At 40.0% G+C, this 57671-nt stretch carries 54 protein-coding genes (2 of these 54 only partly in view); 32 read left to right on the top strand and 22 right to left on the bottom strand.

The window, feature by feature from the left end; genetic code table 11:
• Together purE and BM192_RS01080 are read right to left on the bottom strand one after the other, a co-directional pair.
• Positions 1-242, bottom strand: the start of a protein-coding gene (gene purE, locus BM192_RS01085; protein ID WP_037443914.1) for a 5-(carboxyamino)imidazole ribonucleotide mutase. Its footprint begins 250 nt before the window's first position; 242 of the gene's 492 nt are visible here — the first part of the coding sequence; it begins with the start codon at positions 240-242; the stop codon falls past the left edge of the window.
• On the bottom strand, positions 242-1381 hold the full coding sequence (locus BM192_RS01080; protein WP_037443911.1) for a 5-(carboxyamino)imidazole ribonucleotide synthase: 1140 nt from the start codon (positions 1379-1381) through the stop codon (positions 242-244). The genes purE and BM192_RS01080 overlap by 1 nt, the downstream gene beginning before the upstream one ends.
• A 59-nt stretch (positions 1382-1440) precedes the next feature.
• Here BM192_RS01080 and BM192_RS01075 point away from each other — a divergent pair, with 59 nt between their 5' ends.
• The 9 genes from BM192_RS01075 to nrdF all read left to right on the top strand — a co-directional run bounded on the left by BM192_RS01075 (position 1441) and on the right by nrdF (position 11447).
• Positions 1441-2631, top strand: coding sequence for a BaiN/RdsA family NAD(P)/FAD-dependent oxidoreductase (locus BM192_RS01075; protein ID WP_037443909.1), 1191 nt, complete (start codon positions 1441-1443; stop codon positions 2629-2631).
• Between the two features lie 16 nt (positions 2632-2647).
• Complete coding sequence (locus BM192_RS01070) at positions 2648-4540, top strand: RecQ family ATP-dependent DNA helicase (RefSeq protein WP_074586744.1); 1893 nt, start codon at positions 2648-2650, stop codon at positions 4538-4540.
• 40 nt (positions 4541-4580) lie between these two features.
• Entirely contained in the window at positions 4581-5291 is a 711-nt protein-coding gene (locus tag BM192_RS01065; RefSeq protein ID WP_051760198.1) for a head GIN domain-containing protein, read from the top strand.
• 21 nt (positions 5292-5312) lie between these two features.
• Positions 5313-6632, top strand: a complete 1320-nt coding sequence (locus tag BM192_RS01060; RefSeq protein WP_037443907.1) for an MFS transporter — start codon at positions 5313-5315, stop codon at positions 6630-6632.
• A 23-nt stretch (positions 6633-6655) separates the two neighbouring features.
• Positions 6656-7393, top strand: coding sequence for a (Fe-S)-binding protein (locus BM192_RS01055; RefSeq protein WP_037443904.1), 738 nt, complete (start codon positions 6656-6658; stop codon positions 7391-7393).
• 314 nt (positions 7394-7707) lie between these two features.
• Positions 7708-7950, top strand: a complete 243-nt coding sequence (locus BM192_RS01050; RefSeq protein ID WP_037443901.1) for a glutaredoxin family protein — start codon at positions 7708-7710, stop codon at positions 7948-7950.
• Between the two features lie 24 nt (positions 7951-7974).
• Positions 7975-8337 (top strand): class Ib ribonucleoside-diphosphate reductase assembly flavoprotein NrdI, encoded by a 363-nt coding sequence (gene nrdI, locus BM192_RS01045; protein WP_037443899.1) that lies wholly within the window; start codon positions 7975-7977, stop codon positions 8335-8337.
• A 4-nt stretch (positions 8338-8341) separates the two neighbouring features.
• Positions 8342-10432 (top strand): class 1b ribonucleoside-diphosphate reductase subunit alpha, encoded by a 2091-nt coding sequence (nrdE, locus tag BM192_RS01040; RefSeq protein WP_037443897.1) that lies wholly within the window; start codon positions 8342-8344, stop codon positions 10430-10432.
• 28 nt (positions 10433-10460) lie between these two features.
• The gene (nrdF, locus tag BM192_RS01035) at positions 10461-11447 is read left to right on the top strand and encodes a class 1b ribonucleoside-diphosphate reductase subunit beta (RefSeq protein WP_037443895.1); all 987 of its coding nucleotides are present in this window, start codon (positions 10461-10463) and stop codon (positions 11445-11447) included.
• Positions 11448-11506: 59 nt separating this feature from the next.
• On the opposite strand, the gene BM192_RS01030 is transcribed toward nrdF, so the two are convergent.
• Positions 11507-12145 (bottom strand): hypothetical protein, encoded by a 639-nt coding sequence (locus BM192_RS01030; protein WP_074586760.1) that lies wholly within the window; start codon positions 12143-12145, stop codon positions 11507-11509.
• Between the two features lie 335 nt (positions 12146-12480).
• On the bottom strand, positions 12481-12732 hold the full coding sequence (locus BM192_RS01025; RefSeq protein WP_037443892.1) for a hypothetical protein: 252 nt from the start codon (positions 12730-12732) through the stop codon (positions 12481-12483).
• 112 nt (positions 12733-12844) lie between these two features.
• On the opposite strand from BM192_RS01025, the gene BM192_RS01020 reads away from it, so the two are divergent.
• Positions 12845-13315, top strand: a complete 471-nt coding sequence (locus BM192_RS01020) for a GAF domain-containing protein (protein ID WP_037443890.1) — start codon at positions 12845-12847, stop codon at positions 13313-13315.
• Between the two features lie 70 nt (positions 13316-13385).
• On the opposite strand, the gene BM192_RS01015 is transcribed toward BM192_RS01020, so the two are convergent.
• The 5 genes from BM192_RS01015 to BM192_RS00995 all read right to left on the bottom strand — a co-directional run bounded on the left by BM192_RS01015 (position 13386) and on the right by BM192_RS00995 (position 18427).
• The gene (locus BM192_RS01015; RefSeq protein ID WP_074963908.1) at positions 13386-15020 is read right to left on the bottom strand and encodes a carboxylesterase/lipase family protein; all 1635 of its coding nucleotides are present in this window, start codon (positions 15018-15020) and stop codon (positions 13386-13388) included.
• Between the two features lie 71 nt (positions 15021-15091).
• Complete coding sequence (gene aqpZ / locus BM192_RS01010) at positions 15092-15799, bottom strand: aquaporin Z (protein WP_037443888.1); 708 nt, start codon at positions 15797-15799, stop codon at positions 15092-15094.
• Between the two features lie 106 nt (positions 15800-15905).
• Entirely contained in the window at positions 15906-16367 is a 462-nt protein-coding gene (locus tag BM192_RS01005; RefSeq protein ID WP_088776001.1) for a GNAT family N-acetyltransferase, read from the bottom strand.
• 155 nt (positions 16368-16522) lie between these two features.
• A complete protein-coding gene (locus tag BM192_RS01000) occupies positions 16523-17317 on the bottom strand; it encodes a helix-turn-helix domain-containing protein (RefSeq protein WP_037443886.1) in 795 nt (264 codons plus the stop codon).
• Positions 17318-17329: 12 nt separating this feature from the next.
• On the bottom strand, positions 17330-18427 hold the full coding sequence (locus BM192_RS00995) for an MBL fold metallo-hydrolase (protein WP_037443958.1): 1098 nt from the start codon (positions 18425-18427) through the stop codon (positions 17330-17332).
• Positions 18428-18755: 328 nt separating this feature from the next.
• Here BM192_RS00995 and map point away from each other — a divergent pair, with 328 nt between their 5' ends.
• Positions 18756-19556, top strand: a complete 801-nt coding sequence (gene map / locus BM192_RS00990) for a type I methionyl aminopeptidase (protein ID WP_037443884.1) — start codon at positions 18756-18758, stop codon at positions 19554-19556.
• A gap of 25 nt (positions 19557-19581) precedes the next feature.
• Here the strand turns inward: map and BM192_RS00985 are convergent, their stop codons facing one another.
• Entirely contained in the window at positions 19582-19983 is a 402-nt protein-coding gene (locus BM192_RS00985; protein WP_037443882.1) for a VOC family protein, read from the bottom strand.
• A gap of 532 nt (positions 19984-20515) precedes the next feature.
• Between BM192_RS00985 and BM192_RS00980 the strand changes: the two genes are divergently transcribed.
• The 4 genes from BM192_RS00980 to BM192_RS00965 are packed head-to-tail and all read left to right on the top strand — an operon-like array spanning position 20516 to position 25368.
• The gene (locus tag BM192_RS00980) at positions 20516-21643 is read left to right on the top strand and encodes an anhydro-N-acetylmuramic acid kinase (RefSeq protein WP_234797479.1); all 1128 of its coding nucleotides are present in this window, start codon (positions 20516-20518) and stop codon (positions 21641-21643) included.
• 30 nt (positions 21644-21673) lie between these two features.
• Positions 21674-22804: a dipeptide epimerase gene (locus tag BM192_RS00975; protein ID WP_037443878.1), complete on the top strand. Its 1131-nt coding sequence runs from the start codon at positions 21674-21676 to the stop codon at positions 22802-22804.
• 16 nt (positions 22805-22820) lie between these two features.
• Entirely contained in the window at positions 22821-24122 is a 1302-nt protein-coding gene (locus BM192_RS00970) for an NAD(P)/FAD-dependent oxidoreductase (protein ID WP_074586777.1), read from the top strand.
• 49 nt (positions 24123-24171) lie between these two features.
• Positions 24172-25368 (top strand): aspartate aminotransferase family protein, encoded by a 1197-nt coding sequence (locus BM192_RS00965; protein ID WP_037443876.1) that lies wholly within the window; start codon positions 24172-24174, stop codon positions 25366-25368.
• Here BM192_RS00965 and BM192_RS00960 read toward each other — a convergent pair.
• Positions 25353-25724 carry a response regulator gene (locus BM192_RS00960; RefSeq protein WP_037443874.1) on the bottom strand — a complete coding sequence of 124 codons (372 nt, stop codon included), beginning with the start codon at positions 25722-25724 and terminating at the stop codon, positions 25353-25355. The two genes, BM192_RS00965 and BM192_RS00960, sit on opposite strands and share 16 nt — an antisense overlap.
• A gap of 124 nt (positions 25725-25848) precedes the next feature.
• On the opposite strand from BM192_RS00960, the gene cls reads away from it, so the two are divergent.
• Complete coding sequence (gene cls, locus BM192_RS00955; RefSeq protein WP_037443872.1) at positions 25849-27309, top strand: cardiolipin synthase; 1461 nt, start codon at positions 25849-25851, stop codon at positions 27307-27309.
• Between the two features lie 4 nt (positions 27310-27313).
• Here cls and BM192_RS00950 read toward each other — a convergent pair whose 3' ends face one another.
• A complete protein-coding gene (locus BM192_RS00950; protein ID WP_234797478.1) occupies positions 27314-27511 on the bottom strand; it encodes a DUF3606 domain-containing protein in 198 nt (65 codons plus the stop codon).
• 76 nt (positions 27512-27587) lie between these two features.
• On the opposite strand from BM192_RS00950, the gene BM192_RS00945 reads away from it, so the two are divergent.
• Complete coding sequence (locus tag BM192_RS00945) at positions 27588-28775, top strand: esterase-like activity of phytase family protein (RefSeq protein WP_074963861.1); 1188 nt, start codon at positions 27588-27590, stop codon at positions 28773-28775.
• On the opposite strand, the gene dinB is transcribed toward BM192_RS00945, so the two are convergent.
• Positions 28765-29850, bottom strand: a complete 1086-nt coding sequence (gene dinB / locus BM192_RS00940; RefSeq protein WP_088775948.1) for a DNA polymerase IV — start codon at positions 29848-29850, stop codon at positions 28765-28767. The genes BM192_RS00945 and dinB overlap by 11 nt on opposite strands.
• A gap of 111 nt (positions 29851-29961) precedes the next feature.
• Between dinB and BM192_RS00935 the strand changes: the two genes are divergently transcribed.
• Complete coding sequence (locus BM192_RS00935) at positions 29962-33363, top strand: trifunctional glycoside hydrolase family 18/polysaccharide deacetylase/glycosyltransferase family 2 protein (RefSeq protein ID WP_037437761.1); 3402 nt, start codon at positions 29962-29964, stop codon at positions 33361-33363.
• Positions 33364-33421: 58 nt separating this feature from the next.
• Complete coding sequence (locus BM192_RS00930; protein ID WP_037437762.1) at positions 33422-33754, top strand: hypothetical protein; 333 nt, start codon at positions 33422-33424, stop codon at positions 33752-33754.
• An 89-nt stretch (positions 33755-33843) separates the two neighbouring features.
• On the opposite strand, the gene BM192_RS00925 is transcribed toward BM192_RS00930, so the two are convergent.
• The 4 genes from BM192_RS00925 to BM192_RS00910 all read right to left on the bottom strand — a co-directional run bounded on the left by BM192_RS00925 (position 33844) and on the right by BM192_RS00910 (position 37640).
• Positions 33844-35037, bottom strand: coding sequence for a metallophosphoesterase (locus tag BM192_RS00925; RefSeq protein WP_037437763.1), 1194 nt, complete (start codon positions 35035-35037; stop codon positions 33844-33846).
• Between the two features lie 73 nt (positions 35038-35110).
• Positions 35111-36472, bottom strand: a complete 1362-nt coding sequence (locus BM192_RS00920) for an MATE family efflux transporter (RefSeq protein ID WP_037437765.1) — start codon at positions 36470-36472, stop codon at positions 35111-35113.
• 28 nt (positions 36473-36500) lie between these two features.
• Positions 36501-37133: an AlbA family DNA-binding domain-containing protein gene (locus BM192_RS00915; protein WP_037437766.1), complete on the bottom strand. Its 633-nt coding sequence runs from the start codon at positions 37131-37133 to the stop codon at positions 36501-36503.
• A 21-nt stretch (positions 37134-37154) separates the two neighbouring features.
• Positions 37155-37640 (bottom strand): DUF4442 domain-containing protein, encoded by a 486-nt coding sequence (locus BM192_RS00910; RefSeq protein ID WP_037437768.1) that lies wholly within the window; start codon positions 37638-37640, stop codon positions 37155-37157.
• A gap of 224 nt (positions 37641-37864) precedes the next feature.
• Here BM192_RS00910 and hemF point away from each other — a divergent pair, with 224 nt between their 5' ends.
• From hemF to BM192_RS00875, 7 genes are all read left to right on the top strand, one after another.
• On the top strand, positions 37865-38758 hold the full coding sequence (gene hemF, locus BM192_RS00905; RefSeq protein ID WP_037437770.1) for an oxygen-dependent coproporphyrinogen oxidase: 894 nt from the start codon (positions 37865-37867) through the stop codon (positions 38756-38758).
• Between the two features lie 98 nt (positions 38759-38856).
• Entirely contained in the window at positions 38857-41466 is a 2610-nt protein-coding gene (gene gyrA, locus BM192_RS00900) for a DNA gyrase subunit A (protein ID WP_037437773.1), read from the top strand.
• Positions 41467-41566: 100 nt separating this feature from the next.
• A complete protein-coding gene (locus BM192_RS00895; RefSeq protein WP_037437774.1) occupies positions 41567-42646 on the top strand; it encodes a tetratricopeptide repeat protein in 1080 nt (359 codons plus the stop codon).
• An 82-nt stretch (positions 42647-42728) separates the two neighbouring features.
• Positions 42729-43880 carry a tetratricopeptide repeat protein gene (locus BM192_RS00890; protein WP_234797477.1) on the top strand — a complete coding sequence of 384 codons (1152 nt, stop codon included), beginning with the start codon at positions 42729-42731 and terminating at the stop codon, positions 43878-43880.
• Between the two features lie 255 nt (positions 43881-44135).
• Positions 44136-45350: a TCR/Tet family MFS transporter gene (locus BM192_RS00885; RefSeq protein ID WP_037437775.1), complete on the top strand. Its 1215-nt coding sequence runs from the start codon at positions 44136-44138 to the stop codon at positions 45348-45350.
• Positions 45351-45433: 83 nt separating this feature from the next.
• Positions 45434-47596, top strand: coding sequence for an FUSC family protein (locus tag BM192_RS00880; RefSeq protein ID WP_037437777.1), 2163 nt, complete (start codon positions 45434-45436; stop codon positions 47594-47596).
• A gap of 45 nt (positions 47597-47641) precedes the next feature.
• Positions 47642-48052, top strand: a complete 411-nt coding sequence (locus BM192_RS00875) for an organic hydroperoxide resistance protein (protein WP_037437779.1) — start codon at positions 47642-47644, stop codon at positions 48050-48052.
• Positions 48053-48125: 73 nt separating this feature from the next.
• Here the strand turns inward: BM192_RS00875 and mgtE are convergent, their stop codons facing one another.
• From mgtE to BM192_RS00860, 3 genes are read right to left on the bottom strand one after another with little or no spacing between them, the layout of a single operon-like run.
• Complete coding sequence (mgtE, locus tag BM192_RS00870) at positions 48126-49475, bottom strand: magnesium transporter (RefSeq protein ID WP_037437780.1); 1350 nt, start codon at positions 49473-49475, stop codon at positions 48126-48128.
• A gap of 5 nt (positions 49476-49480) precedes the next feature.
• Positions 49481-50599, bottom strand: a complete 1119-nt coding sequence (corA, locus tag BM192_RS00865) for a magnesium/cobalt transporter CorA (RefSeq protein WP_037437781.1) — start codon at positions 50597-50599, stop codon at positions 49481-49483.
• Between the two features lie 3 nt (positions 50600-50602).
• On the bottom strand, positions 50603-51217 hold the full coding sequence (locus BM192_RS00860) for a WbqC family protein (protein WP_037437783.1): 615 nt from the start codon (positions 51215-51217) through the stop codon (positions 50603-50605).
• 102 nt (positions 51218-51319) lie between these two features.
• Between BM192_RS00860 and BM192_RS00855 the strand changes: the two genes are divergently transcribed.
• Positions 51320-52345 (top strand): glycosyltransferase family 2 protein, encoded by a 1026-nt coding sequence (locus BM192_RS00855; RefSeq protein ID WP_037437785.1) that lies wholly within the window; start codon positions 51320-51322, stop codon positions 52343-52345.
• On the opposite strand, the gene BM192_RS00850 is transcribed toward BM192_RS00855, so the two are convergent.
• Positions 52320-52739: a type II 3-dehydroquinate dehydratase gene (locus tag BM192_RS00850; RefSeq protein WP_037437788.1), complete on the bottom strand. Its 420-nt coding sequence runs from the start codon at positions 52737-52739 to the stop codon at positions 52320-52322. The genes BM192_RS00855 and BM192_RS00850 overlap by 26 nt on opposite strands.
• A 43-nt stretch (positions 52740-52782) precedes the next feature.
• Between BM192_RS00850 and xerD the strand changes: the two genes are divergently transcribed.
• On the top strand, positions 52783-53682 hold the full coding sequence (xerD, locus tag BM192_RS00845) for a site-specific tyrosine recombinase XerD (RefSeq protein ID WP_037437790.1): 900 nt from the start codon (positions 52783-52785) through the stop codon (positions 53680-53682).
• Here the strand turns inward: xerD and prmC are convergent.
• Positions 53679-54521 (bottom strand): peptide chain release factor N(5)-glutamine methyltransferase, encoded by an 843-nt coding sequence (gene prmC / locus BM192_RS00840; RefSeq protein ID WP_037437792.1) that lies wholly within the window; start codon positions 54519-54521, stop codon positions 53679-53681. The two genes, xerD and prmC, sit on opposite strands and share 4 nt — an antisense overlap.
• A gap of 80 nt (positions 54522-54601) precedes the next feature.
• Between prmC and ribD the strand changes: the two genes are divergently transcribed.
• The 4 genes in view from ribD to BM192_RS00820 are tightly spaced (at most 31 nt apart) and all read left to right on the top strand, a layout consistent with a single transcriptional unit that may run on beyond the window.
• On the top strand, positions 54602-55657 hold the full coding sequence (ribD, locus tag BM192_RS00835; RefSeq protein WP_037437793.1) for a bifunctional diaminohydroxyphosphoribosylaminopyrimidine deaminase/5-amino-6-(5-phosphoribosylamino)uracil reductase RibD: 1056 nt from the start codon (positions 54602-54604) through the stop codon (positions 55655-55657).
• Positions 55654-56514: an EamA family transporter gene (locus tag BM192_RS00830; protein WP_037437794.1), complete on the top strand. Its 861-nt coding sequence runs from the start codon at positions 55654-55656 to the stop codon at positions 56512-56514. The genes ribD and BM192_RS00830 overlap by 4 nt, the downstream gene beginning before the upstream one ends.
• On the top strand, positions 56504-57118 hold the full coding sequence (locus BM192_RS00825; protein ID WP_037437795.1) for an IMPACT family protein: 615 nt from the start codon (positions 56504-56506) through the stop codon (positions 57116-57118). Before BM192_RS00830 ends, BM192_RS00825 begins: the two co-directional genes overlap by 11 nt.
• 31 nt (positions 57119-57149) lie before the next feature.
• On the top strand, positions 57150-57671 hold the 5' portion of the coding sequence (locus tag BM192_RS00820; RefSeq protein ID WP_037437796.1) for a nucleoside phosphorylase. 357 nt of this gene lie beyond the right edge of the window; the window shows 522 of its 879 coding nt (coding positions 1-522); its start codon is at positions 57150-57152; its stop codon lies off the right edge, out of view.

Here is a 57671-nt window from a genome sequence, read left to right as displayed (position 1 = left end):
AGTACAGTAATTGAAGCAACCATACCTGGCAGGTGAGCAGCTCCGCCAGCGCCTGCAATAATCACTTTTAATCCTCTTGAAGCAGCGTCCTGGGCATATTTAAACATCCGCTCAGGTGTACGGTGGGCCGAAACCACGGTCATTTCAAATTCGACTCCAAATAACTTGAAAACTTCAGCAGCATCGTTCATGACCGGGAGGTCAGACTTGCTACCCATAATAATGCCTACTTTAATACTCATTAAGATATAACTTTTAGTGTGTTTCTGATGAAATTTGCTTTTTCAATAGCGGCTTCCCGATTTTGGTCGATAATTGTGACATGCCCCATTTTCCGGAAAGGTTTAGTATATTTTTTACCATAGAGATGGACATATACACCGTCAATAGCGAGGATTTTTTCTAACCCCTGATAGCGGGCCACACCATCATGCCCCTTTTCTCCGAGCAGATTGATCATTACTGCATTGGTTACCGTGCGTGTATCACCCAGCGGAAGATTGAATATAGAACGGAGGTGTTGTTCAAACTGAGATACATAATTGCCCTCTATAGTATGATGGCCACTGTTATGCGGTCTTGGAGCAAGTTCGTTAACCAGAATACGACCATCTTTTGTGATGAACATTTCCACAGCCAGTAAACCAGTTATATTTAAAGCTTCGGCAATCTGTACTGCGATAGCTTCTGCACGCGCCTGTATCGGTTCAGGGTAAGTTGATGGAGAGATTAGAAATTCTACCAGATTTGCTTCGGCATTAAATTCCATCTCCACCAGAGGGAACGTTTTAACATCGCCGTTTGCATTTCTTGCGACAATTACAGCAATCTCTTTTTCAAAATCCACGAGTTCTTCCATCAGGCAGGGGCTGGTAAATGCATGATCAAGATCTGCCACAGAATTAATACGCATTACACCCTTCCCATCATAACCATCTTTACGCTGCTTAAGCATATATGGGTATGGGAAGTTAGAGGTGATCATTTCCTCCCTGGAGTTTGCCAGTTGGAATGGAGCGGTAGGAATATCATTTTCTTTAAAAAATTGTTTCTGAACCCCTTTATCCTGAATTAACCTGATTACCCTTGATTGCGGATAAACCTGTTTTCCTTCTTTTTCCAGTTGTTCCAGAGCTTCAATATTTACCTTTTCTATTTCTATAGTGATGACATCCACCTTTTTTCCGAATTTATAAACGGTATCAAAATCAGTAATAGAACCGCATTCGAAAGTATTTGCCAGATGTTTACAGGGAGCGTCATGATCAGGATCCAGAACCAGAGTAGTAAGGTTGTAATTGATAGCTTCCTGAATTAACATTCTGCCTAATTGACCTCCACCTAAAATACCTAATTTTAAATCACTTATTTGTTTTGCCATATCGATATGAAAAAGTTATGCTTATTTTGCACCAAAAATAAACAATATAAACGGATTTGATGGAGGCAGACGCTATAATTATTGGTGCAGGAGCATGCGGTCTGATGTGTGCAGTACAGGCAGGATACCTGGGGAAAAAGGTTGTTTTACTGGAAAAAGGAGCACAACCAGGCGCGAAGATTTTGATTTCGGGAGGAGGGAGATGTAATTATACAAATTTGTTAGTTCAGCCAGCGCAGTTTATAACAGCCAACCCACATTTCCTGAAATCTGCTTTCAGCCAGTGGACGGTAGAAGATACAATCAGTTTCTTTGAAACTTATGATATCCAGGGAGAGGAAAAAACATTAGGCCAACTGTTTCCTGTAGAAAAGAATGCTAAAGATATTGTGAAATTGTTTAAAACACTTTGTAATGACTTTGGACAGGAGATTCACTGTAATGCAGAAGTAGGGGAAATCCATCATACAGGAGATCGGTACCAGGTTCATTACCTGCAGAATGGACAGAAAAAAGTATTGGAGGCCCCTAAATTAGTTATCGCAACAGGAGGCCTGCCGATTCCGAAAATGGGTGCGACAGACTTTGCATTGCGTTACGCCAGAAAGCTGGGTTTGCAGGTCGAGCAAACTGCACCCGCACTCGTCCCTTTAACAATTACAGGTAAAGATGAAGAATGGTTCGCGAGTCTTTCGGGAAATGCAGTATTTGCAGAAGTCAGTAATGACAAAGCTAGTTTTGAAGAAAATATATTATTTACACACTGGGGCCTGAGCGGACCAGCAATCCTACAGATTTCATCTTACTGGAAGGCCGGAGAAACAATCAAAATAAATTTACTTCCACAACAGAATATCAGCAGCCTGATCGATACGGAAAGAAAGCAACAAGGTAAAACACTACTGTCTACTTTAATGCACCGGTATTTTACGCGCAAGTTCACGGATGCGATGGGTAAATATCTACCTCTGCATCAAACCGTTGCTGCTTTAACTAAAGCAGAAATGGAAGAAATTCATCAACGTATCCATGAATTCTGTGTTAAACCCGCTGGAGACAAAGGTTATGATAAAGCAGAGGTTATGCGCGGTGGAATTTCCACAGGAGAGCTTTCTTCGAAAACCCTGGAATCTAAAGCACAACCAGGACTGTACTTTGGGGGGGAATGTCTTGATATTACAGGGTGGCTCGGCGGATATAATTTCCAATGGGCTTGGGCAAGTGGCTTTGTAATTGCGCAACAGCTTTAAAAGATCCGGTATTTATATGTCAGAAACAGCAATTCTAAAACAATATTGGGGGCATAGTACTTTCAGGCCGTTACAGCTCGAAATCATACAAGCAGTATTGCAGGGCAAAGACTGCCTTGCACTTTTGCCTACGGGGGGAGGTAAATCTATTTGCTTCCAGGTACCAGCGATGGCTATGGAAGGTATTTGCATTGTCATATCACCGCTGATTGCACTGATGAAAGATCAGGTTGAAAACTTAAATGCGCGTGGTATCAAAGCTGTAGCTATCTATGCAGGAATGGGCAAGAGGGAAATTGATATTCTGCTTGATAACTGTATTTACGGGCCCGTTAAATTTTTATACCTGTCACCAGAGAGATTGCTGTCAGACCTGGTCAGGACACGCATCTCCTATATGAAAGTTAATCTGATTGCTGTAGACGAAGCACACTGTATCTCTCAATGGGGTTATGATTTCAGACCTCCTTATCAACAAATTGCAGCAATCCGTGAAATCCATCCGGAAGTACCCATAATCGCACTTACAGCTACGGCTACAAAATTCGTCCGGGAGGATATTGTCGAGAAACTTTTAATGACAGACCCGCAGATATTCGTGCAAAGCTTTGCTAGAAAAAACCTGAGCTATGTTGTTTATGATCTGGAGGATAAGTATAAAAAATTACTAAATATTATCAACCAGGTGAAGGGGAGCGGCCTGGTATACGTGCGTAACCGAAGAGAGACCACAGAGGTAGCCCTATTTTTACAAAGAAATCAGATTTCAGCAGACTTTTATCATGCCGGCGTAGAGAAGACAGAGCGAAGTACAAAGCAAGATCTTTGGAAAAAAAATAAAACCAGGGTTATAGTGGCTACCAATGCTTTTGGGATGGGAATAGATAAACCTGACGTTCGTTTTGTTATCCATTTGGATCTCCCGGAAAGTCTGGAGGCTTATTATCAGGAAGCTGGTCGTGCCGGCCGGGACGGAAGGAGGGCTTATGCGGTTTTGCTTGCCAATGAATCTGACCGGGAGACACTGCAGATCAGGTATGCAGAGAGTTTTCCAGAGGTTTCTGAGATCAGGAAAATCTATCATCATCTGGGGTCTTATTTTCAGCTTGCTTACGGAGCCGGAGAAGGCATCTTTTTCAGTTTCGACCTTGCGGACTTTTGCAAAAGATATCAGCTCGGTGTAATCAGAACCATGGCGGCGATGAAATTCCTGGAACATGACGGATATCTAACCTTGTCAGAGAATATATTTTTACCATCCAGAGTACTTTTTCTTTCCGGGAACGAAGATGTATACCGCTTTCAGATTGAAAACCCGGGATATGATCCGCTGATTAAGACAATGCTCAGGTCTTATGGCGGTATGTTCGATCATTATGCGCAGATACAGGAAAGCGAACTTGCGAAGCGGTTGCGAATTTCCTGGAACGATGTAGTCAGACAACTGAATAATCTGCAGGATCAGGGTTTAATTTCCTATCTGAAGCAGAGCGATCAGCCTCAGCTTCAGTTTACCAGGCCCAGGGTAGATCAACTGCATCTGGATACAGATGCGCGTTATATAAACTTCCGTAAAAAGATACAGCAGGAACAAATTACTGCTGTATTAGCCTATAGTCAGACCTGGACATGCCGCACCGCACAGCTGCTGCATTATTTCGATGAACCTGGAGCAGAGCATTGCGGGATGTGTGATGTATGTCTGACTGAAAAAAGAAATCAGGATACAGAAGAGCTACACGACAAGATACAATTTGACATAATAACTCTACTACAGAATAGATTATGTAGTTTAGATGAACTGATACTAGAATTAAAAACCGGTACAGATCAAGATAAATTGCAACAATTACGCACATTACTGGACACCGGTAAAATCAAAACCGACGGCAAAAACTATTATATTTGATAAATACTAAAGATAGTCCGCTTAAAGAAAAATAAACCTTATGAAAAAAAGATTCCTTTACCTGCTTATTTTACCATTAATTTTTTCAGCCTGCCAGTCTGAATGTCCTCAGGCCTCAGGAACTATTTCGCACAGGGGAGTTCAGCTCAAGCCCTTCGATCAGATTAGTTTGGAAGGACCTTTAAAACTAGTTTTAAATCAAGATAGCACCTTTATGGTTCGCACACAGGCAGACAGTAATGCAGTAGACCTTGTTAAAATTAAAGTGAATGGAGAGAAGCTGGTTGTCAGCCTGAAAGCCGACGCTTACTGTGGTACCGACACTATTGTTGTTGTCGCTGGCATAGGGGATTTAAAAAAACTGGAAATAGGCAAGGCTGGCAGAGTAGAGACTGCTTCCAGAATCGTTGTAAATAATCTGGAGCTTAAAACAACAGATGCAAACAGTGTAGACCTTGAGTTGAATGCAGGAAAATTGGTTACCACTACAGATGGTTCTGCAGATATCCGTTTAAGCGGTCAGGCAGGTACACATCAGCTAAAAAGTAAAGGTAGTTTGAATCTGGAAGCATTTAATTTTATAACTGGTATTTATGACTTAAATATCGACGGAATGGGTAAGCTGAAAATAAATGTTCTGAACGAACTGAAAGTGAAAACTTCGGGCGCATCTGAAATTTATTACAAAGGGAATCCAGCAAAGGTAGAGGAGAAAAAATCGGGAACTTCCAGATTGGAAAAAGTAAACTAACAGATCGGTAGCGCTTCTTTAATGACACAGATAAACGATCGTAAAACTATCAGGTCCTGGGCATTTTTTGACTGGGCAAACTCAGCATATAACCTGGTTATCACTTCTACTATTTTTCCTGCCTATTACACAATAATTACTTCATCTAATAAACCCAATACAATTGACTACGTTCAGTTTATGGGCTTCAAATTTGTAAATACTGCCCTGTACAATTATGCATTAGCATTTGCTTTTCTAATTATTGCAATACTTAGTCCGGTTCTCTCAGGGATTGCAGACAGCCGCGGAAATAAGAAGTTCTTCATGAAAATATTTACATGGATAGGTGCATTATCTTGCTGTGGACTTTATTTTTTTGAAGCAGAAACCCTGCAGCTTGGAATTGTTTTATTCATCTTGGCAGCTATAGGATTTTGGGGCAGTTTGGTGTTTTATAACGCATATCTACCCGAAATAGCAACGCCAGATATGCAGGATACCGTGAGTGCGAAGGGATATGCTTACGGTTATGTAGGAAGTATTCTCCTGCAGCTCGTTTGCTTCGTATTTGTTTTCTTTCCGGATACATTTGGACTTTCCGGTGCAGGGCAGGCATCCAGACTGTCATTTCTATTAGTTGGCATTTGGTGGATAGCATTCGCGCAGATTCCATTTCGAAACCTGCCGGACACGCCTAAACAACGTGTCGTTCCTACTGGAAACATCCTGACAAGTGGATTTAAAGAACTAAGTAAAGTTTGGGTCCAGCTTAAACACATGCCTTATCTGAAGCGGTTTTTAACTGCGTTTTTTTTCTATTCGATGGGAGTTCAGACTGTTATGCTTGTCGCAACAGTTTTTGGTGAAAAACAGCTTCAGCTTCCGACCGCCAAGCTCATTGGAACAATCATGCTTCTGCAGGTCGTTGCGATCCCTGGTGCGATGCTCATGTCGTGGCTGTCGAAAAATCACCTGGGTAATATCCGTGTCCTTATCGGCGTCGTAATAATTTGGATTGGCGTGTGCATTGCGGCCTATTTCGTGCAAACAGAACTGCAATTTTACTTCCTCGCAGCTGCAGTGGGTTTAATTATGGGTGGAATACAGTCTCTTTCCCGTTCTACCTACTCTAAATACCTTCCGCAGGACAGTAAAGACCATACCTCATTTTTCAGTTTTTTTGATGTAACTGAAAAAATTGCTTTAGTTATTGGTATGTTTAGCTTTGGCTATATAGAAGAATTAACCGGCAGCATGCGAAACTCGTTGATAGCGTTAGCCTTATTTTTTGTGGCAGGACTCGCGTTTTTGTGGTTATTGAGAAACTCAGAACCAAGGAAAATCCAGCCTGTATCCTGATTATTATTAGAATTTGAATTCAAATGAAAGTAGAATTATTTATACCTTGTTTCGTTGACCAGCTTTATCCACAGACTGCTTTTAATACTATACAGTTATTGGAGAAATCAGGATGTGAGGTTATTTATAACCCTGCTCAGACCTGCTGTGGTCAGCCTGCCTATAATGCAGGTTATTGGGAAGAAGCAAAAGCAACCGGAACGAAATTTCTGAACGATTTTTCTGACGCGAATTATATTGTAGCACCCTCTGCATCATGCGTAGGTATGGTAAGAAATGGTTACAATGATCTTTTTACCAATACTATTGTACACAACAAATGCAGAACTATTCAAGGGAATATATTTGAACTGTCGGATTTTCTGATCAACATACTTCATAAAGATTATTTCGGCGCGGAACTAGAGGGGAAAGCCGTTTATCATGACTCCTGCAGTGGTTTAAGGGAGTGTAAAATCAAAAACGAACCACGCAAACTACTTTCGAAGGTTCACGGACTGGAGATGATGGAAATGAAAGACACAGACGTTTGTTGTGGTTTTGGAGGAACATTTGCTGTTAAATTTGACGCGATTTCTTCGGCGATGGCAGAACAAAAGGTTAATCATGCGCTGGAGCAGGACGCAGATTATATTATCTCTACAGACTTATCCTGCCTGATGCATTTGCAGGGTTATATCGATCAAAATAAATTAGCCATTAAAACCATGCATCTCGCAGATGTACTGGCAAACGGATGGCTGGAAAGTACAGAATATTAATTTGAGTTATTAAGGTAACACATTTCATTTTTGTCCACAACGTTAAAAGTCAAGGCCGAATTTTTCACACTTTAAATGAATTTTTCAGCCTTGACTTTTTTTCTTCAAAGCGCTTCAAGAGAGCAAATTGCAAATCAAGTATCTAAATGCTACTAATTATAATCTGTTTCCCGGTTAAAAATTAGTCATAAATCCATGGCTCTTTTCCACCTGTGTGGATAACAATTTCGAATCATTCTTAATAGAATTCGCATTTTTGAATTCCTTCACAATCGGGTTAACCCCGGTTGTATTAACCCATTTAATCTTCAAAAATGAGCAACAAAAGAATTATCAAATTTGAAAAAGAAGATTGCAGCCCTTGCAATATGGTTTCCGCTTACCTGGACGGAAAAGGTATCAGCTACGAAACGATAAATCCATTCAACGACCCTGAAATGGCTATGAGATTTCGGGTGAGATCTGTACCAACTGTAATCCTGCTTGATCAGGAAGAAGAATTGTCAAGAGTTATCGGATTTAAACCAGAAGAGTTGTCGGCATTGGCCGCTGTATGATTTAAACTGGAAAACAGAGCGCCTGTGAACTGGATTTATTACGATAGTAAGACCGGTAACGTCGAACGTTTTGTAAACCGGCTTAAAAATGAACGCGATTGGATTATACAAAAGATTGGTAGCGGCTATGAGCCTAGCCAACCAGGGCATCTAATCACATATACAACAGGCTTTGGTGAAGTTCCGCTGAGTACCATGCATTTTTTGCAGCAATACAGCCATCTGATCAGGACAGTTTCCTGTAGCGGCAACAAAAATTGGGGGCCTAATTTTGCGCTGGCTGCATCTAAAATTGCCGCCGAATTTAATTTACCGGTCATCTTGCAGTTTGAGCTTTCCGGTACCAGAAATGATATTGAACGATTTATAGAAAAGATAGAGGGCTAAGGCTATGGTGACTAAAAAATGGATCTTGTTGAACAACGAGATCATGATTAAAAATGATGATGAATTCAGCCTGCACAAAGATAAAGAAGCTGTAAGGTCCTATTTTCTGGATTATGTAAATAAAAACACGGTGTTTTTTTACACACTGAAGGAAAAGATTGACTATCTGATTGAAGGAGACTATTATGTCGACTTTTATCAGTGGTATACTTTTGAGCAGATGGAAGAAGTTTATGATTTGGTATATGCCAAAAAATTCCGTTTTCAATCATTTATGAGTGCTTTTAAGTTCTTTCAGAGTTACGCGTTGAGGGATGACAGCGGGGAGAAGTTCCTGGAGCGCTACGAAGATCGTGTTGTGGCGGTTTCTTTGTTCCTAGCACGTGGAGATGTAGCCCAGGCTAAAGAATATGCGGAGATGCTGATTAATCAGGAATATCAGCCGGCAACTCCGACCTTCCTGAACTCAGGAAAAAAACGTTCTGGTGAACTGGTATCTTGTTTTCTTGATGAAATCGGAGATAATTTAAATGGAATCGGTTATGCGATTGATTCTGCAATGAAGCTTTCTTCAATAGGCGGTGGGGTTTCCTTTAATATTTCTAAGATCCGTGCGAGAGGTGAGTCCATCAAGGATGTAGAAGGCCGCGCAGGTGGGGTGTTACCCATTATGAAAATTCTGGAAGATACTTTCTCCTATGCGAATCAACTCGGACAGCGTCCAGGCGCAGGTGCGGTGTATCTGAATATATTTCATACAGATATTGAAGAGTTTCTGGACTGCAAAAAGATCAATGTAGATGAAAAGGTAAGGATTAAATCTTTGTCTATTGGTGTTATTGTACCGGATAAATTTATGGAGCTGGCCGAAAAAGACGAAGCTTGCTATCTGTTTTATCCACACACAGTCTATAAAGAGTACGGCAAATATCTTGACGAATTAGATATGGACCAGATGTACGAAGAGTTAGTTACCAATCCTAAAGTCAGAAAGAAAAAGATCAATGCCCGGCATTTGATGGTGAAAGTGGCCCAGACGCAGAAAGAAAGCGGTTATCCATATTTATTTTTTAAGGGAAATGCAAACCGCGGTCATGCCTTAAACGGAATCGGCCAGGTTAAGTTTTCTAATCTTTGTACAGAGATTATGCAGATATCAGAAGTTTCTGATATAGAGATCTACGGAAAGGAAGACCAGATCCGGTATGGAATTTCCTGTAATCTGGGTTCGCTGAATATAGCGACTGTAATGGAGAACAAAAGGATTAAAGAAGTAGTTAAATCTGCTATGTTATCCTTAACTGTTGTGTCCGACATGACCAATATTGCTATGGTACCATCGGTACAGAAAGCAAACAAAGAACTGCATAGTGTTGGATTAGGTGCGATGAACCTACATGGGTTTTTAACTCGGAACTTCATCATGTACGAAAGTAAAGAAGCACTGGACTTTAGCAATGTTTTCTTTATGATGGTCAATTTCTACTCAATCCAGGCATCCATGGAGATCGCTAAAAACAGAGGTATAACATTTGTCGGTTTTGAGAAAACAAGTTATGCTGATGGTAGCTATTTTGACAGTTATACGCAGCAGGATATCGTACCGCAGCATGCTAAGGTGAATAAGTTGTTTGAAGGAATGGAAATACCTTCTGCAGAAGATTGGAAAGTATTAAAGGAGCAGGTTGCTGAGTTTGGATTGTATCACGCTTATAGGATGGCGATTGCCCCAAATCAAAGTACTTCCTATATTATGAATGCCACAGCATCTGTAATGCCGGTTGTAGATGTGATAGAGGTACGTGAATACGGGGACAGTACCACCTATTACCCGATGCCGTATTTGGACAACAACAATTATTTCTTCTATAAATCTGCTTATGATATGGATCAGAAGAATGTATTAAGGCTGATCTCCGTAATTCAGCGCCACGTCGATCAGGGAATTTCCACGATTCTGCATACCAACACGAAGGATACAACCAGGGATATAGCCAGATATTACATTTACGCGCACAAGATGGGCTTAAAATCCCTCTATTACACCAGGACAAGAAAAGCTTCCATTGATGAATGCGTGTCCTGCTCAGTTTAATGATTTTAAAGTATTGAAATAATATTATATGCACAACTCTTATAAAGCAGTCAACTGGAACACCCCGGAGAACGACTATGCAGGTCTTTTCTGGGAGCAGAATCTGAGGCAATTCTGGATAGATACCGAATATATACCGTCTAAAGATATTGATAGCTGGAAATCACTTAGTCCGGAAATACAGCAGACTTACAAAAGAGCTTTAGGCGGCCTTACATTGCTTGATACATTGCAAAGTCATACCGGTATGCCAAAATTACTAGATCATATTGACGGATTGCAGAACAAAGCAGTTCTTTCATTTATGTGTATGATGGAAGCCATTCACGCCAAGTCATACTCTACAATATTCACTACCGTTAACAGCACGGCAGAGATTAATGAATTATTTGACTGGGTGGAGTCTAATAAATTACTGCAATTCAAAGCGGCAACAATCGATAAGTATTATAGAAAGCTGGATGCTGATAAGGTGAATGATGAGACGTTATTTATGGCTTTGGCCGCATCAGTATTCTTAGAGTCTTTTCTCTTCTACAGCGGCTTCTTTATGCCGCTATGGCTTGCGGGACAAGGGCAGATGGTAGCTAGTGCAGATATTATTAAGAAAATCGTTGCAGATGAGTCCATCCATGGAGTTTTTGTAGGGTTGCTTGCACAGGATCTGTATAAGAAACTACCAAATCCTGAAAAGACAAAACAAGAAATGGTAAATCTATTGATGGAACTCTATGAGAATGAGTTAAAATATACGGATGAATTATATACAGAAGCGGGATTGACTGCCGATGTAAAGGAATACGTTCGTTATAATGCCAACAAAGCTATGATGAATCTTGGATTTGAAGAGCTATTTGAGGTTAAATCGGTTAACTCAATAGTTTTAAATGGATTAAACGGAGAAACTACGCAGCACGATTTCTTCTCAAAAAAATCTACCAATTACGAGAAAAGTATGGAAGTTGTCTATTTACATGATGACGACTTTCTGATGGATACTGATCCTGCAATCTGAATTACTGGTCAGATGTAATAATTACCCGTTAAACTGTTGAACCAGTTTAACGGGTTTTTTTATTTCTTATTGAACAGGCGGCTTAAGTTAGGTTTAATACCTATAGTCAAAGGAACCGTATTAAACGCCTGATTGCCGAGTTTACTGAACCCGTGCATAAAACTACTTTCGAAAAACATATTCGCACCTCCAAGGTTGTATTCGACACCTATTCCCGGCTCAATTATTCCTGTATAGTTAGTTTTATTGTTCAATGTGGCGATATTTGTCTCCTGGTCCACCATGACTCTCGGCGTGAGTATAAACCCACCGCCACCGCCTACGAATCCGTAGAAGGCAAACTTATTAATTATTTTACGGTACCCTAAAGCGACATTCAACAGATAGGTAGTTGCCCTTCCTTTTTCAAGGTAGTAAGAATTTTCCATCTCTCTTATCGGATTATCAAAGCCAAAAACATGAAGGCTTATTTTAGGGTAGAGGAATAGACCACCATCTCCCAAACCAAAATTTACCCCTACAGAAGTGGAGAATTTTGGTCTTGCATTTGCACTAATTTCACCTACAGGCACGGAGAAGCCAAAACCGCTCATCGTATAAAATTTATCTTGCCGGGGAGAAGTTTGCTGGGCTTTACTGATAACAGGATGGATACATATTACCAATAGAAGGGCCAGGGAGCGGGTTATATTTTTCATGTTAGATTTTTGTTTATTTACAACAGCAGCTAGCCACTTATGTTTATCCTGTTGCAAATTTTGTTAATTTAGTGGTGTACTTTATACGAAATCAGAATTCCTGTTTTTTTATGATTTACCCCAATTCAAAACAATATTCTGAGTTTTTATACACAAAATATAATTCGTTTATATATCATAACTACATGATATTCAACATACTTATTCCAGTATATGTAAACTGATTATTATTGTGGTAATACAATACGACTATGAAAAACAGTATATATGCAGAATAAAGTTCTGTTTATGATGTTATAAACTTATTTTACAGATCTTTATGAACTCCATATAAACTAATACTGTTGCCTGTTGTAGGCCGCGGAGAAATCCCCTCTCATGAGTTTAAACCGGTCAGTTACTGTCTTGATAAATTCTTCATCGAGAATTTGAAAAACCTCATTTACACCGCCACCTGTCAGATCGAGCTCGGCCAATTTATAGCTTTGCTCCAGATTGCCCTGTTCAAACTTTATGATATATTTTTGATTCATTTGAAATAAGGTGATCTTACAATCCGGGTGCGGAAGCTCTGCTATAACTCTCATGGTTTTGTCTTATCTTGATTTGTAAAAAGTCCAAAGCTAAGTAATTTCAAATGCATTGAAACGTTCTGTTTTCATTTACTTAAATTTGCTGTCAATACTAAAAAATTAAATTATGGCAGAAGATCTGGTCATCCTGAAAACTACAAATAAAGAAGAACAATACTTATCTCTTGTCCCGCAGATCCATGCGTTGGTAGAGGGAGAGGAGAACCTGATTGCTAATCTAGCAAACGTTGCTGCCGCGCTGAAAGAACAGTTCGGGTGGTTGTGGATTGGTTTTTACCTGGAGTCAGAAGGGGAATTGGTTCTGGGGCCGTTTCAGGGACCAATTGCCTGTACGCGTATTAAATCTGGAAAAGGGGTATGTGGACAATCCTGGGCAGACAATAAAGTGCTTATTGTGCCGGACGTGGATGCATTCCCAGGACATATTGCCTGCAGTTCTGCGTCCAGGTCAGAAATAGTTATTCCTGTGAGTGCCGCTGGAAAGCTTATCGGTGTACTTGATGCAGATAGCGATGAACTAAATCACTTCGACGAGGTTGATGCTAAATATCTGAAAGAAATCATGTCATTTCTTTAACTTTAAAATATAGAGGCTTTCCGATTGACAGTATTAAACTGTATTGGAAAGCCTCTGCTTCATTAAAACATTATTTGTTGTATTCTTTATCTAAAAAGAGATACCGTCCTGTGTGCCTATCCTGAACAGCCTTTGTTTGTACGCCAATTTCAAGGTACTGTGCATTACGATTATCTTTTATGACAGGCCACTGCGGTAAGCTACCAGTATTCGGATTACCTGTTTTTATGAATGAAGCGAAATAACGCAGCATGTCATGTGAGATTCTGTAATCTTCCTTTCTCCATTCGTAGACCGGGTTAAGTGCCAGATTGCCCAAAGCATACTCAATTTCGAAAGCATGTGGGGCGCCTAACTGTTCTTCTTCTGTTTGTCTCTCTTTAGAAGCAGGCTGCATTCCGCCTGCAAGCCCAGGTTGCTGAGACCGGTATGCGCGACTTAATGGTGGTTTAGTTGGCGTAAATATGTAGCGGTATACATTTCTCTTGCCGGTTTTACTGTGTAAATCTGCCCATTTCCAGGTACTGTAAACAATGAACCTGTCACTTGCCAGATCTGTAGCTGCGCGTTTAACCTGATCTGTAGTTAGCCCTTGGTAAAGACGGAGTGCTTCTTTTGCTTTTGCCCCGTATAATGAATTGATAACTTCAGTATATTCATCAGGCCCTGGTTTTTTACCACCCATTATAGATTGATAAGGTATCTCTGCAGAATTCCAGCCCAGTAACAATGGCACCCGGGCTTGCTTACCTTTTTCGAATACCTTTGCCGGCGCTTCTTTCAGGAAATAACCGTCGATAGTAGGCGGAAAAGACAGCATCTTCAGGTTTGCAGCTTTGTCCAGTAATTCTGTTTCGGTAAGATCCCTCAATTCAGCCAGATCATCAGTTTGTGCTTTTCTTGCAAATTCCAGACCTGCCTGTTCTGCATCAGAAAGACTAACCGGGGGGATTGTAGGGTTAAACATACCGCCGCTTTCTCCTATTGCACCAGCAATTAATCCGGAAGACAATGGAGATGCCATTAGCGCAGAAACGGCGATAGAACCTGCAGATTCACCAGCAATTGTAATCTTGTTGGGGTCACCACCAAATGCAGCTATGTTTTTTTTAACCCAAACAAGTGCGGCGTGCTGGTCAAGCAGACCGTAATTTCCCGAACCGTGATAGGTAGACTCTTTACTAAGTTCAGGGTGTGCGAAAAACCCAAAAATGCCGAGTCTGTAATTTACAGTTAGCACTACAATTCCTTGTTTGGCCATTTGCTCTCCGTCGTATCGGGCTTCTGAGCCATCTCCCGCTATAAAACCGCCGCCATAGAAATAAACGAGCACCGGGAGTTTTTCAGTTTTTCTTCTGGCCGGTGTCCACACATTCAGATAAAGACAGTCTTCCTGCATTCCTGATGAACGAAAACGCATATCTCCGAATACAGCCTTTTGCATTGGGCTCGGTCCGAAAGCATTTGCTTTTTTAACACCTTCCCAGTGATCTGCCGGCTGAGGTGGTGCCCACCGGAGTTGTCCGACTGGTGGTTTTGCAAATGGTACACCCTTGAAGCTCCATATGCCCGAGTTTTCTTTTGCCCCGGCAAGTTCACCCGCCTCAATTGTGACTTGTCCGTCCATTGTCGTTCCGCCGGATTGGGTATAACCGACATTGTGTAAGCCTGTCAGACAGACTAATAAAAGTAATAGTTTACGCATAGTGAGTGTGATTCCTTTGAATCTCAATAAGGGAGTTAATAGTATTTGGTATTTAAAGCCTAAATTACATATTATTTTCTTTCCAGCAGAAACCTCCATGCTAATGCACTAAGAATACTTCCTATAACAGGAGCTAAGATAAACAACCACACCTGGCTGAGCGCCTGACCACCTACAAGAAGTGCAGGGCCAATGCTTCTGGCTGGATTTACAGATACGCCAGTCACCTTAATACCTACGATATGAATTAATACCAGACTCAGGCCAATAGATAAGCCGGCAAATCCGCCGTTTATATTTTTGGTAGACGTGGAGCCGAAAATAACAAAGAGAAAAATAAATGTAAATACTGCTTCTGCAATGAAGCCGGAAAGTAGATTATAATGGCCAGGAGAACCAGAATCGTATCCATTTTGCCCCAGGCCCCCGGTTTCAAGGCTGTAGTCAGCTTTGCCACTCGCGATCAGGTAAAGGATTGCTGCTCCTGCAATGGCACCCAGAACCTGGGCGATCACATAAATTACAGCCTCGCTAGCTTTCATTCTTCCGGCAATGACCATTCCAATAGAAATTGCAGGGTTAATATGACAACCGGAAATATGACCGATAGCGTAGGCCATTGCGACAACAGATAAGCCAAACGCAAAAGAGATGCCTAGCAGGCCAACACCTGTTGTTCCATCGGCGCCAGCAATGACAGCGCTTCCGCAACCCATCAGGACTAGTACCAGCGTGCCGAAAAATTCGGCAGAGAATTTAGAAAAGGTATTTGTTTCCATTTGAATATGAATTAGTTATATATTTTAAATATAACTCAAAATACCATCTCTTTAACAAATTATCTTTTCGTCTTATTTTTGTTTAACATTATTAGCTTTCACTGTGCTAAGGCAGCTTTTTGACCATTTCGATATGCGGAATATCATCTTCCAGATATGGCTCTCCAGTCTGGATGAATCCAAAAGATTCATAAAAAGGCTGTAAGTAACTTTGAGCACCGATACGGATATCCCTTAAACCGTGCAGCCTTTCACAATTTGATATTGCCAGACGCATAAGGATTTTCCCGAAATTTTTACCTCTTACAATCGGACTCGTAACAACACGCCCTATTGAGGCTTCCGAAAAGGACACGCCGGGGGGCACAATCCTTGCGTAAGCAACCAATTTGTGCTCTGAAAAAAGCATCAAGTGCTGGCATTTGAAATCTTTTTCATCAGCATCTAAAAATACACATTCCTGCTCCAGCACAAAAACCTCGCTTCTGAGGCGTAAGATTGCATATAGTTCTTTTAAGGTTAAGGAGTCGAAAGGTTTGCAAAGCTCGGTAAAAGTCATATTCTTCATCTATTAAAAAGCCAAATGTATCTATTTTAATAAAAAATCTTAATATTTAGTTTAAGATGTAAATAATTTTCATTCTCGGAATCAGCTTGAAAAAAGCTGTATTGCTAACAGACGTATATTACATTTCAATCGTTTTATTTGATTTGCAAAAAAAATCAAATGGCAGACGGATTGATTCCGAACTGTTGCTTAAAAGCATAGGAGAAGTGCGACAACGTTTCAAAACCAACATTACTAAACACTTCTATTGGTTTCATCTTTTTCTCGGAGAGGAGGAAATGAGCTTCATGCAGCCTCTTGTTTTGCATCCAGCGGTTAGGTGACATATGGTATGTTTTTTCAAAATCACGTTTAAACGACGCGAGGCTCCTTCCTGTGAGGTAAGCTAGTCGGGGTAAGGGGACATTGAATTTGTAATTCTGATTCATGAAGGCTTCCAGATCTATTTTGCCAGGCATGCTAAAATCAAATAGCACGTCTTTTAGTGCAGGGTTACTTCTTAGTAACAAGATAACAGCTTCCTGCTTTTTAAGTGTAATCAGTTCGTCCGGGATTTTTTCTTCAAAAAGAGCATGAAGCGATTTGAAATAGTTTACACTTAGCTTGTCGGGCCGGATTGTATAAAATGGAGATAATTCCTTACTAGGATTCGCTTTATAACTTCCTCTGGCCTCATTATAGGCCCAGAGTATATCCTTGTCAAGAAGAAGAGAAACAGATTCAAACGGTTTATTTTCAGCGGGCTGTTTAACAAATTTTGCCAGTGTATTCTTTTTATAAAGAATGATCTCTCCAGTGTTAAATCGATGTGTTTTTTCACCGTCAAAGGCTTCCAGATTTCCGGAAACAATGTATGACAACCCATGTTCTTCGATAAACTGTTCTCCAGCTCTGCTAACTTCTGTATAACAGGAATATACAATGCCTGATAAATCTTGTACTGTGCTCATACTTCAAAAAAATTATTTAACTTCTTTCCACCATTTTTTAAATATCTGACGTGGATTATCCAGTTCAACCACCTCTCCGATAACCGGCGTCATTAATGGTACGTTCTCAGATTGCGCTAATAATGAAATCCTTTCCAGGGGTTCATTCCATGCATGGTTGCCTAATGCAAATTTAGACGAATGAACGGGAAATAATTTTTTTGCGCCCAGCTCTTTAAAAGCTTTAAGTACTTCTTCCGGTTGCATATGGATGTATTTCCATGCTGTGTCGTACTGACCGTTCTCAAGTATGGTTATGTCTATAGGGCCAAACGATTTTCCTATGCGGGCAAAGTGATCATCGTATCCGCTATCTCCACCAATGTATATACGGCGTGACTTGGTTTGCAGCAGGTAGGAGGCCCATAAAGTGTTATTGGCAGATAGTGCCCTGCCAGAAAAATGCCTTGCAGGAAGTACGTGTATCAGAATTCCGTTCTCAGGTTCGACCGTTTCGTCCCAATCTTTTTCAATTATTACCTTAGGCGAATAGCCCCAGCGCTCTAAATGAGCTCCAACGCCCAATCCACAGACGAGACTCTTTATTTTGGGTTTTAAGGCCACAAGTGTTTTATAGTCAAAATGGTCATAATGATCGTGGGAAATCAGGAGGTAGTCTATTTCTGGAAAATCTGAAGCTGTGTAAATATCGGTACCCTTAAATGCCTTTGTGCCGCCAGGAAGTGGCGATGCATTGCCGCTGAATACCGGATCTACTAATATGCGTATACCGTCAACCTGAATGTAATAAGAGGAGTGTCCAAACCAGATCAGCACGTTCTCTGTCAATGGTATAGCTTTTATATCCGTTTTGATCGACGGGATGCTTTCTGTAGGTTTTATAGTCGTGCTATTATTAAATAAATACTCGTACAAGACTTTTGTGTAACCATATCCTTCGGTTAATTGAGGGGTGTGATGTTTGTTCTGAAATTTTCCATTTCTATAATTCGGCGATTGGATTATCCGTGTTAATCGTTCTCCTTTTGGATTTTGTCCAAACTGCGGAGTCATTGTATATAGAAATACGATGATCCCTAATATAAATATTACTGCAACTGCTACTGCCATTGTTTTAAATGCTTTCTTAAAAAAACCTTTGTATCTCATTTTTCTACTGTTCTATTTCCCAATCAACCTCTTTCTTCAAGGTTGAAATCGACGCTAAAAATATTAGCAACTTTCTTGAAAAGCTCATTGAATACTTACTTTAACCTGTTTTGAAGCGCTTTATTGGAAATAATCCATTTTTCAGACACAACAAATCTACACATCTTAATTTGGATTTACTTTCTTGAAAAGCTCAATTATACTTTCCTGAGAAGCTCATAATGGTTTATGGTCGTTCAGGAAAAGATCCTGATGATGTACTTTATTATTTTTATTATTTTTGCAGCAAATGATTATATATAAAACAGATGAAGAAATAGAGTTGATGCAGATCAGTGCATTGCTGGTCAGCTCCGCTTTGACAGAAGTAGCCAAAGTTTTGAAAACAGGGATGACTACTATGCAGATAGACCGTTTGATCGGGGAGTTTATTGCAGATCATAAGGCAATTCCGTCCTTTCTGAATTATAATGGTTTCCCGTTCAACAGCTGCATCTCAGTTAATGATGTGGTCGTACATGGGTTTCCAAACGACATTCCATTAACGGACGGAGACCTGGTATCAGTAGATGTAGGTGTTTTTAAAAATGGTTTCCATGGGGATCATGCCTATACATTTCTATTAGGCGAAATTACCCCAGAGGTACTTAAACTGGTAAGAGTAACGAAAGAGTCCTTATACGAGGGTATAAAATATGCTACAGTAGGGAAGAGAATAGGTGATATTTCAAATGCTATTCAGGTGCATGCAGAAAAAGAAGGTTATGGTGTAGTGAGAGAACTAGTTGGTCATGGACTGGGAAGTGCGATGCACGAAGATCCTCAATTACCAAATTATGGACGTAAAGGCTCCGGTATGCTATTAAAAGAGAATCTTGTTCTGGCTATCGAACCTATGATTAATATGGGAACAAGAGATATTTATACAGATGAAGATGGCTGGACCATCCGCACCGATGACGGCTTACCATCAGTTCATTTCGAACACGATGTTTGTATCAAGAAAGGTCAGGCATTGGTACTCTCTGATTACACGCCTATTGAAGCGGCAGAAAAGGCTAACGCTAACCTCAATACTTCATATTACTAAATAATTAAATTTAATCAGGCCCATTCTAATTCTGGGTCTGATTAAATTTTGCCTGTTTCAACTGAAACATGTTTCCCTCCGGATCTTCTCCATCACAAAGCCAATAATCATAGCCGTCAAACGTTTTGATTTCGCGCATTTGAACATGCTGACTAATCAGATATGCCCTGATTTCATGAACATCCTGATTTATTTCAAACACAATCTTTGTGTTATTGTCAAATTTAAAAGCTGCCTTGGTTTTGCTAAGATATTCGTCTCCAATTTGATGGAGGCCAATCTTACAATTTCCGGATTCCAGAAGCGCCCATACGGAATGAAATTCTTCAACTATACTAAAGCCAAAGATGCTAGTGTAGAATGACTTTAAGGTATCGACGTTTTGAACGTAGAGTATAATTGTATCTAGATTAACCTTTATGTGCATTATCCTATCAAATTTGATAATAAAAAACTGCTCGGAATCTTCCGGACAAGATTTCGGAAATTATTAAAAAATACCCTAACCGTTCATCGTTATTCTGCGTCAGGCGTACGTAAGCTTATTTAAAATTCAGGTTGTATGAGGTTAAATTGTATTTAATTTAAAGTTAATCGAGTCTCGCTCTGGTCAGGTTAACATTTGCTGCACACTTTGTTCGCTGTTCCTTCGGACTTCCTTCGTTGTTCCTTCAATCGAAATCGAACAAAATACGAAGGGAGTATGCACAGGTTCTGAACCTGTACCTATCTAAACCTGGACTTGTATTTTCGTTAAAAGATACTTGAAGGCTTATTTTTAATGAAATAAACGGGAGACTCAGAAGATTACAAATCCATGCTTTTTGAAGCTGATAAGTCTGATAAATAATTTTTTTAATATTTCTTATATTTAGACCTTACGACAAGAGTAGATGAAGAGCCAGATTTTAAAGTTAGCATCCATTGCCAATGCCCCTACAAGAACTATAATAGGTTTAATGTCAGGAACTTCTCTGGATGGACTTGACATTGCGCTATGCCAATTTAAAGGCACAGGACCTGGTACCGTTTGCCGGCTTCTTGAATTTACTACCATCCCTTACACAGATGATTTCCGATCCAGAATCAAAGAGATTGCTTTCCAACCGTTAGCAGATCTTTGTAAACTGACAGTGCTAAATGCTGAAATTGGGACCTATACGGCAGAGTTGGTCCTTCAGGCGTTGAAAAGCTGGAACTTCCCGGTGACAGACGTCGATATAATAGCCAGTCATGGACAAACAATATTTCACGCTCCGAAATCTTTTCATTTGCAGAATTCCGCTCCGAACGCAACATTACAAATAGGTGATGCAGATCATATTGCCGTAAAAACCGGAATAATCACCCTCTCAGACTTCAGGCAGAAACACATAGCGGCTGGTGGGGAAGGAGCTCCACTGGTTTTCTACGGCGACAGCCTTTTGTTTACGGATCAGCAAGAAAACAGGATTCTCCTAAATATAGGAGGCATCTCCAATTTCACATGGCTGCCTTCCGGCGAAACCGATTTGACGGCTTTTTCTACTGATGTCGGACCAGGAAATACAATGATGGACCAGTATATTTCGAGCCAGTTTCCCGGCAAATCTTTTGATCAGGATGCAATTATTGCATCATCCGGAACAGTAAACGAGCAATTATTGAAAATATTAATGGCCGATCCGTTCTTCAAACTGGGCCTGCCCAGAACGACGGGGCCTGAATATTTTAATCTAAAATATTTGGAAGACGCGCTTCAAAAATGTGAAAAGCCAGTATGTTCACCAGCAGATATAATGGCTACATTATGTGCATTCTCTGCCAGAGTTATTGTACAAACTATTCAGCAATTGACTGGTGATATTCCTTATCAGATCTATGTAAGTGGTGGAGGAATGCACAATCCACTTCTGAATAAGATGATTAGTGAAGGGTTAAATCTGAATTTACAATCCACCCAGGAGTTGGGATTGAATCCCGATGCGAAGGAAGCCGTCTTATTTGCTTTACTTGCGAATGAATGTATAGCTGCGCCGCAGCAGGCCTTTAAATCGCGACCGGGTATCCCGGCGGTGACGATGGGCAAGATCAGTCTGCCAGACTAAATTAATTAAACCTAGACCAACAAAAATATAATGACCAGCAGAAGAGATTTTATAAGAAACACCAGTATTCTAGGCACGGCCTCCCTGACCATGGGTACCCTGGGACAAGCAATTGCCTTTCCCGCATTCAGTGGGGCAAAAGGTAAGATGAAATTAAAATTCCGCCCTTATACACTCCAGTTAAATCACGTATTTACCCTCGCAACCAGCTCCAGAAGCACAACCCCCGTTGTCCTCACTGAAATTGAGTATGAAGGACTTGTAGGTTATGGAGAAGCCTCAATGCCACCTTACTTGGGTGAGTCGCATGAAACTGTGCTTAAATTTTTAGGAAAAGTAGACTTGTCGAAATTTGATGATCCTTTTCAGCTGGAGGATATTCTGCACTACGTAGATCAGCTTGCGCCGGAAAACAAAGCGGCGAAAGCTTCTGTGGATATCGCACTCCATGATCTGATCGGTAAAATAATGCAGCAGCCCTGGTATAAAATATGGGGATATAATCCTGTAAATACACCGGTAACCTCTTTTACCATAGGAATAGATACAGCTGAAGTAGTCCGCCAGAAAGTAAAAGAAGCTGAGCCTTATAAATTACTTAAAGTAAAGCTCGGCAGGGACACTGATAAAATGATGATAGAAACTATCCGGGAAGTTACCGATAAGCCAATCTGCGTCGATATTAATCAGGGCTGGACAGATAGAAATTTCGCTTTAGATATGGCCGGGTGGTTAAAAGAAAAAGGTGTGGTATTTATAGAACAGGGTATGCCTAAAGAACGAATTGATGATAATGCATGGTTAACTGAAAATAGTCCCTTACCAACCTTTGGCGACGAGTCTGTGCAGCGCTTACCTGACGTGTTGAAGGCATATAAAGTTTATAGCGGAATTAATATTAAGCTGATGAAATCTACAGGAATGCGCGAAGCACATAAGATGCTTACTATGGCGCGGTCTTTGGGCATGAAAGTGATGATTGGTTGTATGACTGAAACCTCCTGTGCCATATCTGCGGCAGCACAGTTGGCACCAATGGCCGACTACGCCGACCTAGATGGTGCTCTTCTGATTGGAAATGATGTGTTTAAAGGCATGACAATTCAAGATGGTAAGGTTACCCTAAGTACGCTTCCAGGGATAGGAGTGAAATTGATTTGATAAAATAAAAAGATATATGCAGGAACATATTGTAATTATAGGTGGTGGCTTTGCCGGAATTAATATGGCAAAAGCACTGGGTAAGCATAAAGATTTTAAGGTTACACTAGTAGATAAGAACAATTACAATTTCTTTCCTCCGCTGATATACCAGGTAGCAACGGCATTTTTGGAACCTTCCAGTATCAGCTACCCGATCCGGAAAATTTTTCGTGGCAAAGGAAATCTGCATTTCCGTTATGCCAGACTTATCCGTGTAAACCCCGAAGCGAAACAGGTTGAGTTAAGCAATGGGATTCTAGATTACGATCACCTTGTTTTCGCAACTGGTGCTGAGACCAATTATTTTGGGATGGAGAACGTCCGCAAGAATGCAATCCCTATGAAAACGCTGAGCGATGCTATTCAGATGCGGAACAGAATGCTCACCAATTTTGAAGAAGCAGCCATTCATACGGACCCGGAGGAAATCCGTAAAAACCTAACCATCGTTATTGCAGGTGGAGGGCCTACAGGTGTGGAGATCTCGGGTATGTTCGCGGAGATGAGGTACTCAATTGTCAGAAAAGATTATCCGGAATTTAAAAATAATACAGGTGCTGAAATTTATCTGGTTGATGGGGGAGCTGCGCTTCTGAAACCGATGAGTAAAGATTCTCAAACCCACACTTACGAAGCGCTGACGAAATTAGGAGTTAAGGTAATTCTCAATAGCCATGTTAGTGATTATGTAGACGACCATGTCGTTTTCTCGGATGGGACTAAGATTGCAACCAGGAACCTGATCTGGGCAGCAGGTGTAAGTGCTATGATCTTTGAAGGGGTGCCAGCAGCAAGTTATGGAAGAGGAAAACGTTTAATCGTAAATGAGTTTCATGAGGTGGCCGGATTAAATCATGTATACGCAATTGGAGACACTTCTGGTATGACTGGCGATCCCGGATTTCCCGACATGCATCCACAAGTTGCCCAGGTAGCTATTCAGCAAGGTTTGAATCTGGCCGGAAATTTCGCTAAAAAATTCTCTGGAAAGCCGCCTGTCGCTTTCCGTTACCACGATAAGGGCAGTATGGCTATCATTGGTAGAAATAAAGCTGTGGTCGATTTACCAAAGCCTAAACTACATTTGAGTGGATTTATCGCCTGGCTTGCCTGGTTGTTCATTCATTTACTGTCACTAATCTCGTACCGGAACCGTTTGAATACACTTTACAATTGGACAGTCGCGTATTTTTCGCGCGATCAGAGTCTTCGGATGATTATCAGACCAATGGACGAAACAAATAAAACACCTGCAGAAGATAAAATTGACGTTTAAAAAGCACGAATTGGGCCTTTTTTAAATATTTTCGCGTTTATTTAAGATTATGATAACCCTAAAAGAGCTTTTTCTGAAAAATAATGCACAGACCTCAACCAGTCCTAATATGCTGGAAATTGAATCTGCATCTGGTATTTACCTATATGATACGCAGGGAAAGCGATATATGGATTTGGTGTCGGGGTTTGCAGTAAGCAATATCGGGCATCGGCATCCGCATGTGATTGACGCGATTAAAGCACAGCTGGATAAATTTCTGCACCTCACTGTTTATGGAGAATACGTACAGTCGCCGATGGTTAGGTTTGCAGAAAAGCTGATCAGCGTTTTACCTGCAAGTCTCAACAACGTGTATTTTGTAAATTCGGGTGCTGAGGCTACAGAAGGGGCATTAAAATTAGCTAAACGTTTTACAGGCAGAACCGGCATCATTAGTTGCTATCAGAGTTATCATGGCAGCACCCATGGTGCTTTAAGTGTAATGGGAAATGAGCAGTATAAACAAAAGTATCGTCCGTTATTGCCTGACGTCAGTTTTATTCATTTCAATGAAACAAGCGAACTGGATAGAATTACGGAAACCACTGCTGCAGTAATTATTGAGACTGTACAGGGAGAAGCAGGCATTCGTGTTGCATCCAATGATTATATGCTGGCACTTCGTGCCCGTTGCAACGAAACTGGAACGCTCTTGATCATGGACGAAATTCAGGCTGCATTCGGCCGTACCGGGAAACTATTTGCTTTCGAGAATTATGGAATTGAACCAGATATTCTACTACTGGCAAAAGCGCTAGGTGGCGGAATGCCAATTGGTGCATTCATTGCCAACCGCGACGTAATGGGCGCATTGAAAGAAAATCCGATACTCGGACATATCACTACATTCGGCGGACATCCGGTGTCGTGTGTCGCCGGACTTGCGAGTCTGGAAGTGATCCTGAACGAAGATCTAGTGAAGGACGTAAACAAAAAAGGCGAGCTATTCCGTTCCCTATTAATTCACCCTTTAATTAAGGAAATTAGGGGTAAGGGACTAATGCTAAGTATTCAACTGGATAATTTTCAGCAAGTTGAAGCGATTAGTAAGTACTGTGCAGGACAAGGGTTAATTATAGACTGGTTCCTGCACTGCGAAACTGCAATGAGAATAGCTCCACCGTTAATTATAACTGAAGAACAAATTCAGGATGCCTGTAAGATAATTCTCACAGCTCTGGACTCATTTCAGGAAGCTAACTGAAAGTAAACCTTATCTATCAGGTCTCCAGCAGTAAATGGTTTTGACAAGAAGTCATCAGGCCCAAAATCCTGATGATTTATTTGTTCCTGACCTGTTACACCACTAATCAGAATTACCGGAATGTGCTGCAATGCGCTATCTTCTTTGATTGCTCTGCATATTTGCCTTCCATCTACGCCATCTAGTATAATATCCATAAGTACGAGGTCTGGTTTTTCTCTGCGGATTTCATCCAGTGCGGACTTCCCGGACGCGAATACTTTTAGATCCCAGTCTACGAAATCAAGTACGGTCTGCAGTGCATGTAAGATTTCCTGGTCATCATCAATAATGAGAATTTTCTTTGTTAATTGCATATAATTAGGTTAAAGCTTTAGCATATGAATTCCGTTCCATAACGGTTTTTATGGTTTCAGAACAAACGTTCGGGCTAATTGTTGTTGAATAACCAATTAATTTTACCTTAATTTATTGCACTTCATGCAGGACATACGCTGGATCCTTATACTTGAAATCTTTTATTCATTTATTATTATTTTAACCTGCCTGCGTATTATTTACGATACCCGGTCTACGATTAAAACGCTCGCTTATCTGATGCTGACAGTATTTCTGCCTGTCATCGGCGTTGTGATTTATTTCTCTATCGGTACAAATTACCGGAAACGGAAACTCTATAGTAAAAAGATAACAAAAGATGAACGTATTCAGCGCATGATCGGACAGCGCTTGTATCTCGAGTCGAAAAAAGTCTGGGATACCGTTCCACACGAAATGGCAAGATTTCAAAAGCTTGCAAGGCTTTTACTTAAGGATGGATTGAGCTTACTGAGCGGTCATAATAAAGTGGAGGTTTTGCTAAATGGTGAACAAAAGTTCCCGGCTGTTTTACAGGCAATGAAAGATGCTAAACATCACATACATATCGAATATTATATTTTCGAAGATGACGATATTGGAAATGCGATAAAAGAAGTATTAATTGAAAAAGCGAAAGCCGGTATACAGGTTCGTTTTATATACGATGACTTCGGCAGTCGTAGTATACGTAAGAAACTCGTTCCCGAGCTGCGGGCGGCAGGAGTGGAGGCTTACCCTTTTTATAATATTTTGTTTATTGCGCTAGCCAACCGGTTGAATTACAGGAACCACAGAAAAATTATTATTATCGACGGATGTATCGCTTTTACCGGAGGAATAAATGTTAGTGACCGATATCAGAATTTGGCTCAAAGCTCAAACGACCTGTATTGGAGAGATACTCATGTAAAAATCACTGGCCCGGGGACATATTATCTGCAGTATTTATTTATATGCGATTGGAACTTCTGTGCTGAACAAGAGCTCATACCGCAAGAGGAATTTTTCTGTGATTGGGAAACTAAATATGGCGAAGCCATTGTACAGATCGCTGCAAGCGGACCAGATTCTGATAACCCTACCATTCTATATTCCCAAATCCAGGCAATAGGTATGGCCGAGCAGGAAATTTTAATCACTACTCCCTATTTTATACCAGGCGAGAGTTTACTGGATGCGTTGATTGTTGCGTCTCTAAGCGGTGTAAAAGTAAGGATACTCGTACCAGGGAAGTCAGATTCCATTGTAGTTGCGGCGGCGGCAAGATCCTATTACGGAGAACTGCTGGAAGCTGGAGTAGAAATTTACCAGTACAGGAAAGGTTTTATCCATGCAAAAACAATGGTTATTGATGAACAATTGTCCGTTATAGGAACTGCAAATATGGATAACAGGAGTTATGAATTGAATTTTGAAGTGAATGCTGTAATTTATGACCAGCAGACCGCCAGACAAATGACAACCGTATTCGAAAGGGATCTCGAGGACGCCGAAAGAATTAAGGCTTCAGACTGGAAGAAAAGGCCGTTATATAAGCAGTTGCCCGAAAAACTATGTCGCTTATTTTCACCCTTATTGTAGCACGCTAACGACCGGCGAGATATTCCTCAATTTCAGCGGGAATAATACTGCCGGTATGTTGAACAGCAAGTTTAAGTTGTTCGGGGCTCACCTCGAATTTACTCGCCCAGTATTCAATTTCATAATACTCGTTCATATTAATTACTTTTCGGTCTGGAACCTGAAACGCAGATTCATCTTCCATATGTTTTCTCAAGATCATATCATTATTTTGTATGATTATAACAATACTTATGCCTAAATCTGCTATTCAGGGATAGGGTGGCTATATTTGCCCTATGTCAGCTATCTTTTTGCGCTACTTGAATTCTAAAAAATATGCGTTTACCGCACTGTTTTTTTGCTTTTTGCTTTGTTCTTCCTGTGCTGTTCGTCACCATACTACAGCTAAACAACTACAGCAGCCTGACATTTCAGCGCTTAGATATATCGGTAAATCTGTCATTCCCAACGCTTTCGAATTTAGCAAAACTACAGTAGGGGGTTTATCCGGCATTGATTATGATCCGTATACTGACATTTATTATATGCTGTCAGATGATCGCTCCTCAATTAATCCTGCCAGGTTTTATACTGCAAAGATTAAACTCGCGGATACCGGTATTGCTGATATAAAGTTCAACAGCGTCCATTTCTTAAAACAGAAAGATGGGCGAATTTATCCTGGTGCTAAAGAAAATATTCATAAAGCAACTGACCCGGAGGCAATCCGTTTTAGCCCTGTTCACCAAAATATTGTCTGGAGCAGTGAAGGCGAACGGATTGTTGATCGCAGAGATACTGTCCTGGTAGACCCGACAATTATATTCAGCAATCTTAAAGGAAAGTTTCTGAATTCTGTACCATTGCCCGATAACCTGCGGATGCAAGTCAAAGAATCTGGGCCAAGACGTAATGGCGTCCTGGAAGGGTTGAGTTACGCGAATAATTTTAAGGAACTTTATGCAAGTATGGAAGAACCTCTTTATCAGGATGGTCCACAGTCAGCTTTTGCTCCAAACGGTGCCTTGGTCAGAATATTCCGTTTTGATCTGGAGGGAAAGCGGCCTACAGGTGAGTTTGCTTATGAGCTGGATCCAATAGCTCACAAGCCCAAAACTGAAAACGCTGACTATAATAATGGTATTCCGGATATCTTATGGATAGGCGAACAGAAGTTTCTAGTTACAGAGAGATCCTATACTTCAGACCATCGCGGGACTACGATAAAAATATTCCTGGCTGATTTTTCTACTGCAGAAGATATTAAAGATATACCCTCACTGATCAAATATCCGCAGGTAAAGAAGGTAAGTAAAAAATTATTGTTAAATCTCGACGACCTTGGGATGTATATAGATAATGTAGAAGGAGCAACCCTGGGTCCGGTATTAAACAACGGAAATCGTTCGCTAATTTTAATTGCAGATAATAACTTTAGCAAAAAACAGCAGGCCCAGGTCATTCTTTTTGAAATTATTCCGTGAAGAGTTCGAGTTGATCAGGGTCGGGATAACCAGGTTTAGTACGGTTATCATCAAACCTGCTGATCGATAAACCAAGTAAACGTACACTCATATCGACTGTAGCTACGCTATTTAAAAGTTTCCCCGCGCAGTTCATAATCTGGTTATAACCAGCAATAGGTTTGGAAAATGATTCACTTCGGGTAATTTGGGTAAAATCTGCATATTTGACTTTTAAGGTCAGCGTTTTTCCTTTCAGCTTTTTGCTTTCAAGCCTTTCAGTTACTTTTTGCGCAAGATATCCCAGCTCTGTCATCATTTCTTCCACATCTTCCAGATCTTTACTAAAAGTATCTTCTGCGCCCAGCGACTTAGTATCCCTATCCGGTCTTACACTTCGCTCATCAACCCCCCGAACAATATTATAATAAAAGGAACCAACCTTTCCAAATTTGAGATTCAACTCTTTCTCAGATAATTTTTTCAGATCAGCACCAGTATAAAAACCCATTTTTTTCATTTTATCAGCAGTCACTTTACCAACTCCAAAGAACTTCTCTACAGGAAGCCGCTCCATAAACCGCTCTATTTTAGACGGACCTATAAAAGTTAATCCATCTGGCTTATTCATATCGGAAGCAATCTTCGCGATAAATTTATTACTGGAAACACCGGCAGAAGCAGTAAGGTTTAGTTCTTCACGAATCGCATCTTTGATTTCTTGGGCAATAGTGAGCGCTGAGCCGATTCCTAATTTATCGGCAGTGACGTCCAGGTAGGCCTCATCTAAGGAAAGCGGTTCGATTAAATCTGTATATCTGGAGAATATAGCTCTTATTTGTCTGGACACAGTTTGGTAGGCATCAAACCTCGGCCTGACGAAAATAGCGGTTGGACATAATTGTATTGCCCGGATAGAGGACATGGCTGAGTGAATACCAAATTTCCTCGCTTCGTAGCTTGCTGTGGCGACAACACCCCGTCCGGTCGGAGAACCGCCGACTACGATCGGCTTACCCCGGTATTCCGGAAAATCTCTTTGTTCCACAGCTGCATAAAATGCATCCATATCGATATGAATTATTTTACGTTTCATGCTTGCAGATAGTTTAATGTCATATTAATTGATAAAGACAAATATCCCAAATTCCGGCGTGTAAATTGTCATTGCACATCTATATATTTGAAGCATTAATTCTATATTCCTATGCAGGAAAAACAAGTCTTTCAAACCGATAAAAAGAACAGGTGGTTAACCTTTCAATGGGTGACAAGAAGTCTGATCATCATTTTTATCATCGCATCTGTTTGCGTCGCTCTCACCTTGTTTTCAAGTGATTATCCAGCTCTGCCGGTAATCAACACAACAACTAAACTAAATTCCAAACAGCTGGAACAGTTGAAGAAATCTACGGTATACAAAGAATTCAGTATTTCTAAACGTAAACTGCTCCAGATTCAAAAAGATCAGCATTTACATCACCTGAGACACCCGAATAACAAGGCGCGCATCAATGCTGGTTTTTATGTAAACTGGGATCCGCAGTCGCTGACTGACCTGAAGGATAAAATTAAATATTTGGATATGGTGGTTACAGAATCATTCTTTATCAAAAATGGTGCTGATACGCTGGTCGATCAGGTCGATACCGATGCGATGAAGATTATTCTAAAACATAAAAAAACTGCTATTGCGATGGTCTCTAATTTTAGCGGAAATCAGTTTGATGGAGATGCAATTCATAAGTTGCTGCAGGATAAATATTTACAAAATCGTTTTATTGATAATCTGATCATTTCTCTTCAGAAATACGGCTTTAAAGGGGTGAATATAGATTTCGAGGAAATTAAAGAAGCATCTGATGTTCCTTTAGCAGAGTTTCAGCGGAATCTTTATGAAAAGCTGCACGCAAAAAACCTCCTGGTTACACAGGATATATCACCCGAGAACGATGATTATAATCTGAAAGTGCTGGAAAAGTATAATGACTACATTTTCGTGATGGCCTATGATCAGCATACTGAAAGTAGTAATGCCGGATATATTTCGCATCAGAGCTGGGTTGAGGAACAACTGGATAAGATATGTGAAAGAATTTCTGCCGATAAAGTAATCCTTGCGCTTGCATGTTACGGTTATGACTGGCCCGATCAGAATACCGGAAAAACAATTACCTATCAACAGGCTATCGCTACTGCCAACAGATACAAAAGCAAAATCACTTATAACAAAGAATCTTCGAATCTTAATTTCGACTATACAGATGAATCTAACATTCATCATCAGGTATTTTTTACGGATGCTGCAACAAATTTTAACCTGATCAGAAGAGCTGACGATTGGGGTTTGGCTGGCGTCGGTATCTGGCGTATGGGTGCAGAAGATCCAAGGTTGTGGAATTTTATTGGCAAGAACCTAAGCCTGGATTCAATTCGGAAAAGTGGTGTCGACCTGAAAAATTTCACTCATATCGGTTTAAATGATAGAATTGATTATTCCGGAGACGGAGAGGTCCTTGATCTGGTCTCTGTTCCAAAGGAAGGGAAAGTATCCATCAATATAGATACCCTGAATTATCTCATCAGCGATCAGCAGTATGTTGTACTTCCAACTAAATATAGTATCAGAAGATATGGTAGTGCAGATAAAAAAATCGTACTTACTTTTGATGATGGTCCGGACCCTGTCTATACACCACAAATTCTTTCTATTCTGCAAAAGGAAAAAGTTCCGGCAAGCTTCTTTGTGGTAGGCATAATGGCAGAACAGAATATGGGCTTGCTTTTAAGAGAGTATCAATTAGGGTATGAGATTGGTAATCATACATTTTTTCATCCTGATATGTCAAAGGTGGGAAAGGAAAGGGTAAATTTCGAGTTGAATGCAACCCGCAAACTCATCGAGTCTGTAACCGGACACAGTACTATTTTATTCCGTCCGCCCTATAATGCAGATGCAGAACCTTCAACTTCTGCTGAAATTCTTCCGGTTGCACAGAGCCGGGAACAGAACTATATTAATATCGGAGAATCAATTGATCCAAATGACTGGAAACCAGGGATAACGGCCGATCAAATTTACAATGCTGTTGTTAAACAATCTGCAATGGGTAATGTACTTCTCTTGCATGACGCAGGCGGAAACAGACAGGCGACGGTGGAAGCACTTCCTAGAATTATAAAATATTTTCGGTCTAAGGGTTATCAATTTGTCACGATTGGAAACCTGATTGGCAAAACAAGAGCAGAGCTTATGCCTGCTGTAAACGCAGATGAAAATGCATTTATCAGTTCGGGCGATACAGTGTTCCTGAAAGTGTTCTCTTATGGAACGCTGTTCCTAAACTATATTTTTATCTTAGCTATCATCCTGGCTATGCTGAGAAGCATTTTTATTGCAATTATGGCCATTCGTCAGCGCCGCCTTAGCAAAAAGGAAACAGGTTTATTGCTTCAGAATCCTCAGTTACCCGTCAGTATTATTATACCAGCTTTTAATGAAGAGGTTACTGTTGTAAATACGATAAGCAGTTTGCTGAGATCTGATTATCCTTTTGCTGAATTCATCTTTGTGGATGACGGTTCTACAGACAAAACTTTTGAAATTGTGCAGCGTCATTTTGGTAATCATGAAAGGATTAAATTATACAGCAAACCAAATGGCGGAAAAGCATCAGCTTTAAACTATGGTATTCTAAAGGCATCTGCGGACTTTGTAATTTGTATCGACGCCGACACGCAACTCAAGACCGATGCAATTAAAGAGCTGATGCGTTATTTTTATGAAGAAGAAATTGCTGCAGTGGCTGGATCTGTTAAAGTCGGAAATAAGGTTAACTTGATAACTAACTGGCAGTCTATAGAATATATAACAGCTCAAAACATGGATAGAAGGGCTTTTGATTTGTTGAACACGATTACAGTGGTGCCTGGTGCGATCGGTGCATTTCGTAAAAAAGTGATTAGCGAGGTCGGTGGATTTACTACTGATACTTTAGCAGAAGACTGCGATCTGACTATGCGTATTTTGCGTGCGGGTTATACGGTCCGTAACTGTGATGCGGCAATTGCCTATACAGAAGCTCCCGAAACCGTAAATATGTTATTAAAACAACGCTTAAGATGGAGTTTCGGTGTCATGCAGAGTTTCTGGAAAAACAAAGATACTTTGCTGAATAAAAAGTATGGGTACTTTGGATTAGTGGGGATGCCTAACATTCTGATCTATCAAATAATTTTACCCTTGTTTTCACCATTAGCCGATTTCTTTATGGTTCTATCCATGGTAACAGGTCTGTTCTCTTTATCTTCAGTACATGCGCTGACCTGGGAAGGGGTGGGCAGTCTGTTGAGTTTAAATAATGGCTTCGGACAGGTATTCTTCTACTACTGTATTTTTATTCTGGTAGATCTTCTTTTTGCTGCAATAGCGCTAAGAATGGAGAAAGAATCTTATAAAAAATTGATCTATATAATTCCTCAGCGATTTTATTGGCGGCAGTTGATGTATATCGTTTTATTCAGGTCTTTAAGGAAAGCTTTAAAGGGTGAGCTCGAAAGTTGGGGTGTATTGAAAAGAACAGGCAGTGTTAAGGAACAAAATGCTTAATTTTGTAAATCAGCTACGGATTAATGGTCTGTAGCTGATTTTAAATTTTTATAATCTAATGACTGAAAATAACAGTAAACCAAAATTCGAGGATTTTATCACTTTCTACGAGAAAGCTGTACTTCCGCTTCAAAAGGAGAATATCGGACTAATCAGGTTAGACGGACAACTGAAAGGTGACACCCGGGTAACATTTGCTTATTTTGATTATGAGGGTAAAACCTGGAGAGTCAACGCTGATACACATGTTGACAGACTTAAAATTGCTTACGATGAGTTTGTAAAAGGCAATGATCCTTTCGTGATTAAATATTTGAGAGACAACCGCAAAGCTTACCTGGGAATTAAAGGTCAACCGGTTAGAAACGCCAAATTATATATCTACGCTTAAGCCAGATTGATCTGGATAGCTGTTACAGCTTAAATTAGCTTACCTAAAAACGGGCCTGCTCCAATGGAACAGGCCCGTTTGTTATTTAATTATTTTTTGTTTCTCCTTTTGAGTTCCAGTACCGTTATTTCAGGCCAGATTCCAATTCTTCCCGAGAAGCCGATGAATCCAAAACCCCTGTTTATATAAAGTTTACGACCATTTTCTTCTTTCAAACCAGCCCAGTGTGCATATCTGTATTTAACAGGGCTCCATTTGATACCAAAGGCTTCCAGACCAAATTGCATTCCATGTGTATGGCCGGACAGCGTAAGATGAACAATCGGATAGCTTTTTTTTACTTGTGTTTCCCAATGGCTGGGATCGTGAGAGAGTAAGATCTTAAAGGCTTGCTCAGGTACATGCTGAAAGGTTTTTGCCAAATCTCCACGTTCACCAAAACCGACCCCCCAGTTCTCTACGCCACCAAGAATCAATTGTTCATCTTGATTTTTAATGGCCACATGCCTGTCCAAGAGTAATTCAAAGCCTAAGTGGCGGTGGGCTTCTTTTAGTTCCTGCAGGTTCTGTGTCTTTTCTTCTGGTGTAGGCCAGCTGATATAATCTCCATAGTCATGGTTCCCTAAAATTGAATATTGACCGTAAGGTGCCTTAATTTTTGAAAATTCAGGAATCCAGGGTTTAATCTCCTCAGCTTTATTATTAACCAGATCTCCTGTAAAAACAAACAGGTCTGCATGTTGTGCATTGATTAAGCTAATACCTCTTTTTACTGCGGTTTTATTTTTAAAACTTCCGGCATGTACATCTGAAATCTGTACAATTTTAAAGCCATCGAAAAGTGGAGGTAAATCATCAAATTCAAGTGTGACTTTTTTAACCGTGTACCGATATTTTCCGATAATCATCCCATATAAAAACAGCAATACGGTGAGCACGAAAATTACAGCTGAAAATAAGGTCCAGTTATAACTTCTGGGTTGGGAGACAATCGTACTATAAAGATCTCCGGGAATAAGAAACAAGATCGTAACCAGTTCGGCAACAACTAAAATGAGCAGGGCATGCGCCGCATAAAGCAATAATTTGCCTTCCGCATTCTTGTGTCTCCTGCTAATTGCTAATCCAAAACCGGCAAAGATTGCCACCGTCAGTACCCAGAAAAAATGCGGAATGCCATTGGATGGAAAAAGAGTATGGAGAGCACTATAGATATAACTGCTGGTCGCAAGCAAGACAAAGGCAAGGATCAACAAGGGTAAAACGGGAATTCTTTTTTTCATCAGCGTTATTAGATTGCTTATTTAACGCATAATTACGTGAATTATATCCAATTTGTTTGCCTTATGAAATTGATTACGATTGGCTGACCAAAAGTCTGGTCTTATTTTGAAACCTGAAAAACAGCATAAAAGAGGCCGCAAGCAACCCAATTGTAAGTCCGTACCAGATTCCATTTACGCCCATCCCCAATCTAATCCCAAGTAAATAACCTAGTGGAATACCAATTACCCAATAAGCTACAAAGGTTATGAGGGTTGGCACATTGACATCTCCAATACCACGCAGCACCCCCAGTCCAACAACCTGTGTTCCATCAAAGAGCTGGAAGAATCCGGCAATAATTAATAACTGGGCAGCAATTTGTATAACGGCGTTATCATTGGTATAAATATTAGGTAAAAGGGTATTACCAAATATAAATACTAAAGCTGTAAGAGACATAAATGCAATAATCACATGGTAACTCGCGATGGCGGATAGACGCAGGTCAAGAAAATTATTTTTACCGAAGTTATTACCGGTTTTTATAGTGGCAGCAGATGCTATACCACTGGCCAGCATATAAGTTACAGATGCCAGGTTAATAGCTACCTGATGGGCAGCTTGTTCTATTGCACCTATCGTACCAATCAGAATGGCGGCTCCGCTGAAGGCACTGATCTCAAATGAATACTGCAGGGCAACAGGTGCGCCGATCTTGAATATTTTAAGGCACCTGACTTTGTCTATAAAACTGATTTTAAACGACCGCAGGTAAACTTTGAAATTCGCAGAACGGAAAACATAGATAGTCATTACCAAAGCCATGAGTATACGGTCTATCAGTGTGCTTAATCCAACTCCTTTCACGCCCATCGGCGCTATGCCAAACATTCCTTTTACGAAGATTACACCGAGTATGATATTAATCAGATTACCCCATATGGAAATAAACATAGCCTGTTTGGTAAAACCAAGTCCTTCTGTAAACTGCTTGAAAGTCTGAAAGATCATTAGTGGTATAATTGATACGGCAAGATATCCCAGATAAGGTTTGGCATAAGCAACAACTTCCGGCGATTGTCCGATATGGTCAATAGCTAGCAATGTTCCGAAATGCACAAAAAGATAGAGCACAATACTTGCAGCGATATTAATAATCAAGCTGTTAGATAACAACCTGCCGCATTCCCCATGATTTTTTCTTCCATTTTCCTGTGCAATCAGCGGTGTAAGGCCATAGGCGATACCCATGCCTAAGACCAGGATCAGCATAAATAAACTATTAACCAGCGAAACTGCTGCTAATTGGATTGTTCCGGCGAAATGACCAACAATCACACTGTCAGCCAGATGTACCAGGGTGTGCCCTAATTGTGAAACAACTATGGGCAGCGCTAAACGAAGGTTGTCTTTATAATATGGTTTGTATTTTGAGTAGAAAGCACTGAACATAATCTTGGGATAATTTGCAAATTTAAGGCTATTTTACCGATGTAAGGGTAAAATATTCTTCTTTCTCCGAAGTGTGCGGCTGAATAAGTTCTGCCAGAATCAGATTGACTAGTATTTTTTGTGCTTTTTTATGTGAACTTCTGGTCAGCTTGCAGAATTCTTTGAGTGTGATCCGGCCTTGTTTATCGAGATATCCAAAAAGCTTTCGCTCCAGATCGGAATAACTGATTGTGATTCCCTGTTGGTTTTGCCGTTGTTTTATCACCTCAATCATCACCTTGCTTGCCAGAACACTTTTATCTTTTACCCGGTAATAGACCCACCATTCTTTTTTATCATCCAGTGCATAATGCGGTTTAGAGTCGCTTTCGTGAATAGTTGCGGCAAGAACAAGTTTCTCATCAATATAGATTTCCTCAAATTCTGGCTCAATAGCCGGGCGGCAATACTGATGCGCGGATCTGGTGATCATATATCTTTCCTCATCTTCTGATTTGACACCCTTAATGGTTCCGTCATCTGCAACGCCGATTAGTAAAGTACCACCTTTATTATTTGCAAATGCCACCAGACTTTTGGCTATTTTTTCTTTATTACTAATCGTTTTTTTAAAGTCCAGCGTTGTACCTTCTCCTTGTAAAATTAGTTTCCTGATGTTCATCTTGTATCCTGAATATAAACACTAATAAGCGACCTGACCTTTTTCTCCCTGATGCAAATTTCTGATATAGACTTCATTCATAACTGTAGCACAGATTTCACCTTCCTTGTTTTTAATTTCCATAGGGTAGGCTTTGACAAATTTTCCCGGGCCATCAAGATGATGGATCGCATCTACGATCATCTCATCTGTGATATGAATAGAAAAATATAAGGATTTTCTACCGGGTTTGACGTACTGAATGCTGGCACTTTTTAACCATACTCTAACTTTATAACCTTTACGCTGCAACAGCTGATCAAATAATAAGGCATAAAAAGGATCCGTAGCAGCGTATATTGTGCCGCCAAAGATTGATCCGTTATAATTTTTGTTCAGGATACTTTTAGCAATTTTAATATCTGCCCCCCTGAAACCCGCATGAAATTTTCTTACCCATATTCTCTGAAACAAAAGAGGGGGATAAAAACGCATAACCCATTTTAAGGTATTCTCTGATACTATCATTTTATATATTCTTCACCTGCCTGAAGCTATTTCAACAGCTGGTATCGCTAATTTATAGAAATCTTGTTTTAAACCTTCGATATTTTCTGCGTTTACGAATTTGACGGTAATATATTACGCTACAAAGATATTCCAGCGTTTGGCGCAAGCCATTTATTGATTTGTGAGCTGAGTTTTTCGGTTTTAAGCCTAAAAACTTAACTTTGGATATAATACTGAGAAAAATGTTTAGAGATAAGGTTGTTGCCGCTTACAAGCAGATCCAGGATGATATATGCAAGGGTTTATCCCAGGCAGATGGTCGTGTGGAGTATGAAGAAGAAATTTGGACACGTGAAGGTGGAGGAGGGGGACGCACCCGGATCTTTCAGAATGGAAATGTTATAGAAAAGGGCGGCGTAAACTTTTCTGCTGTACATGGAAATTTACCTGAAGCGGTAAAAAACTCATTTAAAGTCGATTCTGACGAGTTTTTCGCAGCTGGTGTATCCATAGTTATCCATCCGTCGAATCCTTTTGTGCCTATCATACACCTCAATATCCGTTATTTTGAAATGGATGCTCAAACGCGTTGGTTTGGTGGCGGAATAGATCTTACACCTCATTACGTATTTGATGAGGATGTACATTTCTTTCACAAACTATTAAAAGACACCTGTGACCAGTTCGATGCTTCTTTTTATCCAAAGTTCAAAAAAAGGGCCGATGATTACTTCTTTATTCGCCACAGGGAGGAAACCAGAGGAGTTGGCGGAATTTTTTACGACAGGTTGCAGCCGGAGAATACAGGTCTGGACTGGGATCAGCTTTTTGAATTCTCGATCGCAGTAGGTGAATCTTTTCTGCCTGCTTACACCGCTTTGATTGAGCGGAATAAAAATAAAACTTTTACACCTGAGAACCAGGAGTGGCAATACCTGCGCAGAAGCAGATATGCCGAATTTAATCTGGTTTACGACTCCGGTACAAAGTTCGGTTTGGAGACTAATGGAAGGATAGAATCTATCCTAATGAGCTTACCTCCAATGGCTAAATGGACCTATAATTATAAACCCTCAGAAAACAGCCCAGAGGCTGCAACTCAGGCACGGTTAATAAAAGGGATAGACTGGGCTTAATTTTTTTAAAGAATACGCTTAAACAGCAATATTTTCCTAAATTCGCAAGGTTATAACATTACCTTATTTAAATCGTTCTTAACGAACATTACTATTTTATGGCAGAAGATTTAGAAAATCAGGAAAACGATAAAATTATCAAGATTGATATAGACGAGCAGATGAAGTCTGCTTACATCGATTATTCGATGTCGGTTATTGTATCAAGAGCGTTACCTGATGTACGAGACGGATTGAAACCGGTACACAGACGTGTACTTTACGGTATGCTTGATTTAGGTCTGGCCAATAACAGGCCTTACAAGAAATCAGCCCGTATTGTCGGTGAAGTACTCGGTAAATATCACCCGCATGGTGATTCATCTGTATATATGACTATGGTGAGGATGGCTCAACCATGGAGTCTGCGTTACTTACTTGTCGAAGGACAGGGTAACTACGGTTCTGTCGATGGTGATTCTCCTGCAGCAATGCGTTACACTGAGGCGAGATTTCAGAAAATGGCTGAAGATATGCTTGCTGATATCAATAAGGATACAGTAGATTTTCAGCTTAACTTTGATGATTCCCTCCAGGAACCGACGGTATTGCCAGCAAAAGTTCCAAATTTACTGATCAACGGTTCTTCGGGTATTGCAGTTGGTATGGCAACAAATATGCCGCCACACAATATTACGGAAGTAATTAATGCGACTATCGCTTATATCGATAATCACGATATTACTATTCCAGAACTAATGAAGCATGTAAAAGGTCCTGATTTCCCAACCGGTGCCATTATTTATGGTTACAGTGGTGTTCAGGATGCTTTCGAAACTGGTCGCGGACGTGTTGTAATGCGTGCTAAGGCAGAAATCGAAACACATAAAGACCGCGAAACTATTATTGTAACTGAAATACCTTATCAGGTAAATAAAGCAATGATGATTGAGCGTACTGCTGAATTGGTTGGTGAGAAAAAAATTGAAGGTATTTCCAATATTAAGGATGAATCCAATAAGGATGGTATCCGTATAGTTTACGAAATTAAAAGGGATGCGAATGCTTCGATTGTATTAAATAATCTGTTCAAGCAAACTGCACTACAAACTTCTTTCAGTGTAAATAACATTGCCCTTGTTAATGGCAGACCGCAGTTATTAAATCTAAAGGATTTAATCAGACATTTCGTTGAGCACAGGCATGATGTAATTATCAGAAGAACAAAGTTTGAATTAAATGAAGCACAGAAACGTGCACATATCCTGGAAGGCTTATTAATCGCGCTGGATCATCTTGACGAAGTTATTAAACTGATCAGGGCTTCCACAACTCCTGAAGAGGCGCGTTTAGGCTTAATGGAGCAGTTCGGATTAAGTGACCTTCAGGCCAGAGCTATTTTAGATATGACCTTGCGTCGTCTGACAGGTCTGGAAAGAGATAAGATCAAAGATGAATACAATGAGTTAATGAAAACCATCGAATACCTGCAATCTATTCTGGCTGACGAAAGCCTGAGAATGCAGATCATTAAAGATGAGCTGGCTGAGATGATGGATAAATATGGTGACGAGCGCAGAACCCATATTGTACATTCAGCTGAAGATATGAGCATGGAAGATTTTATAGAGGACGAAGAAGTTGTCATTACTATCTCTCATGAAGGTTATATCAAACGTACTCCAGCTACTGAATACCGTACGCAGGCCAGAGGCGGTAAAGGCTCAAAAGGAAGTGATTCAAGAAATGAAGATTTCATTGAGCACCTGCTCATTGCTTCAAACCATAACTACATGTTATTCTTTACTGAATCAGGACGTTGTTTCTGGTTAAGGGTTTACGAAATACCAGAAGGTTCGAGGTTAAGTAAAGGAAGAGCGATCCAGAACATTATTAATATTCCTAAAGAAGAAAAGATCAAAGCCTACATTAAGGTGAAAAATCTGAAAGACCAGGAATATCTGGAGAACAACTATATTATTATGTGTACCAAGAAAGGTACCATCAAGAAAACTTCACTAGAGGCTTATTCAAGACCAAGGGTAAATGGTATTAATGCTATTAATATCAACGAAGGTGACCAGTTACTGGAAGCAAGTCTGACAAGCGGTTCAAGTGAGATTGTAATGGCTTTACGTTCGGGTCGCGCGATCAGATTTAACGAAAGTACTGTCCGTCCGATGGGAAGAACTGCTACAGGTGTAAGAGGTGTAACTTTAGGTCATGCTAATGATGAAGTTGTGGGTATGATTGCTGTTGACGATCCTGAAGCTACAGTAATGGTTGTATCTGAAAAAGGTTACGGAAAACGTACTGATATTGAAGACTATAGAGTAACTAACCGTGGCGGTAAGGGTGTTAAAACCATTACGATCACCGAGAAAACAGGAGACTTAATTGCAATTAAGAGCGTTACAGATAATGATGACCTGATGATTATCAACAAGTCTGGTATCGTTATCCGTATTGTACTAAGTCAACTTAGGGTTATCGGAAGAGCTACTCAAGGTGTACGTCTGATCAATTTAAAAGGTAATGATGCAATTGCTTCAGTTGCCAAAATTGAGCATGAAGATGATCCGGAAGAGGAAGTAGAACCAATTTTAGACAGCGCTATAGTTACTGATGAGACGGCTGTAGAAAATGAGGTTCCAGAATTAGAGAAAGAAGAAGAAGATGAGCAGGAGGGAGATTCTGACGAAGAAACTTCAGAAGAGGATGAAGACTAATTATTTTTTTAAACCATAAATTACAGACCTGCATGGATCTCTCTAAAACAAATAAGGGGCCATGCGGGTTTTTGTATTAAATTAAAAACAATAGACTAATATGAAAAAAGTACTTTTAAGTGTATTATTGGTAGGTGCAGCAACCTATGCGAATGCTCAAAAGGGTGAAGTTTCTAAGGCGAAAAATGCATGGGGACTTGCTAAATTTGCATCTGCTCAGAGTCAGCCTTTAGATAAGACCTTGCAAACATTAAGTGAAGGATTAAAGTTCACGGATAATGCAATTGCAAATGAAAAATCAAAAGAAATGCCTGAAGCATGGACATACCGCGCATTATTTGCTTCTAAAATTGCATTTACCGACACTGTGAACGCACAGAATGCTATTGCTAATGAAAAAATTGCAGAAGAAGCGATTACAAAAGCAAAAGAACTGGATGTAAAAGGAAATGAGAAAGAAAATCTTGAAGAAGCAGAAGTAACACTCTCAAATGCTTTAAGAAACAGAGCTATTATGGCTTATAATAATAAAGATTATAAATCTGCTTTAACTTATTTCAACCAAATTACAACTAAAGCTCCTCAGGATACAGCAATGTATGTGAATGCTGGCGTTACTGCCAAGCAATTACAGGATTATCCTGAAACAGTAAGAAACTTTAAAAAAGCGATTGAATTAGGCTCTAAAGATTCTGAATCACTTTACAGTGAAATAATCAGCACGAGTTTTGAAAATTTAAAAGATACTGTTGCAGCGACATCGTTATTGGATGCTGCGATTGCAAAATATCCTGAAAACCCTTATTTCGTTGGTATACAAACTGACTTATATATCAGACAAGGTAATATTGCTAAATCTCAGGAGCTTTTAAAGAAACTGATTGAAAAAGATGGTAAAAATGCTGCTTATCAATATGCAATGGGGGATACCTATTACAAACAAGCTCTTGATTTGCAAGGCAAAAGAAACAAAATAGACGCAAAAAACAAGAAAGAATTTGATGCGATCACTACTCAAATGAATGGTTTTATTGACCAGGCATTGCCTTACTACAAAAAATCTTACGAGCTGGACAATAAAATGACTGCTGCTCTCGAGAATTTAAAAGTTATCTATCTGTTTAAAGATGATAAAGTAAATTACGAAGCGACTAAAAAGATCTTAGACGCACAAAAATAGTCTAAACACAATAATTAAAAGAGGGATAAATTTTATCCCTCTTTTTTTTTGCATAAATTTGGGTCTAAGACTGAATAGGTTTATGATGAATAAGAAATATTTTTTTGCCGCTACCATGCTTGTTGTTGTAAGTGCTTCCACAAATGCAATTGCACAAAAAACACAATTGCTGATTGCAAGAAATGCAGTGGGAAAGCTTCAGGAAGCAATCGCTAATCAGAAAGATGAGAAAACTCAGCTCCAAATACTTGCTGATGGTATAAAAGCAAGCGAAAACGCGCAAAAGGACTCTAAGACAAAAAAGTATCCGGAAACATGGGCAATTAAATCTTATTTGAGTTCTTACATTGCTATCAAAGATCCTAATCAGGCCACATCAGACAAATATTACGAGCAGGCTAAAATGGCTATTGATTCAGCCAAAAATTTTGACCGTTTCGAGGATAATTCCGGATTGATTGCTGCTTCTAATTATAATATTAATATCAAGAAGCAGAAAATGGGTAATTCTGCTTACGAAGCCGGCGATTATAATGTAGCATTTAACTATCTAAGGGAGGTAAGTGACTATTTTCCAAAAGATTCTGCATTAGCAATTAATACAGCGTTAAGTGCTCAGGCAATTAAAAATGACGATGAAGCATTGAACTATTTCAGAAGAGCGAAAGATAATGGAGCCAGAAATCCTGTAATTTTTCAGCGTATGGGAAATATCTATAAAATGAAACTGGATAACGAAGCCGCACTTAAGATCACAGAGGAGGGCTTGAAGTTAAATCCGTACAATGAAATGCTTGGTAATGATTATATCAATCAGTTACTCGACAATGAGCGATATACGGAAGCAATGAACAGAATCGAAAATACGCTCAAAGTTAATACGAGAAGTAAACTGCTTTATTTTTTATATGGATATCTACACCAGAAAAATGCCAATATGGGCACAGCAGAATTGGCATATAATAAATCATTAGATATTGATAAAAATTATTTTGACGCTTTATACCAATTAGGCTTGCTATACCTAAACCTGGGTAACAAAGCTCTTCAGGCTACACCACAGGATATTCCAACATTTTCTTCATACCTGAACAGATCTGAAATCATTTTCAATAAGGCGCTAAAATTGAAACCTAAAGATAAATCTGTAATTAATTTACTAATTGAAATTTATACCCGTAAAAATAGGTTTGACCGTGTTCAGGAATTGAAAGCACAACTAGACGTGTTTTAAACGCTGAAAATCAGCTATATGTAGTATACATACGCTAATATTTTAAAAGCACAAACCGAATAGTTTGTGCTTTTTTTATGCCTGATGGGGAAGTATGTAATTTTATACTTAACATAATATTAATTATATACTAATAAAAGATACCGCTTTTTAAGCTGCCTTTTTGATTTATAGCATAATTCCTTTTCAAATATTTTATGGCTTAACCGATTATGTCTAGATTAGATCCTTAATCAAATTATAACGCTTTTTGAAATGGCTGCTCCTAAAAAATCTGCTATCGGATTTATATTTATAACACTTTTAATTGATTTCACAGGTTTTGGCGTAATCATACCGGTATTACCCAGACTTATCGAAGAAATGACTGGCGGCGGTCTAAGCGTCGCAGCAGTTTATGGTGGCTGGCTTACGTTGTCTTATTCTGCTATGCAGTTTTTAAGTGCACCTGTATTAGGTGGTCTTAGTGATAAATATGGCCGCAGGCCGGTTCTGCTTGCCTCGTTATTTGGATTAGGCATAGATTATATTTTTCTGGCATTTGCACCAACCATTGGCTGGTTATTCGCTGGCAGGATTCTGGCAGGAATTACTGGCGCCAGTTTTACTACAGCAATGGCTTATATCGCAGACGTAAGTACACCAGAAAAACGGGCACAGAACTTTGGATTGATTGGTGCCGCATTTGGTATCGGATTTATAGTCGGACCTGTTATAGGCGGTCTTTTTAGTGAATATGGTCTGCGAGTTCCATTCTTAATTTCTGCAGGTCTTTCACTGCTTAACTGGCTTTACGGTTATTTCATTCTCCCGGAATCACTTGCTCCGGAAAACAGACGGAATTTTGACTGGAAACGCGCAAATCCTGTAGGCTCATTGCTCCAGGTGAAAAAATATCCTGCGCTTGGCGGTTTACTTTTAACCTTATTTTTACTGTATCTGGCCAGCCATGCAGTGCAGTCTGGCTGGGCTTACTATACGATGGAGAAATTTGCATGGACTGAAAAAGCAGTTGGTTATTCCCTGGGATTTGCAGGATTAGTTGTCGGTGTTGTTCAAGGCGGCCTTATCCGGGTTATCATCCCTAAAATTGGACAGATTAAGGCCGTATTTTATGGCCTGATTCTTTATATGGGTGGATTTGTCCTGTTTGCTTTTGCCAGTGAAGGCTGGATGATGTATGCGTTTTTACTCCCATATGGCCTGGCGGGTATTTTCGGACCAGCTATGCAAGGATTGATTTCTAATCAGGTAAAAGCTGATAGTCAGGGAGAGATTCAGGGTGTAATGGCTGGTCTGATGAGTGCTTCGGCGATTGTAGGCCCTTTAATTATGACCAATCTGTTTGCTTATTTCAGCAGTGCATCAAGTTCTGTATATTTTCCAGGGGCACCTTTTATAATGGCAGCTGTTCTTACATTGGCGGGTATATTTATCTGCTCATCGACCTTGAAAAAATATCATTCTTAAATATTTTTTGTTTATATTCTTAACCGGTCAGATTATTGTTCTGACTAAGATATTAGATGTTTTTCTAGACCGTATATCCTAAAATGTTAAACCGTCCAATTCGCACCATACAAGATTTTTTACTGAGTACCTATTTTGCAGATGGCTTAAGGATTACTTTTGGGGTGCTTCTCCCCTCGCTGATTATGGCTCAATTCGGAATGCTTAAGTACGGCATGACATTATCTTTGGGCGCACTTTGTGTAAGTATGGTTGATACGCCAGGCCCGATTATTCATCGTCGTAATGCGATGCTGGTCACTACGGCACTAATCACGGTGTGCTCTCTGCTTGTCGGGCTTACCAATGTGAACACGCTTTTCGTTGGCATTGTACTGGTCGCCTGTAGTTTCATCTTCTCCATGTTTATTTTATATGGTACAAGAGCAGCCGCTGTCGGTACTGCAGCATTATTGGTCATGGTATTAAGTATTGATGATGTACGTCCTTGGAAAGAAGTCATCGTCTACTCTCTGCTCATCTTTACAGGCAGTGTGTGGTATTCATTCCTGAGTTACTTTTTTTACCGCCTAAGGCCTTATAGAGTTGTGCAGCAAACCTTGAGTGATTCGATACATGAGGTGAGTGAATTCCTGAGAGCAAAGGCGAAATTCTATCATCAAAATGTTGATTATGAAGATAATTACGCAGATTTACTTCAATTACAAGTTCAGGTTCATGAGAAGCAGGATGCAGTCAGAGAAGTGCTTTTTAAAACACGGGAAATAGTCCGGGATTCGACACCGGAAGGCCGGTTTTTATTATTGGTATTTGTTGATATGGTCGACCTGTTCGAACAAGTTATGAGCACATACTATAACTACGATCGTTTGCATAGCCAGTTCGATTCTATCGGGATTCTTTCTAAGTATGAGCTAATGATTAACCGGATAGCTTATGAACTCGATGAAGTGGCATTCGCCTTGAAAACAGGTGGTACTCCCCGCGCGCCAACTCGTTTAATCGAAGAAGTAAGGCAGTTAAAAGAGGAAATCACGCAGCTGGAAAAAGATAATGTTGACGGAAGGTTTAACACGCTGGGGCTAATTGCTTTAAAGAATATTGAGGTAAACATTGAGAATATAGTTTCGAGGGTTAAGACGATTAATGGTTACTTCAATAAAAAGGAAAAAAAGAATCTTAAGAACCAGGAAATTGAAACTGAGCGGTTTATCAACAGGCAGCAAATGGATAAGAAGCTGTTTTTCGAGAACTTAACCTTTAGTTCCGCGACTTTCCGACATGCAATGCGCGTATCAATTGCGATGCTAATTGGCTTTCTTGTGGCTCAGTATTTAAATTCTTCACATAGTTACTGGATCCTACTAACCGTACTGGTGATCTCCAAACCGGGATTCAGCCTTACTAAACAGCGAAATTATCACAGATTGATCGGAACTGTGATCGGCGCAGTAATCGGTATGGTGATCTTGGTCTATATCCATGATAAGAATACGCTATTTGTGATTCTTATCATCTGCATGATCGGTGCGTATAGCTTTTTGCGCAAGAATTATATTGTCAGCGTGCTATTTATGACACCGTATATATTAGTATTGTTCGACTTTTTAGGGCTGGGAAGCTTATCATTGGCGAGAGAAAGAATATTTGATACATTAATTGGCTCTGCAATCGCTGTATTAGGAAGCTATACGCTATTTCCGAATTGGGAACATGAAAACCTGAAAGAGGCCATGCTGAAAACATTAGCCGCAAATCTGGAATATTATCAACAGGTAACTTATCTGTATTTCAATACCGAACATAACCTGACCAGCTATAAACTAGCCAGAAAGGAAGTCTATGTAACTTCTGCAAATCTGGCTTCGCTGTTTCAGCGAATGTTCTCAGAGCCTAAAAGTAAGCAGAAACTCATGAAGGAGATGCATCAATTTACGGCGTTAAACCACCTTCTCTCCTCTTACATCGCTACTTTGTCACTCTATACTAAAGAACACGCGTATTCTGTCTCCAAACCGGAGGAGCTTCGCCCGGTAGTTAATAACACTATTTATCTACTTAATCAGACCGCTTTATTTTTAGACAATAAAACAGGGGAAATTAATAATGTACCGCTAATAAAAAGTAAAGATGAGACCGACGAGATACAATTAAATAGCGAAGAACAAATGATTGTGGACCAGTTTGATCAAATCCAGAAGGTCGCATATGATATCTATAAACTTTCCGAAAAAGTCAAATTGTGAAACTAATGCGTTCGTGAATTGTTAATATACTAAACAATGCATTTTATGGAAAAGTTATATACAGCGAGCGTAATTGCGAGCGGCGGCCGTGACGGCCATATTAAATCAAGTGACGGAACAATAGAGTTTGATGTAAGGACACCTAAAGAAATGGGTGGTCAGGGAGGTGCAACTAATCCTGAACAATTATTTGCAGCAGCATGGGGCCCTTGCTATCTTGGGGCTTTGGCAGCGGTAGCAAAAAATCAGGGTGTTGACGTGTCTGAAGCGACAGTGAATGTACAGGTAGCCTTTAACCAGGATGGTAATGCATTTGTACTCTCTGCAGAGCTAGATGTACATATTCCGGGAATTAGTCATGAAGAAACTCAGAGCCTGGCAGACAAAGCCCATAAAGCCTGCCCTTATTCAAAAGCGACCCGAGGTAATATTGAGACAAGAGTTACAGCTGTTTAACGGTAGAAATTATCAATACTTAAAAAGAGGGAGTCGGGAAAATATCCCGACTTCCTCTTTTTAAGTACTTTTTTCACAGCAACAATTTGCTTGCTAATCCCAGCAGTAGCATGAACCCAAATACGTCGGTAAAGGTGGTGATAATAATAGAGGACGCGATTGCGGGGTCTATCCCTACCCTTTTGAGCACCAATGGAATACCAGCCCCTGTGACACCAGCTATTAAAAGATTACCCGTCATAGCCAGGAAAATAATAACACCTAACATAGCGTTCGCATCGAAAATTATCGCGAAAACAAAAACAATCAGGCCGGTAACCGCGCCATTTATCAATCCGACAGTAAATTCCTTTAACACAGTGCGGTAGGCTTGTTTATCCGTAAGGTCATAAAGCGAGATCCTACGGACAGTAACAGCTAAAGCCTGTGTAGCGGCATTACCACCCATACCAGCGATAATCGTCATATAGGCCGAAAGCACGGCGATCTTAGCTATAGTAGGCTCAAAACTGCGGACCACCGCAGAAGCTAAGAATGCTGTACCCAGGTTAATAATTAACCAGGGAAGCCTTGATTTAACGGCCTCAACCCAGTTACCACTAAGTTCCTCATCTTCAGAAACCCCTGATATTTTCAGGATATCTTCGGTGTTAACTTCCTCCATTACGTCAATAACATCATCAAATGTTACTCTTCCAAGCAGCCTATTTTCGTGATCAAGAACTGGAATACTGGTAATATTATACTGTGAAATTAATCTGGCGACCTCTTCCCTGTCAGTTTCTGGTCTTACCCAAGCTACATCAGTTTTCAAAAGGCCGGTTATCTGAATGTCACCCCTTGATTTAATTATATCTTTTAAAGAGACAATCCCTTTAAATACATGATCTTTGTTGACTACGAAAATCGTATAGAACTCCTCGATTGCCTCACTCTGACGAATAATTTCCTCGATCGCTTCTTTCTTAGATAAATGCAGCTGAATACTAATGTATTCGGTATTCATTAAGCCGCCGGCGGTGTCTTCATCGTAAGTAAGGAGCTTACGGATATGTGTTGCATCATCTTCGTTAAGATCACCCAGGATTTCTTTCTGCTCATGCTCCTCGAGCTGCGAAATAATATCGGTAGCATCATCGTAATCGAGCTCTTCTACAATCTCTGTCCGTTTTTCAGGATGCATCTGGAGTAATAATTCCTCCGGATGCGTTTCTTCATGCATTTCAGAAATTACATCGGAAGCGATTTTCACGTCCAGCAGGTTGAGTATTCTCTCCCTGTCATCCATTTTTAAACTCTCAAATAAGATGGCGATTTCTGAAGCATGGTATTCACTCAACAATACAGATAAGTATGCGTCATCGCCCTTGAGCGCTTTCTTGATATTAGAGACGTCAGTTTTATTGAGTTCGTAAGACTGCATTGTTTTTATTTAAACCAACCTTTTCTCCAGAAATAGAGTACCTGCGCTACTGCGATAAACAACATGACAAGTATCGTAACCAAATAACCGTTGGACTGGTAAAGTTCCGGCATATTATAGGGCATTAACTTCCCTGTAACCGGATCTTCTTTGGCAAAGTTCATTCCATAAATTCCGGCGATAAATGTCAGCGGGATGAAAATAGACGAAATAACGGTCAATACTTTCATAATCTGGTTCATCCGGTTACTGATTATAGAAAGATACATATCTATATTACTTGCTGAAATCTCCTTGAGAGATTCAATAATATCAATGATTTGTATACAGTGATCATAAGCATCACGGACATATAATTTGGTTCCCTCCGTTATAAGTGGATTGTCCGTACGGAGCATATCATTTAACTTATCACGCTCCGGCCAGGCGACCCTTCTGATACTAATTAGGTTTCTTTTTATCATCTGCGTATCAAACATGATAGTGCGATCAGGTTTGTCAAAAAGCCTGTCTTCAATAGTATCCAGATCATCGCCCCAAATACCTAGGATTTCAAAATAAGTGTCAATAATAGTATCATTTATTGCATAGAATACATAACTGCTCCCCCCAGCCCTGATATTTCCCTTACCTGCCCTGAGTCTCTGTCTCACAGGCTCCAGGCAGTCTTCGTATTTATCCTGCAAAGTAATCAGCATGTTATCGGTCAGAATGTATGATAATTGCTCATTTTCCAGGTTCTTTTCATCATCGAGCAGCAACATTCTGCTAACGGCAAATATGTAATTATCATATTCATCCATTTTAGGACGCTGATAGGTCCGGGTAATATCTTCGATGACGAGTTTATTGATATGAAGGTCATCACTAATGGTTTCAAACATCTTTTCTGACTTGAAACCTTTAATTTCAATCCAGAATGTAAAGCTTTTATCACTGATGAGCTGAGACAGATTGTTCAGATCATTTAATTTTTTAGTCTCAAAGCCAGCCTGATTAAATTTGTGCAGGACAATTTTAGGCTGTAATGCATTCTCATCTATATATACAAGTCCAGGACTGGAGCCCGCTTTAGGTAATTTAAACTTTTCTCTCTTTTTTCTGGACTTGACCTTTTTTTCCATTCTTTAAATGTAATTTTTAGCCTGAGGCCCTTGATTGAATAACAAATCAACAATGCTCATGTTTGACATAAATCCGTGCTTTTCAGCGAATACCTGATGGTATTGTTTTACCTCTCCGGCTTCATTATCCAACAATCGGAACTTATTTTTCACTCTATAATCCAGCTCCTGCGGAGCTTCTGCAATATATTCTGTTGTAAAACCGAATTTGGGGCTCTGTTTAAGTTGTTTAAAGATCCACGAAAGCAATTCCTGATTGTAATCGAACAAGAATTCAAATTTCTGCTCATAGAATTTCACCAGACCATCTTCATAAAATTCAAAATAAGGAGAATTACGGTAACAGCTTTCCATACTGAGCCAATGCAGCCTTTGCCATTTAAAATCATAACTGATTTTAACATCCTTCATTTTAGTATGGTACTTCGAACCTTTTATAACCGGAAGGAACAGATCCAGTGCTCCATTCGGAGAGTAGATTTTGGTCCGGTTTCTGAAAGTCTGTTTAGGAAAGTGTTCCTCCTTTTCCAGTAATACGGAGAAATCGTGTTTCTTGAATGCCGAAAAATAACTTACTGGCGGAAGATAAAAAAGAGGAAAAATAGCTGAATTGTGCATTGGTTAATCTATGTTTGCATTTTTAATCCGGCAAAATAATCATAAAAATAGGCTTTTTGGACATTGCCTGTTATTTTTATAAACGAAACCACTATTATACGCATGTCTGAACCAAGTGTCGCTGTAGTCATCCTGAACTGGAACGGTAAATCTCTTCTGGAAAAGTTTTTGCCCGGCGTCTGTAGGTCTGTATATCCGAACTTACAAATTGTCCTCGGCGATAATGCGTCTACAGATGATTCAGTCACTTACGTTCGCGAGAATTACCCCTTAATTCGGATTATCGAAAATGACCGGAATTATGGATTTGCCGAGGGTTATAATCAGATTCTCAATCATGTTACTGCAGATTATCTGGTTTTGCTCAATTCAGATGTTGAAGTACCCGAGAATTGGATAGAACCGGTTATCAAAGCAATGGAGTCTGACTTAATTATTGCAGCAGCACAGCCTAAGATTAAATGGCAGAAAGATAAAACACAGTTTGAATATGCCGGTGCAGCAGGCGGTTTTCTTGATAGGAATGTTTTTCCATTTTGTCAGGGGCGAATCTTTGACCAAATCGAATTTGATCTCGGGCAATATGAAGCAGAAAGAGAAATATTCTGGGCTAGTGGCGCTGCCTTTTTTATCAAAAGCCATTATTGGAAGCTAAGTGGAGGCCTTGATCCAGACTTGTTTGCACATATGGAGGAGATTGATCTCTGCTGGAGACTGAAGAATATGGGTTTGAAGGTCATTTATTGCCCACAGGCAGAAGTTTACCATGTCGGCGGGGCGACGCTGGATGCTAAAAATCCTTATAAAGCCTATTTAAACTTTCGAAACAACCTGATGATTATGCAGAAGAACCTCCCTCTTGCCGAGGTGCCATTCGCTCTTTTCATTCGCATGTCTCTTGATTTTATCGCTTGGCTGCAATTTGCTGCAAAAGGTGAATTCCGATTTTCTGCAGCTGTAAGCAAAGCACATTTTGAATTTCTAAAACAGCTCAGAAGAACTGCATCCAAAAGAGCAGGTACGCAATTGCCATTTTCCAGACATACAGGCGTATATCCCGGAAGTATTGTCTGGGCCTTTTTTATTCAGGGACTGAAGAAATTTACGGCTTTAAAAAGCTTTCGATAGCTAACCGGTAACCATCGAGGCCGAAACCCGTCAGCACACCTTTGCAATTCTTACCGGTTAACGAAGTATGCCGGTATTCTTCACGGGCGTAAATATTGGAGACATGGACTTCTACCACAGGTGTATTTATTCCTGAAATAGCATCTGCCAGCGCTACAGAGGTATGTGTATAACCACCAGCATTCAAAATAAAACCATCTAGTGAGAACCCACCTTCATGCAGGCAATTGATCAGTTCACCCTCTACATTACTTTGAAAATAAGTCAGTTCAATTTCAGGAAAAGCTGCCTTAAGCTCCTGAAAGTAATCTTCAAAACTTCTGTTTCCATAAACACCTGGCTCGCGTATCCCCAGCAGGTTTAAGTTAGGGCCGTTAATAATTTGTATCTTCATCCCTTCAAACTTAGCCTTAAAATAATTAAAATAAAATTTTTGTGTGATTAAGTATCCTAACCGGTCTTCGTATAAAGCTTATTTAATGCTGGAAAAGCGTCTATCAGCCCATTCTGTAGAGGCATATCTTCATGACGTGCAAAAACTAGCCGAATTCCTGGAGATCAAAGGAAAGGCATTTGAGGTGAAAGCAATTAAAAATGAAGACCTGCACAGCTTTATCCAGTATCTCAGTGAGATGGGTATGTTTGCCAGTAGCCAGGCAAGGGTTATATCAGGCATTAAATCCTATTTTAATTATCTTTTACTAGAGGAGCTAATCAATGCAGATCCTACTTCAGACCTGGAAACTCCACGCCAGCACAGGAGTCTCCCGGATGTATTGAATATCATGGAGATTAATAGCCTGCTTGACGGCATAGACCTCTCCAAGCCAGAAGGTGTCCGTAGCAAGGCAATTCTGGAGATGCTGTATGGTTGCGGTTTGAGGGTATCCGAACTGGTGTCGCTTAAGGTTTCTGATATTAATATCGCCGAAGAATACCTTCATGTAATCGGAAAAGGTAACAAAGAACGTATTATCCCAATCGGTGCACAGGCACTGAAGTATACATTGATATATTTAAACCAGGTACGTGTTCATCTCCATATAAAACGTGGAAATGAAGATTTTATCTTTTTAAACCGATTAGGGACAAAATTATCCAGGATATCTGTATTTACAATGATCAAAGCACTGGCTGCCCATGTTGGACTGAGTAAAAGTATCAGCCCGCATACCTTCCGTCACTCCTATGCCACACATCTGGTAGAAGGCGGTGCAGATTTAAGGGCAGTGCAGGAAATGCTTGGCCATTCAAGCATTACAACTACCGAAATTTATACCCACCTGGACAGAGATTACCTTAAAGAAGTTGTTACACAGTACCATCCCCGATCTTAAGCAACCTTTTTACATCGGATCATCCGATCTTTGCCCTGCATATCTTTTTTTAGCAGAATATCGGTGAAATTCCGATCTCTTAGCATATCCATCATTTCTCTCCCAAGGTACTCGTTGATTTCGAAAAACAGATAGCCTTCCGGTTTAAGCACATTCATCGCGAGGTCGGCTATAGCCTGATAAAAGATGAGTGGGTTTTCATCCGTCACAAACAGCGCGAGATGAGGCTCGTGTAATAAAACATGATTATGCATCTCTTGCTTCTCCTGTTGGGTTATATACGGCGGGTTACTGACGATAACATCAAAATTTTGCTCGGTAGTATAATTTAAGACATCCTCCTGAAGAAATTCGATATCGGTATGATGCAATGCTGCATTTCTCTTGGCTATGGCCAATGCATCTTTGGAAACATCCATAGCCCTGACAGTTACATCCGCTCTTTTAGATTTGATTGTAATGGCAATACATCCGCTACCCGTCCCAATATCTAATAGGTCGGCACTGGTATTTAATGACTGTAGTATCCATTCGACCAACTCTTCTGTTTCTGGTCTTGGAATAAGCACATCTGCATTTACCTCAAATTGCTTTCCATAAAACCAGGCAGCATGAATAACGTGCTGCACCGGCTTTCCTGTTTTTAATTCAGCTAAAGCAGATATCAAGTTATTATATTCTAAAATACTAGCCTCCTGATGGATGTGAATATTAATTTGGTTTATAGACCACCCGCAAATACTTTCCACTACCAACGAAAAAACACCTTTCACTTCATTTAAATCGTATTGTCCTACCAGGCCTTCTAGATATAGCTGTTCAATTTCTTTGAATTTCATAAAGTCCAAAAGTAATTATTATTTAAGTCGCCATATTTTTAAAAATTTATTTTGAGCATTAATTGGCTTACTTTTGCGTTATGAGTGATGAGCTATATATGAGACGTGCTATGGAACTGGCCACTAAAGGTCAGGGAGCTGTAAGTCCAAATCCACTTGTCGGATGCGTAATTGTAAAAGACGGGTTAATAATTGGTGAAGGCTATCACAAAAAGTACGGAGAAGCCCATGCAGAGGTAAATGCAATAAACCACGTATTCAGCCAGCATGGAGCGAATGCCCCGGCCTTACTTCAAGACGCGACAGCTTATGTAACGCTAGAACCTTGTGCCCACTTTGGAAAGACGCCGCCTTGCGCAGATCTTCTAATCAAACACGCGTTAGGAAAAGTCATAGTTGCCAATACTGATCCTTTTCCTGATGTTAATGGAAAGGGTATCTCAAAATTGAAAGATGCAGGTATCCAAGTGCAGACAGGAGTCCTTGATAAAGAATGTAAATGGATAAATAGACGATTCTTTACTAGAATAGAACAGCAAAGGCCTTATATTATCCTCAAATGGGCAAGAACAGCAAACGGCTATTTCTCTCCAAAAAATGCCGTCCAGCAATGGATCAGCGGTCCGCTTTCAAAGAAATTGGTACATCAATGGCGGACAGAAGAAGATGCCATTCTAGTTGGAAAAAGAACTGTTATTGCCGATGATCCTCAATTAAGTGCGAGAGAATGGCCTGGTAAAAATCCAATACGTATCGTTATTGACAAAAACCTGGAGATTCCTGTAACCGCCAAAATCTTTAACGATCTGGCCAAAACAGTCATTTTTAATGAGAAGAAAACCACAGTTGAAGGAAATATACATTATATTCAAATGGAAGATATGCATTTTTATCTGCCGCAGAAGATTGCTTTCCAGCTTTATCTGATGGATATACAGTCTATAATTATTGAAGGAGGTGCCCATATTTTGGAGCAGTTTATATCATCCGGTCTTTGGGATGAAGCCCGAGTTTTTACCGGAACAGATAGCTGGAAGACAGGAACTTTGAGCCCTCAGATAAATGGAAACATTACCTCTCTGACTACCATTGATAAAGACCAGCTGACTATTTACACTAATACTTTTACCACATGATCTATATTCTGTTTAGTGTTTGTTGCAGTGTTATTGTCAGCATTTTATTGAAACTGGCCAGAAGGTACAAAATCAATGTTCTACAGGCCGTTAGTTTTAACTACGTAGCTGCAGCTGCCCTTGGTCTGTTCTTTTTCCGACCAGAACCAGCACAGTTATTACAGGCTCCTCCATTGCTGTCGCTTTCACTGGGAATCATTCTACCCTTACTTTTTTTGATTCTGGCGTCCTCAGTTAGCAAGGCTGGAATAGTAAAAACGGATATTGCGCAGCGCCTGTCACTCTTTATCCCGATTATTGCGGCATTATATCTTTTCGGTGAAAGCTTTAATACTTTAAAAATCGCCGGACTGGTTGCAGGGTTTACAGCCATCATCCTGATTCTGATGAAACACTCAGGGAAAAGTAAGAGTCAGCATTTTATCTTTCCGATTCTGGTATTCATCGGGTTTGGCGTAGTGGATGTACTGTTTAAACAGCTGGCCTCTCATTTAGTTATCCCATACACCACCGTGCTGGTGAGTATTTTTCTGATTTCTTTTCTCGTTTCAATACTCATTGTCCTGTACCGGATTTTTATTAAAAGGGAAAAGTTTCAGTTAATCAATGTGCTTTGCGGTCTGATCCTGGGAGCCTTTAATTTCGGAAATATCTTGTTTTATCTTAAAGCACACCGTGCGCTATCAGCAGAACCGTCGACTGTATTTGCAGCTATGAATATGGGTGTAATCGTAGCCGGCAGCATTGTCGGAGTACTGATCTTCAAAGAAAAGCTGTCCAAAACCAATTATTTCGGAATCGCAATGGCACTTCTGGCCATATTGCTAATCACACTATCTATTCACCATGCTGTTTGATGATACTTATAAAACTATAGCTGCACCATCTGAAGGGCTGTTCAAGGATAAAGGGAGCAAATTCATTGCTTATGCCTACCCTATTACAACTGACCAGGAGGTTAAAGGTTATCTAACCTCACTCAGAGCAATTCACACTAAAGCAAATCATTTTTGCTATGCCTACCGTTTAGGACAGGATCGAAGTGTATTTCGTATCAATGATGACGGAGAGCCTTCCGGAACTGCCGGCAGACCGATATTAAATGCTATGTTATCCGCTGACCTAACCAATCTGCTCATTGTAGTTGTCAGGCATTTTGGCGGCACATTATTAGGAGTCCCTGGTTTAATTAACGCTTATAAAAATGCTGCTAACGAGTCTATTACAGCATCTGAAATTGTCGATAAAACTGTAAATGACCAATATCAAATCAGCTTTGCATACATCGCAATGAATGACGTCATGCGAATCATTAAAGAGCAGCAGCTTAAGGTGCTTTCACAACAATTTGATAACGATTGTGTCATGCATTTGGAAGTCAGAAAGAACCAGTTGAACCAGGTTCTTCAGCAGTTTGAAAACTTAGGTTCAGTAGAAATAAAATATCTCGCCACCGTCTAAAAACCTTAATTTAGCGGCCTTAAAATACTCTATGGAAAAGATATCCGAAGCAGACCTGGTCATTAATCCAGATGGGTCTGTATACCACCTTAACTTATTACCAGAAGATATAGCTGATACAGTAATTACCGTGGGTGATCCGGAAAGGATTCCGGCGATTACGAAACATTTTGACCGGATTGAACTTAAAAAAGGTAAACGTGAGTTCCTGACACAAACGGGATATATAGGTTCAAAAAGAATTACTGTTCTATCCACAGGGATTGGAACTGATAATATCGACATTGTAATTAACGAGCTTGATGCCTTAGTGAATATTGATTTCAAAACGCGGACGGTTAATGAAAAACTTAAATCACTGAATATTATTCGCATAGGTACATCAGGTGCAGTGCAGGCAGATTTGCCTATGGGAACTATTTTAGCGTCGTCTTACGGACTTGGTTTAGATGCCTTAATGCATTATTATGAGCAGAATAATTCAGCCGATGAAAAGGATATTCTCCATGCAGCTAAAGCCCATTTTGCTGAGATTAAAGGAGTCCTTCCCTAT

The organism is Pedobacter antarcticus, from assembly GCF_900112985.1.
GTDB classification, from domain to species: Bacteria; Bacteroidota; Bacteroidia; order Sphingobacteriales; family Sphingobacteriaceae; genus Pedobacter; species Pedobacter antarcticus.
The sequence above is the reverse complement of the archived record's forward strand: the minus strand, read 5'-3'. Positions and strand labels throughout refer to the sequence as shown.

Bases quoted from the DNA above. Each gene is read 5' to 3' on its own strand.
- BM192_RS01080 (WP_037443911.1), bottom strand. From the start codon at position 1,381: ATGGCAAAACAAATAAGTGATTTAAAATTAGGTATTTTAGGTGGAGGT.
- BM192_RS01075 (WP_037443909.1), top strand. From the start codon at position 1,441: ATGGAGGCAGACGCTATAATTATTGGTGCAGGAGCATGCGGTCTGATG.
- BM192_RS01070 (WP_074586744.1), top strand. From the start codon at position 2,648: ATGTCAGAAACAGCAATTCTAAAACAATATTGGGGGCATAGTACTTTC.
- BM192_RS01065 (WP_051760198.1), top strand. From the start codon at position 4,581: ATGAAAAAAAGATTCCTTTACCTGCTTATTTTACCATTAATTTTTTCA.
- BM192_RS01060 (WP_037443907.1), top strand. From the start codon at position 5,313: ATGACACAGATAAACGATCGTAAAACTATCAGGTCCTGGGCATTTTTT.
- BM192_RS01055 (WP_037443904.1), top strand. From the start codon at position 6,656: ATGAAAGTAGAATTATTTATACCTTGTTTCGTTGACCAGCTTTATCCA.
- BM192_RS01050 (WP_037443901.1), top strand. From the start codon at position 7,708: ATGAGCAACAAAAGAATTATCAAATTTGAAAAAGAAGATTGCAGCCCT.
- nrdE (WP_037443897.1), top strand. From the start codon at position 8,342: ATGGTGACTAAAAAATGGATCTTGTTGAACAACGAGATCATGATTAAA.
- nrdF (WP_037443895.1), top strand. From the start codon at position 10,461: ATGCACAACTCTTATAAAGCAGTCAACTGGAACACCCCGGAGAACGAC.
- BM192_RS01030 (WP_074586760.1), bottom strand. From the start codon at position 12,145: ATGAAAAATATAACCCGCTCCCTGGCCCTTCTATTGGTAATATGTATC.
- BM192_RS01025 (WP_037443892.1), bottom strand. From the start codon at position 12,732: ATGAGAGTTATAGCAGAGCTTCCGCACCCGGATTGTAAGATCACCTTA.
- BM192_RS01020 (WP_037443890.1), top strand. From the start codon at position 12,845: ATGGCAGAAGATCTGGTCATCCTGAAAACTACAAATAAAGAAGAACAA.
- BM192_RS01015 (WP_074963908.1), bottom strand. From the start codon at position 15,020: ATGCGTAAACTATTACTTTTATTAGTCTGTCTGACAGGCTTACACAAT.
- aqpZ (WP_037443888.1), bottom strand. From the start codon at position 15,799: ATGGAAACAAATACCTTTTCTAAATTCTCTGCCGAATTTTTCGGCACG.
- BM192_RS01005 (WP_088776001.1), bottom strand. From the start codon at position 16,367: ATGAAGAATATGACTTTTACCGAGCTTTGCAAACCTTTCGACTCCTTA.
- BM192_RS01000 (WP_037443886.1), bottom strand. From the start codon at position 17,317: ATGAGCACAGTACAAGATTTATCAGGCATTGTATATTCCTGTTATACA.
- BM192_RS00995 (WP_037443958.1), bottom strand. From the start codon at position 18,427: ATGGCAGTAGCAGTTGCAGTAATATTTATATTAGGGATCATCGTATTT.
- map (WP_037443884.1), top strand. From the start codon at position 18,756: ATGATTATATATAAAACAGATGAAGAAATAGAGTTGATGCAGATCAGT.
- BM192_RS00985 (WP_037443882.1), bottom strand. From the start codon at position 19,983: ATGCACATAAAGGTTAATCTAGATACAATTATACTCTACGTTCAAAAC.
- BM192_RS00980 (WP_234797479.1), top strand. From the start codon at position 20,516: ATGTCAGGAACTTCTCTGGATGGACTTGACATTGCGCTATGCCAATTT.
- BM192_RS00975 (WP_037443878.1), top strand. From the start codon at position 21,674: ATGACCAGCAGAAGAGATTTTATAAGAAACACCAGTATTCTAGGCACG.
- BM192_RS00970 (WP_074586777.1), top strand. From the start codon at position 22,821: ATGCAGGAACATATTGTAATTATAGGTGGTGGCTTTGCCGGAATTAAT.
- BM192_RS00965 (WP_037443876.1), top strand. From the start codon at position 24,172: ATGATAACCCTAAAAGAGCTTTTTCTGAAAAATAATGCACAGACCTCA.
- BM192_RS00960 (WP_037443874.1), bottom strand. From the start codon at position 25,724: ATGCAATTAACAAAGAAAATTCTCATTATTGATGATGACCAGGAAATC.
- cls (WP_037443872.1), top strand. From the start codon at position 25,849: ATGCAGGACATACGCTGGATCCTTATACTTGAAATCTTTTATTCATTT.
- BM192_RS00950 (WP_234797478.1), bottom strand. From the start codon at position 27,511: ATGATCTTGAGAAAACATATGGAAGATGAATCTGCGTTTCAGGTTCCA.
- BM192_RS00945 (WP_074963861.1), top strand. From the start codon at position 27,588: ATGTCAGCTATCTTTTTGCGCTACTTGAATTCTAAAAAATATGCGTTT.
- dinB (WP_088775948.1), bottom strand. From the start codon at position 29,850: ATGAAACGTAAAATAATTCATATCGATATGGATGCATTTTATGCAGCT.
- BM192_RS00935 (WP_037437761.1), top strand. From the start codon at position 29,962: ATGCAGGAAAAACAAGTCTTTCAAACCGATAAAAAGAACAGGTGGTTA.
- BM192_RS00930 (WP_037437762.1), top strand. From the start codon at position 33,422: ATGACTGAAAATAACAGTAAACCAAAATTCGAGGATTTTATCACTTTC.
- BM192_RS00925 (WP_037437763.1), bottom strand. From the start codon at position 35,037: ATGAAAAAAAGAATTCCCGTTTTACCCTTGTTGATCCTTGCCTTTGTC.
- BM192_RS00920 (WP_037437765.1), bottom strand. From the start codon at position 36,472: ATGTTCAGTGCTTTCTACTCAAAATACAAACCATATTATAAAGACAAC.
- BM192_RS00915 (WP_037437766.1), bottom strand. From the start codon at position 37,133: ATGAACATCAGGAAACTAATTTTACAAGGAGAAGGTACAACGCTGGAC.
- BM192_RS00910 (WP_037437768.1), bottom strand. From the start codon at position 37,640: ATGATAGTATCAGAGAATACCTTAAAATGGGTTATGCGTTTTTATCCC.
- hemF (WP_037437770.1), top strand. From the start codon at position 37,865: ATGTTTAGAGATAAGGTTGTTGCCGCTTACAAGCAGATCCAGGATGAT.
- gyrA (WP_037437773.1), top strand. From the start codon at position 38,857: ATGGCAGAAGATTTAGAAAATCAGGAAAACGATAAAATTATCAAGATT.
- BM192_RS00895 (WP_037437774.1), top strand. From the start codon at position 41,567: ATGAAAAAAGTACTTTTAAGTGTATTATTGGTAGGTGCAGCAACCTAT.
- BM192_RS00890 (WP_234797477.1), top strand. From the start codon at position 42,729: ATGATGAATAAGAAATATTTTTTTGCCGCTACCATGCTTGTTGTTGTA.
- BM192_RS00885 (WP_037437775.1), top strand. From the start codon at position 44,136: ATGGCTGCTCCTAAAAAATCTGCTATCGGATTTATATTTATAACACTT.
- BM192_RS00880 (WP_037437777.1), top strand. From the start codon at position 45,434: ATGTTAAACCGTCCAATTCGCACCATACAAGATTTTTTACTGAGTACC.
- BM192_RS00875 (WP_037437779.1), top strand. From the start codon at position 47,642: ATGGAAAAGTTATATACAGCGAGCGTAATTGCGAGCGGCGGCCGTGAC.
- mgtE (WP_037437780.1), bottom strand. From the start codon at position 49,475: ATGCAGTCTTACGAACTCAATAAAACTGACGTCTCTAATATCAAGAAA.
- corA (WP_037437781.1), bottom strand. From the start codon at position 50,599: ATGGAAAAAAAGGTCAAGTCCAGAAAAAAGAGAGAAAAGTTTAAATTA.
- BM192_RS00860 (WP_037437783.1), bottom strand. From the start codon at position 51,217: ATGCACAATTCAGCTATTTTTCCTCTTTTTTATCTTCCGCCAGTAAGT.
- BM192_RS00855 (WP_037437785.1), top strand. From the start codon at position 51,320: ATGTCTGAACCAAGTGTCGCTGTAGTCATCCTGAACTGGAACGGTAAA.
- BM192_RS00850 (WP_037437788.1), bottom strand. From the start codon at position 52,739: ATGAAGATACAAATTATTAACGGCCCTAACTTAAACCTGCTGGGGATA.
- prmC (WP_037437792.1), bottom strand. From the start codon at position 54,521: ATGAAATTCAAAGAAATTGAACAGCTATATCTAGAAGGCCTGGTAGGA.
- ribD (WP_037437793.1), top strand. From the start codon at position 54,602: ATGAGTGATGAGCTATATATGAGACGTGCTATGGAACTGGCCACTAAA.
- BM192_RS00830 (WP_037437794.1), top strand. From the start codon at position 55,654: ATGATCTATATTCTGTTTAGTGTTTGTTGCAGTGTTATTGTCAGCATT.
- BM192_RS00825 (WP_037437795.1), top strand. From the start codon at position 56,504: ATGCTGTTTGATGATACTTATAAAACTATAGCTGCACCATCTGAAGGG.